Source organism: Sporanaerobacter acetigenes DSM 13106, assembly GCF_900130025.1.
GTDB lineage: Bacteria > Bacillota > Clostridia > Tissierellales > Sporanaerobacteraceae > Sporanaerobacter > Sporanaerobacter acetigenes.
In genome coordinates, this window is the sequence record NZ_FQXR01000011.1 from 1 (window position 1) to 57,671 (window position 57,671).

Sequence of the window (57,671 nt, forward strand, 5' to 3'; positions counted from 1 at the left end):
ATTTAGATTCTAGACTACCTATAAGGAATTGAAATCAGAATTTATATATGGACAAAGAGCTAGTTTAAAATGATTTTATCTTACCTATGAAGAACCTAAATTTCTATCTCTACTTTCTTATATGCTAAGTATAGACGCAAAACAAGGTTTTATATATACTTAGTACATAAGGAAGTAACATTTATTTGTGGGCAAAAGTATAGGGGTGATTTTTTTGAGTAATAAATATGCTGATATCCAATCTATTTTAGATATTGAAAAATGGCAGTTAATTCAAGATAAACTTGCGATGGTTACCAATATGGCTATTATCACTGTTGATTACAAGGGAATTCCAGTGACGCAACATAGCAGATGCAGTGAGTTTTGCGAAAAAATAAGATCAGAATCTAAGACGAATGCTATATGTCAAAAATGTGATGCTAGGGGAGGAATTGAAGCGGTGAGACTTAATCAAAATTATATATATAGATGCCACTGCAATATAATAGATGCAGCAATACCCATCATTATTGATGACAAATATTTTGGTTGTGTGATGGTAGGACAAGTTTTACTGAAAGAAAACAATGAAGATGAATATATAGAAAAAATATATAAGGATTCCATTGAGGTTTTATCCGATCAAAATGAGATGCTATATCTTTATAGCAAACTTCCTCGTTTAACATTAACTCGCATTAAAGAAATATTAGATTTAATAGATAATATTATTAAATATATTGTTGAAGAATGTATAGTGAAATTTAAACTTTTTAAGGATAATCAAGATATGAAACAAAGACTTGAAGAAATTTTGGACAAAGATGTTGTTCATAATAATATTAGTTTAGATAATGGGGAAACAAAGGAAAGGGTATATGATCCTACAAACAGAACAAATGATATTTTAAAGCCTGCTATTGAATATATTAATGAAAATTTCGATAAAAAAATCATATTGGATGATATGGCCAATATGTGCTTTATTACTCCAGGATATTTTAGCAAAATTTTTTATAAGGAAACTGGAGAAAAGTTTTCGGATTATTTAACAAGATTAAAAATCGAAAAAGCAAAAGAATTATTAAAAACCACAAATAAAACTATACAAGAAATTGCTATAGAAGTTGGATTTAACGATGCGGGATATTTTACTAGACGTTTTAAATCATATGAAGGAATCGCACCAGGGCATTACAGAAAAATTTCGAAAAGTCAATCAATTAAGTATGAAATAATTAAAGAAGTGCAAAATAATACAACCATATAATACTATTATAGTATTATATGGTTTAATGTAATTAAATGATAATGTTGCTATACTATATATTAATAACATACTTAAATGGTATGAGATATCTTAAAATTATATATTGTATTAGATTTTATCAATGAAGTATAGCACATAAATATAAAATAGTAGTAAAGTCTATATGGAAAAGGAAAACATTTGCTTTTAATTACTGCGAATCGATATCTGAATATTCGGAAAAATAGCAAAAGCATTTTTCTAATTATACTTACGATAGTAAAACCTATACATAAAATAATTTAATTTAGAGTATTAATTTTAAGACTTATCTATATCCATAATAATAGGGGAGGCTTAACAAAATGAGAAAAGCATATATTTGTCCAACAAAATACGTACAAGGTGAAGATGAAATTTTGAATTTAGGGTATTTCGTTAAAACTTTTGGGAAAAGAGCTCTTTTAATAGGGCATCTTGACGACATTGCCAGAGTAAAAGATAAATTAGATACAACTAAAGAGAGATTTAATATTGAATTTATAGAAAGTGGTTTCTCTGGAGAATGTTCTCGTCAGGAAGTTGCAAGAATCAAGAATATAGCAAAAGAAAATCAATGTGATTGTACTATTGGGATAGGAGGAGGAAAGGCTATTGATACTGCAAAATGTGTAGCAGAAGGAGAAAATATAATCATTGTTCCAACTATCGCTGCTACTGATGCACCTACAAGCCATTCAGCAGTGTTGTATACAACTGATGGAGCGTTTGATGACTATGCATATTTCAAACAAAGTCCTAGTGTTGTTTTGGTTGATACTAAAGTAATAGCAAATGCTCCTACTCGTTTTTTAATTTCAGGAATGGGTGATGCACTTTCTACTTATTTTGAAGCTAGAGCTACATCTCTATCCTATTCCAATGTAAATGCAGGATTGCCTTGTGGCACTAGGGAAGGTTTGTGTGAAGGAGCGAAGGGAACAAATGCAGCCTTTGCTTTTGCAAAACTATGCTATGAAACATTGCTAGAAAATGGGGAAAAAGCTATACAAGCTAGTGAAGCTAATGTGGTTACTCAAGCTTTAGAAAATATTGTAGAAGCAAATATTTTATTATCTGGAATTGGGTTTGAAAGTGGTGGATTAGCAGGAGCACATGCAATTCATGATGGATTGACTATATTGGAAGGAACCCATAAATATTTCCATGGTGAAAAAGTAGCATTTGGGACTATTGCTCAACTTGTACTTGAAAATGCATCAACTGAAGAATTATATGAAGTTCTAGATTTTTGTATGCGCATAGGGCTTCCAGTTTGTTTAGAAGACATAGGGGTTAATGCTATATCAGAAGAAGAATTGATGGCAGTAGCTAAAAAAGCTTGTATACTTGAAGAATCCATTCATTCAATGCCATTTCCAGTTACAGTTGAACAAGTAGCTGCCGCAATAACAACAGCAGATAAAATTGGCAAGAAGTATAAGGAGGCATATAATTCATAAGGAGGGATATTGTGAAAAAAATAATTAATAAAAGTGAAAATGTAGTGGAAGAGATGCTTGAGGGGATGGTGAAAGCTCATCCACAATATTTAAAAAGAGTAGAGGATAGCAATGTTTTGGTTAGACAAAATTCACCAGTAAAAGGGAAAGTAGCTTTAGTAAGCGGAGGCGGTAGTGGTCATGAACCAGCCCATAGTGGTTTTGTGGGATTGGGTATGTTAGATGGAGCAGTAGCAGGAGAGGTATTTACATCTCCTACACCTGAACAGATACTTAAAGGTATAAAAGCGGTAGATGGTGGGGCTGGAGTATTGTTAATAATAAAGAATTATTCTGGAGATGTTATGAATTTTGAAATGGCTTCAGAATTGGCACAGATGGAGGGAATACAAGTTGAACAGGTTATAGTCAACGATGATGTAGCAGTTGAGGATTCTACTTATACTGTAGGAAGAAGGGGAATAGCTGGTACTATTTTAGTTCATAAGATAACGGGAGCAGCGGCTGAAAAGGGTTTTGATTTAGATGATGTCAAAAGAGTGGCAGAAAAAACAATAAAAAATGTTAGAACTATGGGTATGTCCTTGATTCCTTGTATTGTACCAGCAGTAGGTAAGCCAAGTTTTGAAATAGGTGAAGATGAAATGGAAATTGGTTTGGGTATACATGGAGAACCAGGAATTCGTAAAGAAAAGATTAAGACTGCAGATCAGATTGCTGCCATATTGTTAAATAATATATTGGATGATATGAAATTAGAAAAAGATGATGAAGTAGCAGTGATGGTTAATGGGTTGGGTGGTACCCCATTGATGGAATTGTATATAGTCAATAATGAAGTTAATAAGCTTTTGAGTGAAAAAGGCATAAAAATTTACAAAACTATAGTGGGAGATTATATGACATCTTTAGAGATGGCAGGGGCTTCGATTTCATTGCTTAAATTAGATGATGAATTAAAAGAATTGCTAGATAGTAAAGCGGATACTCCTGCTTTTAGACAATTATAACTCTAACAATTGGAGGGATTTATATGTCGAGTACAGATTTGTTGATTGTGATATTAGAGAATATGGGGAAAAATATAATAGAGAATAAGGATTATTTGACAGAGCTTGATAGAGTTATAGGAGATGCAGACCATGGTATAAATATGAGCAAAGGTTTTAGTGCAGTAAATGATAAATTAGGAGAGATGAAGGGAAAGGATTGGGGTTATATTCTTAAGAATACGGCTATGACTTTGATATCTACAGTAGGAGGTGCATCAGGACCTTTGTATGGGACTGCTTTTTTAAGGGCAGCTACTGTTGTAGATGGAAAAATGGATATAGACCATGAGGATGTTGTAAATATGTTTGAACAGGCAATAGAGGGTATAAAAGCAAGAGGTAAATCAGATAGAGGCGATAAAACTATGTTAGATGCTCTTATTCCTGCTTTTGATGCTCTTAAGGCTGCATACCAGAATGGTCTGGAAAGTAAAAAGGCTTTTCAAATGGCAGAAGATGCTGCGTTAGAAGGCTTAGAATATACTAAGACTATCATTGCAAAAAAAGGAAGAGCTAGCTATTTAGGAGAAAGAAGTATTGGACATCAGGATCCTGGTGCTACTTCTACTTATATTGCGATTAGGTCGATAAAAGAGACATTAGAAGAAAATTAGGAGGATGTTTATGATTGGATTGGTCATTGTATCTCATAGCAAAAAGATTTCAGAAGGCATTGTTGATTTATGCTACGAGATGGCAGGAAAGGATGTAAAGATAATATCAGCAGGGGGTACTTCTGATGGAAGGATAGGTACAGATCCTATTTTAATAAAGGAAGCCATAGAGGAGGCCTATGATGGAGATGGAGTTGTAATACTTGCTGATATAGGAAGTTCAATTATGAGCTCAGAATTAGCTATTGAGATGTTAGAAGAAGATATAAAGGGGAAAACTTGTGTTTTAGATACTCCTATTGTGGAGGGTAGCATAGCAGTAGCAGTGCAGGCTTATATATCAAACAATATAGAAGAAATAAAAAAAGCAGCAGAAGAAGCTAGAAATACTCAAAAAATCTCATAGGTCTAAAAACGTTTGCATTTTTGTAATAAAGTGATATAATGTATTTCACAGAAAATTTTTAAAATATAATATTGCGTGGAGATCAGGAGAACGTGTTAAGAACCTATCGAACAATAGGGTTGTTTTGCACGTTCTTTTTTTTCGGTAAATTAGGAGGTGAGGGAGGATAACGCTTACTTTAATTACTTTTTATATTTGAGAAAAAGTTTTGAAAAATTCATATGATAATTAAAAAAGGGGACTAGAAAAATGGATAATAAGAAAAAGAATTTTAGAATTCTCGCAATTTCTTTAGTGCTATGCTTAATAAGTATGATTGGTGCCTCTGCAGTACAAACATCAGGTGGTAGAGTTGAAATTAAGGATTTACGTTGGGAAACTCCATCTGGGCATCTTATGAGTGCATTGCTTTTTATTCCTGAAAATGCTACAAAGGATACACCAGCTCCTGCGATTATTACTAGTCATGGTTGGTACAACAATCGTGAAATGCAGGATTTAAATTATGTTGAGTATTCACGTCGTGGCTATGTTGTTATGTCAATTGATATGTATGGGCATGGAAATTCTGATGCTGTAACTCCAGAAGAGTGGGAAAATCGTGGTACTGGTATGTATGATGCAGTAGAACTTATGTCTAGTCTTCCTTATGTAGATAAAACACGTATAGGTGTTACTGGGCATTCGAATGGAGCTAGAGCTGCTAACTGGTCTATTAAAGACGACAATCTTAAGGAGAAAGATGAGCAGCTAATTTCTGCTGTTTTGCTTATTGGTAATGATGCAATGTATACAAATGATCCAGGCGAGCCATTGTACTGGGCTTTCAGGACGGATGAACAAGAATATGACAATGTATATGGCAACCGTGATGTTGGTATTATTGCAGCTCAATATGATGAATTTTTCTTCCGTAGCAAGACAGAAAATGGTGGGTATACAGTTCCTCGAGACTATCTTAAAACTGAGTATGCACAATCTTTTTTAAATTTTGGTGTAGATCCAAAAGTTGAAGGTGAAACTCGTACAAGTGAAACTATTTATAAACAAGAAGTTGATGGTGAAACATCTAGTCGTGTTATTTATAATCCTGCACAAATTCACCCTTGGAATCATTTTTCTGCAAAATGTGCTTCATATGGTATAGAATTTTTCGAAGATGCTTTTGGTGCACCAAATCCAATTTCATCGTCTAGCCAAATTTGGCAATTTAAAGTTCTATTTAACCTTATTGGACTAATCGGATTTATAATGTTCATTGTAAGTTTCACTAAAGCGATGTTATATACAAGAGCTTTTGAATCTCTAAGAGCTTCTGAAGAAGTAACAATTGCACCAGCTCCTGCGGCTGAAGGTAAGGCTTGGTTCTGGGGAGGTTTAATCGTAAGTACAATAATTTCTGGTTTTACTTATATAAAACTTTTCAATGCAACTATGAGCAGTATTCCTTCGTTTTTCCCACAAGAGCCTGTATATTTCATAGGCATTTGGAGTGCAGTTATGGGAGTTGTTACCTTACTTATCATGCTATTGTCATATAAGTTATATGGCAAAAAACAAGGAGTAGATCTTCATGAAAATGGTGTTGCTATAAGTTCTAAAAATTTACTTAAGACTATTGGATTGTCTTTAATTGTAGTTGTTGTATCTTTTGCGCTTGTGTTTATTGCAGATTACTTCTTTAAGACAGATTTCCGTATATGGGTAATTGCTATTAAAGCCTTTACACCAGATAAAATTGCTATCACTTTAAGATATTTACCATTGTTCCTTATATTCTATATTGCAAATTCTATGTCTGTTAACAGTTTCAACTATGTTTCTATAGGCAAAAAGGAATGGATGAATACTGCCGTATTAGCTTTATTTAATGGATTAAGTGCTATTGTCATTGTGGCTATGCAGTATATTACATTCTTTAAAACGGGAGATGTATTCTTTAAAAGTATTTCAACTATAGCGGAGATTTGGTTGTTCCCTATTGTTGTTATTTTACCACTTGCAGCTGTTGTTTCTCGAAAAATTTATCGAGCAACAAACAATCCTTATCTTGCAGGCATAATTAATGCTATTGTTGTAACTTTGATGACATGTACTAATACTCTTACTCAACTATAGATTTTATATAGATAAGTGTTTTGATTAGAATTATGACAATCATATAAATTGTATTGTATAAATAATAAAAGTATTAGGGGGATTAGCACAGTGGAAAAGAAGTATATAATGGCACTAGATCAAGGCACTACAAGTTCAAGGACTATACTGTTTAACAAAAATGCAGAAATAGTTCAAGTAGCTCAAAAAGAGTTCAAACAAATATACCCAAAACCAGGTTGGGTAGAACACGATCCAATGGAAATATGGGGTAGCCAAATGGGAGTGGCAAGAGAAGTATTAGAAACTGCCGGGGTTAGACCTCAAGAAGTAGCTGCTATAGGCATTACAAACCAAAGAGAAACTACTGTAGTATGGGATAAAAACACAGGGAAACCTATATACAATGCCATAGTTTGGCAATGTAGAAGAACGGCTCCAATATGTGATGAATTGAAAAAAAGAGGATTAGAAGAATATATAAAAGATAATACAGGACTAGTAATAGATGCATATTTTTCAGGTACCAAAATCAAATGGATACTTGACAATGTAGAAGGGGCTAGGGAAAAAGCAGAAAATGGGGAGCTCCTCTTTGGAAATATTGACACTTGGCTACTTTGGAATTTGACCAGAGGCAAAGTTCATGTAACTGATTATTCAAATGCATCAAGGACTATGCTATTTAATATAAAGAATTTATGCTGGGATGAAAAAATATTAAAAGAATTAGATATTCCTATTTCGATGTTGCCAGAAGCAAGGCCATCCAGTGAAGTATATGGCGTAACAGACGAAAAAACTTTTGGCGGAGCTGAAATTCCTATAGCAGGAATAGCAGGAGATCAGCAAGCAGCACTATTTGGTCAGGCTTGCTATGGAGAAGGAATGGCTAAAAACACCTATGGTACAGGTTGCTTCATGCTCATGAATACAGGTGAAGTAGCAGTGCCATCAAAAAATGGATTACTTACAACAATTGCTTGGGGTCTTGACGGGAAAGTCAACTATGCACTAGAAGGTAGTATATTTATAGCAGGAGCACTTATTCAATGGTTAAGAGATGAATTAAGACTTATATCAGATTCAGCAGATAGTGAATATTTTGCTTCAAAGGTTGAGGATACAAACGGAGTATATATAGTGCCAGCATTTGTAGGTCTTGGAGCTCCATATTGGGATATGTATGCAAGGGGGACTATTGTAGGGCTTACTAGAGGGGCAAATAGGAATCATATCATAAGGGCTGCTCTTGAAGCTATAGCCTATCAAACCAAAGATGTATTACAGGCAATGGAAGAAGATTCAGGAATAGCCCTAAAAGCATTAAAAGTAGATGGTGGTGCTGTGGCAAATAATTTCCTAATGCAATTCCAGTCAGATATATTAGGAGTACCTGTTCACAGACCAAAAGTTATAGAAACTACAGCACTAGGAGCAGCATATTTAGCAGGATTAGCAGTAGGTTTCTGGAAAGACACAGAAGAAATATCTACAAAATGGAATGTAGACAGAATATTTAATCCAGAAATGAATGAGGAGCATAGAGAAAAGATATATGCAGGATGGGAAATGGCAATTGAAAGATCAAAAAAATGGGAAGTAGAAGAACAATAAAAAAAGAATAGGGGTTTTCCCCTATTCTTTGCATCTGTCTATGATATCTTGAAATGATACTGAATCTAAATCATTTTTAAAATTCTCTTGAATTTCTTCCAAAGTTTTATGTACAGGACATTTTTCTGGGCCTTCGTTGTTACATTCTTCTGGATGTTCAAGACATCGATTTAAGTAAATAGGTCCTTCTATGGCTTCTATAACATCTTTTAAAGTTATTTCACTAGGTGCTTTTTTTAGAGCATAGCCACCTTTAACTCCCATGAATGATTCTACTATATTTGCATCTCTCAATTTTTGAAGAAGTTTTAAAAGAAACCTTAACGGTATATTTTGTTTTTCAGATATTATATTAGCACTCAATTTTGCTCCTGGTCCCAATTTTGATAGGTAAGCTACTACTCTCAGTCCATAATCAGCTTCTTGAGTTATTTTCATATTATGCTCCTTAAATATCAATATATTTTACCTCATTATATACAAGAAGGGCTATTTTGTCAACATAATATTGACATATTAATATCATACTATTGTGACGGGAAATAAGTATTTTGGAATATATATGTTGAAAGATTCTTTTTCTTGTGATAATGTTATTTATGAAAAAGTGAATATGAGAAAAGTATAGGTTATGTTTTGCATAAAGTATTAAAAGGGAAATCGGTGAAAATCCGATGCAGCCCCCGCTACTGTAAGTGGGTACGAAATCAATATAGTCCACTGGATTTTTTCTGGGAAGGCATTGAAAGTAGGATGATCCACAAGTCAGGAGACCTGCCTATGGCTTTTTTGAGTAAGTCTTCGGTGGGAAGTCTGAGCTTTTTTGTTGGTTTTTCAACGTATATGGAAAAAAATCCCTAAACTGAAGTTGGGGATTTTTTTAATACAAAAAGTGAGGTGTTTTTATGAAAAACAAGAAGTATTTATTATCCTTTATGTTTTTACTTCTAGTTTTAGCTCCTTCTATATCTAATGCTATGCATATAATGGAAGGGTTTTTGCCTGTGAAGTGGGCAATTTTTTGGACGATTGTTACGTTACCATTTTTGATTGTTGGTATAAACAGAGTCAACAAAGTATTTAAGGAAGATACAAATAGAAAGGTGCTTTTAGGGTTGGCAGGAGGATTTGTATTTGTATTGTCAGCACTTAAAATTCCTTCTGTAACAGGCAGTTGTTCTCACCCTACTGGTGTGGGATTAGGAGCAATTTTGTTTGGACCTACTACCATGACTGTTGTTGGAATCATAGTATTACTTTTTCAAGCATTGTTACTTGCTCATGGTGGGCTAACTACTTTGGGAGCGAATACTTTTTCTATGGCGGTGGTAGGACCACTAGTATCTTATGGATTGTTTAAATTTTTAAAAAAGAGAAATGTAAAAACTTCGGTATCTGTATTTATAGCGTCAGCACTGGGGGATCTAGCCACATATGTCATCACTTCCATTCAGCTTTCTTTGGCTTTTCCAGATAAAGTTTCAGGCTTCTTAGGTTCCATGGGAAAATTTTTGAGTATATTTGCTGTGACACAAATACCTTTAGCAATAGTAGAAGGCATCTTAACAAGCATAATTTACAATTTATTGCTTGAATACAATGAGGAAGGGGTGCTTGGAAATGAAATCATCAAATAAAAAAAATATATGGTTATTTATATTGGCAATTGTAATAATTATAGTACCTCTAATATTTATGGGTAGTTCTGAATTTGGTGGCGCTGACGATGCAGCTGAAGATATAATAGGTGAAATAGATCCAGATTATGAACCATGGTTTGACAGCCTTTGGGAACCACCAAGTGGAGAAATTGAAAGTTTGTTGTTTTCGGTACAAGTAGCTATTGGTGCTGGAGCTATTGGATATATTTTAGGAAATATGAAGGGAAAGAAAAAAGTTGCTTCTAATAGATAAATATGCTTATACAAATAGATTAAGAAATTTTAATCCTATGGCAAAATTTTTATTTGCCATAGGAGCTCTTTTTATAGCAATAGGTTTAAATAATTTGTATGTTAATTTAATCATATTCTTGATAATGTTTATATTTACTACAGTGATAGCCAAGATTCCAATTAAAAATTATTTAAAGTTTTATTATGCACCATTGGTATTTTTACTAGTCAGCATAATCACCATAGTTATAAATAAGTCAACAAATAGAGAGGTCTTTTTATGTTCCATAAAGATTGGGCAAAATTATTTTGGTATAAATGAGAATAGTTTAAGTGAATCAATTTTTATAGTATTTAGGGTACTTTCTTGTATTTCTTCTATGTTTTTTTTGTCACTGACAACGTCAATAAATCAACTGATAAAGGTATTTAAAAAATTGAAATTTCCTCCTGTAATGGTGGAACTCATTGTTCTAATTTATAGATTTATATTCATATTTCTGGAAGAAAGCAAAGAAATATACAATGCACAAGAGATGAAATATGGGTATGTAGGAATGAAAAATTCTTATAGATCTATTTCTCTTCTTGTCAAATGCTTATTTATAAGGATTTTTGAAAAATATAGGGACATGATTATTTCATTAGATAGCAAATTGTATAATGGTGAGTTTAAAGTAGGGTGATAAAATGATTGAGACCAAGAATTTAACTTATTTTTATGAAGATGGTACAATGGCATTAGAAGATGTAAGTATAGATTTAAACAGGGGTAGAAAAGTTGGCATAATTGGCTCTAATGGGTCTGGAAAGTCTACACTTTTTCTAAATATGATTGGAATTTTGAAGCCTAAAAAAGGAAAAGTATTATATAAAGGGAAAAGTATAGAATACAATAAAAAATATTTAAGAGAATATAGAAGTGAAGTGAATATAGTATTTCAAGATCCAGATAAACAGATATTTTATTCTAATGTATATGATGATGTGGCTTTTGCCTTAAGAAATATGGGATATGAGGAAGAAGAAATATTGAGAAGAGTGGACAGGGTTTTAAAAAGGGTAGGAGCTTATGATTTTAAAGAAAAACCTGTCCATTTTTTAAGTTATGGACAAAAAAAGAGAATTGCTATTGCTGGTGTATTGGTTATGGATGGAAGTACAATATTGTTTGATGAACCTACAAGTGGACTAGATCCAGTTATGACTAGAGAAGTCATAAATATTATAGAGGATATAAGTAAGGAAAAAAACATAGCTATTTCTAGTCATGACATGAATTTGATATATGAGCTTTGTGATTATATATATATATTAAATAATGGAAAAGTCATAGCTGAAGGTTTAGTTGAAGATGTGTTTGTTCAGAAAGAAATTTTACAAAAAGCTGGGCTGGATGAGCCATGGCTTGTAAAACTTCACAAGAAATTAGGAATTCCCCTTTTTAAAAATGAAGAAAAATTTTTTGAATATTGGTCTGAAAAGTATGGAAAATAATTCAGAAAATATTGAAAATTATCTTTATTTACATAGGTTTATAGTGTAAAATATAGAAAAGGATATTTTGGATAAAAAGTTAAAAAGGGGCTGGGAAGAAATGAGTTTACAATATGATGAGGAGTATGATGAATTGCTGGGGGAAGTAGAAAAAATTATTCTCGAAAGGTATGTAGATCAAAAAGACGAATTGATTGACTATTGTTTGAGCTTAGATAAAGATGAATTAAAAAATCTATATATGGATATTGCTTACTGATTGGTATTTGACAAAATTTTATTGTATTCATGTTATTTTTGTGATAGTATGAATTAAGTACAAGTGAATAAATGAAAGTATAGGTATTTTATTTAAAAGGGAAATCGGTGAAAATCCGATGCAGCCCCCGCTACTGTAAGTGGGTACGAAATCAATATAGTCCACTGGATTTTTTCTGGGAAGGCATTGAAAGTAGGATGATCCACAAGCCAGGAGACCTGCCTATGGCTTTTTTGAGTAAGTCTTCGGTGGGAAGTCTGAGCTTTTTTGTTGTGTTTAAAAAAAGTAAATCCTATAGTCCTCTGAAGACTGTAGGATTTTTTTATTGAGGTGATGATATGAAAAAAGCTATTTTAGTTGTAAGTTTTGGTACAACTTATGAAGAGACAAGAAAAATTTGTATAGAGAGTGTGGAAAATAAAATTAGAGATAGATTTTCTGACTTTGAGGTGAGAAGGGCTTTTACTTCTCAAATGGTGATAAATAAATTAAAAAATAGAGATGGAATAGTAGTAGATAATGTGAGTGAAGCATTGAATAGGTTGAAAAGAGAAGCATTTGAACAAATATATATACAATCTCTCCATATAATACCTGGTCATGAATTTGAAAAGTTAATTGGACAAGTTCATGATTTTGAGGAAGAAAATAAGAATATTCATATAAGTATTGGAAGACCATTGTTGTTTGATGAAGGGGATTATGAAAAAGTAGTAAATGCATTGGATATTTTAAATTTGAGGGAAAATGAAGCAATGGTATATATGGGGCATGGTACGGATCATGCCAATGATAAATGCTATGATTTGCTTCAGCAAAGCTTTAGAGAAAAAGGTTTTCAAAGAATTTATATTGGTACAGTTGAAGGAAAGAAAACTATTGAAGATATAATTCCTATTTTGAAGGAAGAAAAAATAGACAAAGTCATATTGAAACCCTTTATGTTGGTTGCAGGAGATCATGCCAACAATGACATGGCGGGGGATGGTAAGGATTCATGGAAAAGTATACTTTTAAAAGAAGGATTTCAAGTGGCAACATATATAAAGGGATTGGGAGAAATTGAGAGTATACAAGAATTGTTTGTTTCTAATTTAAAAAATATGATTTAGTCAGGAGAAATGATAATGAGCAGTTGTGAAGAAAAAAATGGAACGAGTAAGGGATTTATATTGATTTTACTTGTAGTTTTGTGTATTGTAAGTTTTTTTGTAAGCATTGGGAATGGTGCGGTGAAAATATCTCCTAGAGAAATAGTTGATGCAATTCTTTTTGAAAAGGATACGATTAATTATCAAGTTATATGGAATGTGAGACTTCCTAGAACTATAGTGGCAGGCCTTGTAGGAATATGCCTTTCACTGTCAGGAGCTATTTTGCAAGGGATCATGAGAAATCCTTTGGCAGGTCCCAATATCATAGGGGTTTCTTCTGGCGGAGGGCTTATGGCTTTAACAATTCTCATATTATTTCCTGAATTTTATTATTTAGTTCCAGCAGGTGCTTTCATAGGTTCACTATTAGCTACTTTATTTATATATTGTTTAGCTTGGAAAGATGGTGTTCTTCCTACACGGCTTATTTTAGCTGGTGTAGCTGTTTCATCACTTTTAAATGCAGGAATAAATGCTCTTATGACTTTTTTCCCGGATAAAGTTGCAGGGGTCATAGGTTTTATGGTAGGAGGACTTTCAGCTACTACTTGGTCTCAAGTAAAATTGTTGTTTCCATATGCAGTTGTAGGAGTGTTTTTGACTATGTTGATTCCAAATAAATTAAATATATTGATGTTAGGTGATGAGGTAGCTACTGGGTTGGGACTAAATGTAGAGAGAACTAGATTTAGTTTTATAGTTCTTTCCTCTTTACTTGCAGGAAGTGCTGTGAGTGTTGTTGGACTTTTGGGATTTGTAGGTCTTATAGTGCCTCATATGGCTAGGCTTTTCATAGGTTCAGATTATAGATATTTGTTTCCAGCTTGTGTTTTTTTTGGAGCTTCAGTAGTTATATTGTGTGATACTTTGGCTAGAGTACTATTTGCACCTATGGAAATTCCTGTAGGAATTATAATGTCAGCTCTTGGCGCTCCATTTTTCCTATACTTATTAAGAAAAAAGGAGAGTGTTTAACGGTGGGAATCAAAGTACAAGATCTCTATGTGAACTATGGTGAGAAAGAAGTTATAAAAGGTGTAAACCTTCAAATTGAAGATGGACATGTAGTGACTGTTATCGGACCCAATGGTTCGGGAAAATCAACTATTTTAAAGTCTATATCTAGATGTTTAAAACCTGTAAAGGGCAAGGTTTATTTAGATGATGAAAATATTTACACTATTAATACCAAGAAAGTGGCTCAAAAATTAGCCATACTTCCTCAAGTGAAAAACGTATCTTCTGATGTAGTTGTAGAAGAGCTGGTTTCCTATGGAAGATATCCACATTTGGGATTTGGAAAGAAATTAAAAAAAGAAGATTTGGAAATTGTAGATTGGGCCATAGAAAAGACTGGGCTTAAAGATTTAAGAAAGAGATTTGTAGCTACCCTTTCAGGAGGAGAAAGACAAAGAGCTTGGATAGCTATGTCACTTGCTCAAAAACCTAAAATATTGCTACTTGATGAACCTACTACTTTTTTGGATATTTCTTATCAATTAGAAGTACTTGAACTTATAAAAGAATTAAATCAAACCTTAAATCTTACAGTAGTCATGGTTCTTCATGATTTAAATCAAGCTGCTAGGTATTCTGATGAAATATTTGTTATAAAGGATGGAAAACTGTCCAAATCTGGATGTCCAGAAGATATAATAAATGCCAGTTTGCTTAAAGATGTTTTTAGGATCGAGGCGGACATATATGAGGATTCTATAAACAATTGTCCTTATTTTATACCTAAGAAAATAAACAAGGTTGTTAATTGAATAGGATATGGATGTGATTTAATTGATAGAAATAAATGACGTGTCTAAGATGTTTGGAGAATTTGCAGCTGTAGATAATGTAAATTTGAAAATTCAAGACGGGGAATTTTTAGGTCTTTTGGGTCCTAATGGTGCAGGGAAAACTACAATTATAAAGATGCTCACAGGCCTTTTGAAGCCTACAACCGGCACTATTTATGTAGATGGAGAAAAAATGTCTAGAAACAATATGAAAATAAAAAAGAGAATAGGAGTAGTTCCTCAATATACCAATTTAGACAAAGAGCTGACTGCCTATGAAAATCTAATTTTTGCAGCTAAATTGTTTAAGATAAAGGACTATAAAAACAAAATAGAAGAGCTTCTTACATTTATGGAATTAGAGAAACACAAAAATAAAAAAGCTATGAATCTTTCGGGTGGTATGGAAAGAAGACTTATGATAGCTAAGGCTCTTATCAATGATCCGGATATAATTTTCCTTGATGAACCTACTGTGGGAATTGATTTAAATGGAAGAAGGAAGATATGGGATATACTGAAGGGCATGAAAGCAATGGGAAAGACTGTACTCTTTACGACTCATTATATTGAAGAGGCAGATTATCTGTGCAATCAGGTTTGCTTGATAAACAATGGAAGAGTATTTAAAAAAGAAACTCCTGAAAAACTCAAGAATGATTTAGGCATATATACTGTTGAATATTTTGACAGTGAAATGAAGACTAATTATGAATATTTTAAAGATAAAGATGGAGCAGAAAAGTATATTTCAAGCATTGAATATGTTTCATATACCATAAGGAAAACAACACTTGAAGATGTATTTTATAACTTTACAAATAGAAAGGTAGTATAAAAATGGAAGTTTTTGCTGTATTATGGAGAGAATTTATTTTTTTCAAAAGGAGATTTTGGAAGATAACAACTTCAGCTATTATGACACCCCTTTTATATCTCATAGCTTTTGGCTGGGGATTAGGTAAAGACATAGTCATAGAAGGAGCAACATATATGCATTTTGTCATGCCAGGTATAATTGCACTTTCTACTATGAATACAAGTTTTAATGCTGTAGCTATAAGAATTAATATTTCAAAACTCCATGAAAAAAGTTTTGAATACTATTTAACTTCTCCAGTAAATATGAGTTTATTAGCCTTTGGTCACATTCTTGCCGGTGCGTTTAGAGGAATGTATGCAGCTTTTTTGATATTTCTTATATCATTTATATTTGGTATAAAAATACATATAGATTTTTATTTTGTATTAATTTGTTTTTTAAACAGTTTTTTATTTGCAGCTTTTGGATATGGTGCTGCTCTTTCAATAGAGAGTCACTATGATATGAATAGGTTTACTACCTATGTAATGACTCCTATGTCATTTTTGTGTGGTACTTTCTTTTCACTTAAGAATTTGCCCCCTGTAGTTAAAGAGACAATAGGGATATTACCTCTCTCTCATACTTCCCAGTCCTTAAGAGATATTGTATTGAAAGGGCAGTTTGACCATAAATCTATATTAGCACTTTTAATTTATGCAATAGGATTTTATTTTTTTGGTGTAGCCATGAGTTACAGAGAGATGAATTAAAAATTAAAGAAATGGAGTGGTGAAAATGAAAAAGTCAAAAATTTTAATTTTAATTTTAGCTATTGCAATGGTTTTGTCAGTTTTCACAGGATGTGCTGACAAAAAGGTAAATAATGCTAATGAGGAAGTAAAGAAAGAAGAAAATAAAGCAGAAGTTGTAGAGGAATATGGTATATCTATTGATGAAAATACTGTAACTTTCACAGATGCAAGAGACAAAGAAATAACAATTGACAAGAAACCCGAAAGAGTAGTTTGTTTGTTTAATTCATATTTGGATATTTGGTACAAATGCGGTGGAGAAGTTGTAGGACGAGTAGATTCTGCAAAGGAGAAACCAGTGGAAGGTTCAGAAAATGCAGAAGTTGTAGGTGGACCTGGGGAACCAAGTTTAGAAAAAATTATATCTTTAAAGCCAGATTTGGTTATACTTACTGCAAACTTTAAAAAGCAATTGGAAATAGCTGAAATGTTGGAACAAAATAATATTAAAGTTATTGCTTTGGACAATGAAAACAAAGAAGATTATTTTAGAACTGTAAGATTGTTTACAGCACTAACTGATAGAGAAGATTTATATGAAAAGTATGAAGGAGAAGTAAGGGCTGCTATAGATGATATCATAGAAAAGGCTCCGAAAGATAAGAATTATAAGGTGCTGATACTTTTTGGTAGTGCAAAAGGAGTTACAGTTAGGGGTTCTGATTCTATGGTTGGAGATATGCTAAAAGATTTAAACACTACAAATATTTCAGATATAATCAATGATTCTTCAGATTCTAAAACTTTTAGTATGGAAAAGATAATAGAAGAAGATCCAGATTTTATATTTGTTCAAACTATGGGAGATGTGGATAAAGTCAATGAAAGAGTGAAAAAGGATGTGGAATCTAATCCAGCATGGAGTTCATTGAAGGCTGTGAAAAATGATAGATATATATTCTTGCCAAAGGATTTGTATATGTACAAGCCAAATGATAGATACGGAGAAGCATATGAGAGACTAGCTAAAATATTGTATCCAGAAGTATTTAACTAGAATATAAGCAGCAAGGATTGTGAAAATCTTTGCTGCTTATAGCAAGTAGAGGAGTGATTTATATGGAAGAAAAGAGAATTGTTAAATATCCTTTTTCAGCAATAGTTGGACAGGAAGAAATGAAAAAAGCTCTTATTTTAAATATTATAAATCCATCTATTGGGGGAGTGCTCATTCGAGGAGAAAAAGGGACTGCTAAATCAACAGCGGTGAGAGGTATAACAGAGTTGTTGCCTTTAAGAAAGCAAGTGAAGGCATGTCCGTTTTCTTGCGATCCTGAAGATGAAAGTAAAATGTGTAGAGATTGTAGAGAAAGACTTCAAAAGGAAGGAAAACTTGAAGCAATTCAAGGAAAAATGAAAGTTATTGAATTACCTATAAATGCTACGGAAGATAGAGTTGCTGGAACCCTTAATATTGAGACTGCTATTAAAAAGGGAGAAAAAAAGTTTGAACCTGGAATTCTTGCTTCTGCCAATAGAAATATTCTCTATGTAGATGAAGTAAATCTTTTGGAAGATCATGTGGTAGATATGCTTTTAGATGCAGCAGCTATGGGGGTCAATACTGTGGAAAGAGAAGGTATATCTTTTAGTCATCCATCTAGATTTATTCTTGTAGGAACCATGAATCCTGAAGAAGGAGACTTAAGACCTCAACTTATAGACAGATTTGGCCTTGTAGTAGATGTAGTTGGAGAAAGAGAAACTAATATGAGGATGAATGTGGTTAAGAGAAGAATAGAATATGAAAGAAATCCTGAGAAATTTCTAAATAAATTTAAAGATGAAGAAGAAAAGCTAAAGGAAGGGATAATGAAAGCCATATCAATCCTTGATGAAGTGGAGTATGATGATGAAATCATAGAAAAAGTATCTAAAGCATGTGTTGAATTAGATATAGATGGACACAGAGGAGATATAGTGGCTATTAAAACAGCTATGACTATAGCTGCTTTTGATGGAAGAAAAAAGGTTGAAAAAGAAGATTTGTTGGAAAGCTTAAAGTATGTTCTCCCTCATAGAATGAGAAGGAGACCTTTCGAGAAAGGAACTATGGATTTTTCAATTGTTGAAAAGATTATATTGGAATAATTAGGGGTGATTTTGTGGAGAAAAATATATATCCTTTTCCTGCTATAGTAGGGCAAGAAAAGGTAAAGAAAGCCATACTCCTAAATCTTATAAATCCAAATATCAAGGGAGTTCTCATAAGTGGTGAAAAAGGTACTGCCAAATCTACTGTAGTTAGATCCATAGTGTCCATAGCTCCTTGGCTTCACATAGTTGAATTGCCACTAAATATTACAGAAGATAGATTGCTTGGAAGTATAGATATTGAAAAAGCTATTTTAAATGGAGAAAAAGCTTTTGATGAAGGACTTCTTAAAAAGGCTCATGAAAATATTTTATATATAGATGAAGTAAATCTTTTAAGTGAAAGCATTGTAAATTCACTATTGCAAGTGGCTTCTTCTGGAGAAAATGTAGTTGAAAGAGAAGGTATATCTTTTAGTCATCCATCTAAATTTGTTCTTATAGGAACTATGAATCCAGAAGAAGGGGAGCTGAAATCTCAATTTATAGATAAATTTGGATTGTATGTCCATGTTGAAGGTGAGAAGAGCTTAGAAGAAAGAGTTGAAATTGTAAATAGAAGATTAGAATATGAGAAAAGTTCAGAAAGCTTTTATGAAAAATGGAAGTATGAATGTGATAAATGTACAAGAACGATAAAAAAAGCTATAGATACCATTGATAAAGTGACTATTTCACAAGAGATATTGGATATGATTCTAAAGATAGTTAATATGGTCAATTGTCAGGGAAATAGGGCAGAAATCATAATGGTTGAAACAGCCAAAACATTAGCAGCATTGGATGGCAGGGAAGAAGTGACAGAAAAAGATGTAAGGGAAGCTATGGAGTATGTTTTACCTCACAGAGGGAATATAAGTGAACCACAGGAAAATGAGGACAATTCAAGTGAAGAAAATGAGGAAAATAGAGATGAGCAAAATGAGGAAAATGAAGAAAATAGAGATGACAATGAAAAGTTAGACAATTTAGATGACATATTGGATGATTTAAAGGATTTAATGAACAACAATCCTACATCAGAGAATGAGATTGTAGAAGATATAGGAGAAGTTTTTAAGGCAAAAAATTTATTTAATGATAGAAAAGATAGAATGAAGAGAAGTGGAAGTGGTAAAAGATTAAAGACTAGGACAAGTTTAAAGGAAGGAAGATATGTAAGATATAGACTTAAAAATGGAGAAATAAGCGATATTGCTCTTGATGGAACTATAAGGGCTGCTGCTTTATATCAGAATATCAGGGATAGGAGAAATGTAGCACTTGCTATTGAAAAATGTGATTTGCGGCAAAAGATGAGAGAAAAACGTACTGGTACTACTATTATATTTGTAGTTGATGCTAGTGGATCCATATGCGCTCAAAAGAGAATGGAGGCAGCAAAAGGTGCAATTATGTCGCTTTTGACAGATGCTTATGAGAAACGAGACAAGGTAGCTATGATTGCTTTTAGAAAGGATAAGGCAGAAGTATTGTTGCAAGTGACTAGAAGTGTAGATTTAGCACAAAGATGTTTGGGAGATTTGCCAGCAGGAGGGAAAACTCCCCTGGCAGCAGGATTAAACAGTGCCTATGAGCTCATAAGAAGGGAGTCTTTGAGAGACAAAGAGATGATACCTTTTGTAATACTTATTTCAGATGGAAGGGCTAATGTTTCTTTAAATGGAGGAGATCCTCTTGAGGAAGCTCTCTATATTGGCGAGAAAATTGGAAAGCAAGGTATAAGAAGTGCAGTTATTGATACAGAAAGTGGTTTTGTAAAATTTGGGACATTGAAAAGGTTGGCAACTGTCATGGATTCTAATTACTATAGAATAGAGGATTTAGATGATAAAAAAATAGTCAATACAGTGAAAAATTTGGCTAAGCCAAGTTTATAAATAAAAAGGAGGAAGAAACATATGAAGAAAAAAATCTTAACAATTTTTATGGTATTGGTTTTATTATCAACAATTTTATCAGGTTGTGGGGAAAAGGAACCGGTAAACACAAAACCTACTGAGGAAAAAACAGAGGAAAAAGCAGATACAACTCAAACTAGTTATCCATTGGTTATAACGGATGCAAATGAACGTGAAGTGGAACTTGAAAATAAACCGGAAAAAGTTGTAGTATTATCGGCAACATTGTTGGCACCATATTGTGCAGTTGGCGGGGAAGTTATAGGAATCAGCGATGATGTATTAGAAAGAGAAGATATACCAGAAGATGTGAAAAAGCTTCCAACTGTAGGTCCAGTTTATAATATTGATATGGAAAAATTGATGTCCCTTGAACCAGATTTCATTATAATACAAAAAGGGATTCATGATAGATATGTACCTATGTTAGAACAAAGTGGTATACCTTTTGTTGTTTTGCAGATGAAAACTTATGAAGATACATTGCAAGGTATAGGCATATTAGGTGATATTACAGGAAATCAACATGAAGCTCAAGAAATTGTGGATAAAAACAAGGAAAAAGTAGATGAGATTGTGGATAAGTTGCCAGCAGAAAATAAAAAGGTTGCAATACTTTATGTGACATCTGAAGATGTTTCAATAAAACTTGAAAATAGTATTGCTGGTGATGTAGCTAATATTTTGAAGTTAGACAACATGTCTAGTGGAGTTAAACCAGCTAAAATGGGCTCTGAAACTGCACCTTTTAGTATGGAAAGAATAGTTGAGTACGATCCAGATGTAATACTTGTTACTACTATGGTTCATTCTAAAGAAATAGCGGAAGAAAGAATGAAAAAAGATGTGGAAACAAATCCAGCGTGGAGTGAACTTAGAGCTATTAAGGAAGGAAATATGAAATATCTACCTCAAGATATGTTCTTGCAAAATGCGGGACAGGGATATTGGAAGGCAGTAGAATATATGGCTAAAGCAGTATATCCAGAGGTGTATGGCGATGTTGAAGATTAATGAAAGAAAAAATACTACAGCATGGAAAGTATTTATTCTCATTATATTTGGAGTTTTACTTGTGATAAGTTTTTTTGTAAGCAATTCGTTTGGAACTATGAAATTGACTAATAAAGATATAATCAAAGCTATTTTTGTAGATGAAACTGGGGCTAAAAGGCAAGTTATTTGGAATATTAGATTACCTAGAACTATAGTGGCTTGCTTGGTGGGTATGAATCTTGCCCTTTCTGGGACAATACTGCAAGGGGTTATGGGAAATCCCCTTGCAGATCCACAAATAATCGGCATTTCATCAGGGGCAGGTTTGGCAGGAATTTTAATACTTGTAGTGTTCCCTGAGGCCATTCACCTCATGGCTCCAGCTGCTTTTCTTGGTGCAATAGGTGCTAGTGCTTTGATATATGCTTTGGCATGGAAAAACGGTATAAAACCTACGAGAATAATTTTAGCCGGAGTTGCAGTATCAGCATTATTGGGAGCAGGAATAACAACTCTCATGGTTTTTTATAGTGATAGAGTTCATGGAGCTATTATGTTTATGGCAGGAGGACTTTCAGCTAGGAGTTGGCCTCATGTAAAGATAATATTACCTTATACAATTGTTGGGATGACTGCTGCTTTCGTTATGGCTGATAAACTTGATATTCTCCTTTTAGGAGATGATGTAGCAAGAGGTCTTGGACTAAATGTAGAGAGGACAAGGCTTATTTTAACAGCTATAGCGGCATTACTTGCTGCTAGTGCAGTGTGTGTGGCAGGATTGCTTGGATTTGTTGGACTTATAATACCTCATATTTCAAGGATTATTATAGGGACTAATCATAAATATCTTTTCCCAGCATCTGCCCTTTTAGGTGGAGGAGTGTTGATGCTTTGTGATACCTTTGCAAGAACAATATTTAGCCCTGTAGAAATACCAGTAGGAGTAGTCATGGCAGCTTTAGGAGCTCCATTTTTCTTGTATTTATTGAGGAAAGTAGATTAAAGTTTAAGATTAGGGGTGTTATGTATGAAATTAGTGGTTGTTACTGTATCTAATCCTGTAGCTATTGATATGTCAAGATTCTACAAGAAAATTAAAGAAGAGTGTGGAGATATATTTAATTTAAAACTTTTTTATGTGGGCAGAGGATGTAAAAAAGAAAAGCTTTCTCAAATTGAAAATTGTATAGAAAAAGCAGATTTTGTACTTACAGACCTTATGGGAGCTCCAGAAGATGTAATAGTTGCTACTGTAGCAGGATGTAAAAAATGTAGCGGAGATATAGTGAATATTGGAGGACAGGGAAAGGAAATTGGTCCATATCTAAAATTAGGTTCTTTGAGTGCTAAAGATATGAAAATGGGTTCTAAGAAGGGGAAAAAAGATATTGATGTAGAAGCTATAATGAAAATGATGGATATGGCCGAAAAAATGGGGAAAGCTGTACCTTTTGGGAAACCTAGAGATATGAGAAACTTAGTCCTTATATCGAAATATTGGACACTTGCTGGAGAAGGGATAGAAGATTTATTTTATTTAATTCTCAAAGAGTATGGGAAGGTAAAAGATCTCCCAAAACCAAGGGAGCCAAAAGAAAACAAACCTATTTCCATATGTGATCCTCTGACTTTGAAGACATATAAGAATTGGGGAGAATATGCTGATGACAATGGTTTTGATGAAGATAAACCTATGGTTGCAGTTTTATACCGTAGTAACAATTATCCTCATAGGAGCAGTGGATGTGTTGGTAAATTTTGTGCTCAACTAAGTAAAGATGTGAATGTCTTGCCTGTTGCCTTTAATTCAGTTACACCTAAAAACTTGGATGTATTGGAAGAAATTTTGTTAAATTCTGAAAACCCAAATATAGATTTAATAGTTAATGTAATGGCTTTTAGATTAGGGGCAGGACCTATGGGTGGAGATGCAGAAAAGGCAGTAGAATTGCTTAAAAAACTAAATGTCCCACAGTTACATCCTTATTTGATGGCAAAGAGGGAACAGAAAGAGTGGGAAGAATCAATTGAAGGAATATCTCCTCCAGAGTTTTTGGTTTCTGTCATGTTGCCTGAACTTGATGGTTCTATAGAATCTATACCTATAGGAGCTATAAAGGTTTATGATAAAGATGAAGAATTGGATTTGGAATTAGGAGAACTTGATATTATAGATGATAGAGCTACAAAGGTTATTTCAAGGATAAACAATTGGATAAACTTAAAGAAGAAACCAAACAAAGATAAAAAGATTGCTATTATATGCTACAATTATCCTCCTGGTGAAGATAATTTGTTTGGTGGTGCGTTTCTAGATACCTTTGTATCCATAGAGAAAATAATGTCGGCATTGAAAGATGAAGGATACAATGTAGATGCTAAAACTAGCGATGAATTGATGGAATATTTTACAGCAGGTAAAATTGTTAATTCTGGAAGATGGATAAATGGAAAGCAAAGTGAATATATGATTAGCTATGAAAAGGATAAATATTATGAAACTATAAAGAGCAAAGATTGGTACGATGAGATGATAAGCCAATGGGGAGAAATTCCAGGAAAGGTAATGACCGAGGATGAAAAATTTCTTATTCCAGGGAAAGAATTTGGAAATGTATTTGTAGGACTTCAACCATCTAGAGGAGTTCATGAAAATCCAGAAAAATCCTATCACGACAAGACATTGTTTCCTCATCATCAATACATAGCTTTTTATAAATGGTTAAAAGAAGAATTTAAAGCAGATGCGATAATTCATGTTGGAACTCATGGGACATTGGAATTTTTGAAGGGAAAAGAATGTGGAATGTCTAAAGATTGTTTTCCAGATATGCTAGTATATGATATTCCTCATGCCTATCTATACTATTGTGGCAATCCTGCAGAATCAGTCATAGCTAAAAGACGTTCTCATGCGGTATTGGTTGGATATCAGTCACCACCATATACAGAAGCTGAACTATATGGAGAATTGCTTGTGTTAGAAACCTTGTTAAATGAGTTAAAAGAAGCAGAGCGAGTAGATCCTATAAGGTGTGATGATTTAAAGGCAAAGATAAAAGAAAAGGCTTGTGAACTCAATTTTGATGGAGAAGATTTGGAAATGTTAGAAAGAGAGCTTTATAGAATTAAAAGATCTCTTATTCCAAAAGGATTACATATATTTGGACAAGGATATTCTTCTAGTGAAGCCTGTGACTATATGAAATTTGTATTGAGATATGATAGAGGAAACATAAAATCTATACGAAGGCTAGTAGCAGAAAGTGAAGAGTTAGACTATGATGAATTGATTGATAGAAATGATACAGAAAGGCTTACTTATTTAGATAAAAAATCTGTTGACATCATAGAAAAGTATGTATCAGAGGAAATTTGTGAAGATAGGTATTTAGATACATTAGAGTTTGGTATGGAATGCTACAATGTTTCAAAAGAATGTTATGAAATAAAAGGGCTACTTAAAGTATTGGGTGGAGAATATCTACCTGCAAAGTTGGCTGGTGATACTGTAAGAAGCCCTGAAGTATTGCCTACTGGATATAATCTCTATCAATTTGATCCTAGACTTGTACCTAGTGAAGTAGCTTGTGAAAGAGGGGCAAGAATTGCAGACAATACTATAAAGGAGTTCATGAAATCTAATGGAGAATATCCCAATTCAGTAGCCATAGTTTTGTGGGGATTGGAGACTTCAAGAACTCAAGGTGAAACTTTAGGACAGATATTCCGTTATTTAGGTGTAAGGGTTGTTAGAGATAGAGGTTTTGACCCTGAATATGAGATAATACCACTTGAAGAATTGGGTAGGCCTAGAATAGATATAACTATTAATATGTGTGGATTCTTTAGGGATATGTTTTACAATATGATTCAGTTTATGAACAAGGTCTTTAGAGATGTATATTTGTTGGATGAACCTGATGATATGAATTATTTTAAAGCAAATACAAAAAAGATTTATAAAAATTTAATAGCTAAAGGATATTCTCCAGATGAGGCAGAAGAATTGGCTGTTTCAAGATTGTTTGGTCCCAAAGAAGGAGATTATGGGACTGGCATTACAACTATTATAGAAACTAAAAATTGGACCAACGAAGAACAGCTAGGAGACCAATTTATTAATAGCTTAAAATACGTATATAGTTTAAATCATAGTGGACAGAAAGTAGAGGGGCTTTTAGAAGATAATTTAAAGACAGTAGATATCGTATCTCAGACTAGGAGCAATCATGAATACGAAGTTACTGATTTAGATCACTACTATGAGTTCTTTGGTGGATTGGCAAAATCCGTAGAAATGGTTAAAGGTAAAAAGGCTGAAATATATATAAGTGACACTACTGGAGAGTCTATTGAAACAGAAACTGTAGATAAATCTATAGAAAGAGGAGTTAGGACGAGGCTTTTAAATCCAAAGTGGATAGATGGAATGCTTGAACATAAATATCATGGAGTACAAAAAATATATGAAAGATTTGAAAATATAATAGGGCTTTCAGCTACAACAAACAAAGTAGAAAATTGGATATTTGATAGTCTTCAATCAACTTATGTATCAGATGAAGAATTGAGGGAAAAACTTAAAGAAAACAATAGATGGGCTTATTTAAGCATGATGGAAAGGCTACTAGAAGCAAATGAAAGAGGATATTGGAATGCAAGCGATGAGCAATTAGAAGAAATAAGAAGGGTTTACTTTGAAGTAGAAGGAAGTATTGAAGAAAAAATATAGCATCTGAAATTTCAGATGCTATATTTTTCCGAGGACCTTGTTTATTGCCATATTAGGTATGCCGATGGGTTCTACTATTACTTCTCCAGCATATTTTTTCCCATTGAATTCATAAAGGCCTACTTTTGGTAATTGGAAAGTTACAGTTTTGCTTGCATTTATACAGATATTTAATACTTCTCCATTGTCAGCATTTAGACCTGAAGGTATGTCTATAGCTAGTATATAATTGCTCTTTTCATTTATAAGGGAAATGGTCTTTTCAAATATTCCTTCTACATTTCTTTTAAGTCCTGTACCAAATATTGAATCAATAGTCATATCTGAAGATTCGAGACTTTTTGAAAGCTTTTTTAGATTTTCTTCACTTGAAATGTGATGTATATCAACAACCATATTGTCAAGTATATTGTAATTTAAATAAAAGTCTTTGCTTCCCTTATCTATATTTCCAACTATAAATACATCTACATCTTTTCCCTCTACTATTAAATGTCTTGCAACGGCCAACCCGTCTCCACCATTGTTTCCTACACCACATACAATAGTAAATTTGTTGTATTTTTCTAAGTCTATATTTTTCACTACTTTTAGGGCTGCATTTTCCATGAGAACTATTCCTGGGATGCCTATAGCTTTTATAGAGAATGCATCAATTGAGTTCATTTCAGTTGAAGTGACTTTTTTCAATTATTTCCACCTCCGATACTATTATGATTATATCATTTTTATTATTTTTTTTAAATGAGTATAGGCTATGGTATAATTATTATAATATATTTATTTGTCAATAATCATAGGCAAATAGAAATTTTCATTGTTGAGGTGAAATATGCTACAAATAGATGATAAACTTTTGTTAAATAGAGCAGGAAATACTGAATTTTATTTTAGAGGGCTTCAGTACTATCGATTAGGAAAGGTTACAAATGTAAAATACATCAAAAAAATTAATTATGTTGAGGCTATAGTGAAAGGTAGTGAAGACTATAAAGTCTATGCTGAGTTTTCAGAAAAAGGAAAATTAATTTCAACTCATTGTACATGTCCTGCGTATGAGAAATATCCAGGAGACTGTAAACATATTGTAGCTCTTCTTACCTTTATAGAAAAGTCAGAACTTAAAAATATTTTAGGGGAACTTTCCAATACGAACGTGGAAAAAGAAAAAGTTAAAGACATCATCAACTATTATAGATACAACAATGAAAGAGAAACTTTGCCTTTAAATATGGAATACAATTATGAATATAAATACAACAAATATGATGGAATAGATAATAGTTCTTTTTTGAGCCTTAGAATAGGAGAAGATAAACTCTATGTAGTTAAGAACATAAAAAATTTTTTTGAGAGTCTAGAAAATAATGAGGAAATACAGTATGGAAAGGGATTTACTTTTTGTCCCAATAAACATGTATTTAAAGATGAAGACAAAGAGATAATGAATTTTTTGAAATTGTTATATGAAAATCATAAAATGGATTATGGAGAAACTATATTTAAGGATAAGAGGATTCAATTGACACCAGAATCTTTAAAAAGATTTTTTGAGATGATGAAAAGTAGAAGTTTTAACGCTACTATAATGGATGAAAAATATGAAGACATAAATATAGTGGAAGAAAATTTGCCATTAGATATGTTTTTGACAGCAGAAAATGAAGAAATGGTAGTAGAAATGAACTTTGACTATAGCTTGAGACCTCTAACAAGAAATGGAGATTATTTTTTCTATAAGGGGAAAATATACAATCCTTCAGTGGAGCAGGCTAGAAAATTGGGGCCTATATATAATATAATAATGTCTGATTATGATGGGGTCATGAAAATACCTGAAGAGTGTAGGGAAGCTTTTATATCAGAAGTAATACCTAATATAAAAAATATTGTCAATATCCATATAGATGAAAAAGTTCAAAATGCAATATATAATCCAGAATTCAAGGGAGAGATATACTTTGATAAAGAAGGAGATATGGTAGTATGTAAAGTGAATTTTATCTACGGGGATATATCTATAAATCCTTTTAGTTCTAAGGAGGACAACAAAAGTGATAATAAAAAAATACTCTTAAGGGATATAGAAAAGGAAAGAGCTATTTTGAAACAATTGGAGGAAAGTGCCTTTAAGGTTCGAGATGGAGAAATATATATAGATGATGAAGAAAAAATATATGCTCTTATATATGAGACTATTCCTAAACTTCAAGAGTTGTGTGACATATACTATTCTGAAAACTTTAAGAATATAGTTTTTAGAGATTCTTCATATTTTTCAGGGGGTATAAAGCTTAATGATAATTTGAATATGTTGGAATTTAATTTTGAAATAGATGGAATAAAACAAAGCGAACTGACAGATGTATTTAGGTCCATGAAAGAAAAGAAAAAGTATTATAGATTAAAAGATGGTTCATTTTTGCCTTTAGATAATGAAGAACTTAAATATATGGGGGAAGTTTTTGACTATTTAAATATAAGTAAAAAGGATTTAGAAGCTGAAAATATAGTTATTCCGAAGTATAGGGCTGTTTATCTAGACAATTTTTTGAAAGAAAAAAAGTTGGATTTTATCAAAAAAAATGTAGGATTTAGAAAACTTGTACAGGATATAAATGAATTTGAAGATATGGAATATGAAGTGCCAGAGGAACTTGAAAATACCCTTAGAGAATATCAAAAATTTGGATTCAAATGGCTGAAAACTCTAGCTAGTTGTGGACTTGGTGGAATATTGGCTGATGATATGGGACTTGGAAAGACTTTGCAGATGATTGCTTTTTTGTTGTCAGAGAAAATAGAGAAGGGGCAAAACACTTCTATTGTCATTGCTCCAACCTCGGTTATATACAACTGGGAAGTAGAAATTGATAAATTTGCTCCCAATCTTAAGACTTTAGTGGTATCGGGAAGTAAAGTTGAAAGAATTTCTATGCTTAAAGATATCCAAGAATATGATGTAGTTGTTACTTCTTATCCCCTCATCAGAAAAGATATTGAGGAATATGAAAAATATAGTTTTAGAACTTGTATATTAGATGAGGCTCAACATATAAAGAATCCAAATTCTATTAGTGCTAAGTCAGTGAAAAGATTGAAGGCTAAAAATTATTTTGCTCTGACAGGTACTCCTATGGAGAATTCATTGCTGGAACTTTGGTCTATATTTGATTATATAATGCCTGGATATTTGATGTCTCATGGAAAGTTTGTAGATAAATATGAGAAACCTATTATAACCAACAAAGATGAAAAGGCATTAAAAGATTTAAATAATCACATAAGGCCCTTTATTTTGAGGAGACTTAAAAAAGATGTTCTTAAGGAACTTCCAGAGAAGATAGAACAAAAAATTCTCGTGGATTTGACCAAAGAACAAAAGAAGGTTTATCTTGCATATCTTAAAGCTATAAAAGGGGAAATAGAAGAAGAAATGAATACTTCAGGATTTGCCAAAAATCAGATAAAGATATTGGCTGGACTTACAAGACTTAGGCAAATTTGCTGTCACCCAGGAATGTTCATTGAAAATTATGAATTTGGTAGTGGAAAATTGGACTCTCTTGAGGAAATATTGTATGATGCATTGGATGGAGAACATAGAATACTCATATTTTCTCAATTTACAAGTATGTTAAATATTATAAAAGAGAGACTTAAAAGAGATTCTATTGAATATATGTATTTAGATGGATCTACTGATGTGAAGGAGAGGGGAAAATTAGTTGAGGAATTCAATGGAGGAAAGGGACAAGTATTTTTGATTTCACTAAAAGCGGGAGGAACAGGACTCAATTTGACTGGAGCAGATATGGTCATTCATTTTGATCCTTGGTGGAATCCGGCTGTAGAAGATCAGGCTACAGATAGGGCTTATAGAATAGGACAAAAAAATACCGTCCAAGTATTGAAGCTTATAACTAAAGGAACTATTGAGGAAAAAATATTTGAACTGCAAGAGGCAAAAAAAGAGATGATAGATAAGGTGATTACAGAGGGAGAAACTCTTGTATCTAAGCTTGGCGAGGAAGAAATAAAATATTTATTTGATATGTAGGGGGTAATAAACATGGAAAAAATGAAAGTAATATTTCATATTGATGAAATGGAAAAATGGAGCTTGACACTTATAAATGTCAGAAATCTTTTGAGAGATTCTGAAGAAGAAGTAGAAATAGAAGTACTTGCAAATTCATCGGCAGTGAAAGGTTTTACTCCTGATTTTGAGCTAGCTCATGTGATAACTAAACAAAATGGCAAAGGAGTTAAATTTGGTGCTTGCAAGAATGCCCTTGAGGCATGTGATTTGGGAGAAAGTGATATATTGGAATTTGTAAGAGTAGTTCCAAATAGCATGGTTGAGTTGATACAAAAACAAAGAGAAGGCTTTGCATATATAAGGCCTTAGATAAATGTATATAAATTGATATATGAAATAATATGAAATGAGGCGATGTTTAGATATGAGGAAGAAAAATACTTTGCTTTTGACATTACTGATTTTATCTATGATTTTGGTTTCTTGTGGAAATGAAAACAAAGGAAGTAAAAGTGAAATATCTTTATATCCTGCTTATGAAAAGGATCAGAACCAAAAATTGTGGGGCTATATAGATGCAAATGGAGATTTTAAAATAGAGCCCAAGTTTCAGTTTGCTGGAAATTTTGATGAAAATGGATTGGCAAAGATTTATGATGAAGAAAAAATGGGACTTGTAAATGAGAACTGTGAAACAATAGTACCTCCAATATATGATGCTATCAGTGATTTAAATGAGGATGTAATGAGTGCTGTTCAAGGCAACAATTACTCTATATTAGACAAATCGGGCAATATTCTTTTTTCATCTAGTGATTATTTATTTTTAGGGATATCTAGCGAAGGATATATATCGGCAGCCAAAAAGGCTGGAGACGATGTAAAGATGGGCTATATTGATAAGAATGGGAAAGAACTCATAGAGCCAAAATACAATATTGCCTATGATTTCAAAAATGGCAGGGCACTAGTTCGAAATGCAGAAGATAAGTATGCTATAATAGATAATACTGGGAAAGTAATCAAAGAACTTAAGTATGAAAATGTATCTCCAGCTGAAGACAATGAAACTTTTATTTTTACTGATGAAAAAAATTTGTATGGATATTTAGACAAAAATGGAGATGTATTTATAAAGCCTAAGTTTACCAATGCGTATCATTATGAAGATAAAATGGCTATAGTTAGCGTAGAAGATACCTCAAAGAATATTGGAAAATGGGGAGTTATAGATAAAAAAGGAGAATATTTAATTAAACCTAAATATACTAGTATAGCTTATTTAGGAGGGGGACTGTTTTCAGTATCTAAAGATGAAATTGAAGGTAGTGAAATGTATGTAAAAAAAGCTATTGTAAATCAAAATGGAAAACAGTTAACTGGATTTGAGTATTATAATATTGGAGGAAATAAAGATAAAAAGATAGACAATGGATATATTTCGGTTAGTGATGGAAAGTATACTTTTTTGTTAGATAAGAAAGGCAAACAGGTTTCTAAATTTCCTAAAATCGAAGGTGTTGGAGAAGTTTCTCTCAAAGGAGATGTGATAGCTTCAGTTATAGATGATAGAATAGCTTATTATGATTTCAAGGGAAAGCCAATATGGGAAGAAGACAATACTTATAAATTGAAAGGTGAAGCTGTTGTAGTAGAGAAAAAATATGTACCAGATATAGGTGTGAAAATATATTATCCAGAAATACAAGGATTGAAAGATAGAAAAGTTGAAAAATCTATAAATGAAGAATTATATAAGTTATTTGTTACTGAAACAATGAAAGGTCTTAAAAAGAACAAAGAGAAAACTACTTTGAATCTTCAATATAATGTTAGGAGAAGCAATGATTTATTAATAGTTCAAAAAAGTGGTTATTATTTTATGCAAGGTGCTGCCCATGGTATGCCTATTGAAGAAACATACCATATAGATTTGTATACAGGGAAAATATATAGCCTAAAGGATTTGTTTAAACCAAATAGCAATTATGTGGAAAAGTTGACCAACATTGTGAAAAAACAAATGGGGAAAAGTCAAAATGAAGGAACAAAAACATACCTTTTAGATGATTTTAAGTCTATAAGAGAAGATCAAAATTTCGTGTTATTTAAGGATTATATTCAATTGTATTTTTATCCATATGAAGTAGCAAGTTATGCAGAAGGTTTTGCAAAATTTAGCATTCCTTATGAAGAGATAAATGATATATTAGATACTGATTCGGATTTTTGGTGGTCATTTAATAGCAGCAGAGAGGGGAAATAATTTTCCCCTTATTTTTTTCTCTACAATTGCTATAATAATGTAGAAGGAGTTGATATATATATGGCTAGGAAGAGACCAATAGTTGAGATGGAAATAATAGATGTTGATTTTCCAAACAAAGCATATGGAGTAGTGGATGGGAAAAAGGTGAAAGTTAAAGGTGGAATAAAGGGACAAAGAGTGAAAGTCCGTATAAATAAAAAACGCAAAGATTATGTTGCAGGAAATATCATAGAGATAATGGAAAAGTCTCCGTTAGAAATAGAAGCAAAATGTCCTCATTTTGGTGGTTGCGGTGGATGTACTTATCAATCTATTCCCTATGAAGAAGAATTAAAAATAAAGGAAAATCAAGTGAAACGGTTATTTGTTGAAGAAGGAATAGAAGATTTCAATTTTTTAGGGGTTGAAAGGAGCCCAAGTTTAGAAGAATACAGAAACAAGATGGAATATACTTTTGGAGATGAACATAGGGATGGACCATTGTCATTGGGACTTCATAAAAAGGGAAGATTTTATGAAGTAGTCAGTGTGGGAAAATGCAATATTGTAGATAGAGATTTTGCAATTATATTAGGGGAAGTTATAAATTATTTTAGGAATACGGATATACCTTGTTATAACAAGAAAATTCATGTAGGAGTATTGAGACATTTTGTTATAAGAAAGGCCTTGTCTACTGGAGAAATACTCTTAAATCTTGTGACTAGTTCTCAAGGAGAAGTACCACTTGATGAATTGATAGATAGACTAAAAAAATTAGAATTGTATGGAGAAATAAAAGGTTTCATTCATACTATAAATGACAATGTAGCTGATGCTATAAAAGTAGATAGATCGGATTTGGTATATGGTAGAGATTATATTATAGAGGAGATTTTGGGACTTAAATTTAAAATATCTCCATTTTCTTTTTTTCAAACCAATACTTTTGGAGCAGAAAAGCTCTATTCTATAGTTAGAGATTTTGCAGGAGATATTGATGATAAGGTAGTGTTTGACTTATATTCTGGTACGGGTACTATATCTCAAATAATGGCTCCAGTAGCTAAAAAAGTGATAGGTATAGAAATTGTAGAAGAAGCTGTAGAGAAGGCTTACGAAAACTCAAAATTGAATAGGTTAGATAATGTAGAGTTTATTGCAGGAGATGTTTTAGAAGAAGTAGAAAAGCTATTGGAAAAGCCAGATTTAATCATATTAGATCCTCCTAGAGAAGGTATCAACCCAAAAGCACTACAGAAGATCATAGATTTTTCTCCAGAAAAATTCGTATATGTATCTTGCAACCCAGTTACATTGGTTAGGGATTTAAAAGAGTTTATAGATAGAGGATATATAATCGAAAAAGTAAAATGTATGGATATGTTTCCGAGGACGGGGCACGTGGAGTGCATAGCGTTGATACAAAGAGAAATTTCGTAGAAATCCTGAGATTCAAGCAGTTTTATGACCATTTTGAGTTTGTGGAAGATGAGCATAATTTTAAGAAAAAAGTACTGAAAAAGTATTTTAATGTTTCAGTAGTGGTTGACCTAGTTAGTGGAGACACAAAAGAATAAATTAAGCAAATTCTATAGCAGGAATTTTTCTTTAAGATATTATATGCTTGCTATATAATAATAACAGAAGAGTTTAATTGGCTGAGTATTTGTAGGAAGATGATAAGTAAAAATTATTTATGTAACAGGAGGTTAAAATGATAATTTATAAGCAAGTCGATAAGACATATTTCAAACAGTATGATAGTATTCCAATGCGTGTAAATGTGACAAGTTATTATATGATTAAAAAATTAAATCGCGGCTTAGGTGGTTTTATGCTTGTTGAAACTCCTGTAGAACCATATGTTAAAGATTTCTGCTTATGTGAAGATGAAAGTGTTACACGATGGGATAAACAATTTGATATTTCCAACTGGGCTTTTTTTATGGCTTTTGACGGAGAATATCCTGTTGGTGCTGCTACTGTTGCATCGCGTACCGAAGAAATTAATATGCTTGCAGGCAGAAACGATCTTACAGTATTGTGGGATATTAGAGTAGATGACCATTATAAGAGACAAGGTGTTGGCCAGAGTTTATTTGATATGGCTACAAACTGGTCTCGTGAACACAACCTTGTGCAAATGAAAATTGAATGTCAGAATAATAATGTTCCAGCTATAAAGTTTTACCATAAACAGGGTGCAATACTGTCTATGGTAGACGAGTATGCTTATTATAATGAACCGGAATTTCGACATGAAACACAGTTTATTTGGTACTTGGATTTATAAACAACAAGTATGGGGAAAGCAGATGATCATGCGAGAATATGAAGATAAGTATAACTTAGGCTAGGTAAGATGTAGTGTATTATTTTTTTAGGTAGTGCATATTTTGACAATGTATTGAAGTGAAAAGAACATTATAATAAATCATTAAATATCCATTAGTATAATATCCGAGTATAATGAAATATTGTTGAGTTTATAAGATTGATTATTAGAAAGTGGGGGGGAAGTAATGAAAATAGAATATGGAAGTGAATTGGACTTTCAATTTATACTTGATAACGATAGACATGTATCAAAACGATTAATAAAAAATAAACTTAAAGAAAAAGAAATTATGATAGTAAAAAATCAAGATAATAAAATTATTGGTTGGTTACGATACAGTTATTTTTGGGACAACACTCCATTTATAAATATGATTTATCTAAATGAGAACTATAGAAATAAGGGTGTAGGAAAACAATTAGTTAGATTTTGGGAAGCTGAAATGAGGAGTAAAGGCTATGAATTAGTTATGACATCTACCTTATCTAATGAACAAGCACAGCATTTTTATAGAAGATTGGGATATAAGGACTCTGGAAGCTTATTATTAGATAATGAACCTTTAGAAATAATTTTTACAAAAAGGATATAATTATAAATTATTAATTGCACATCTCTTATAATGAGTATCATAATTTAGGTGATTAAAATTAAAAATAATGAGAGGACCAATATTAAAAGAAAAATAGATGAGATGAATGGATTGGAATTTGAAAATTATCTACATTATGTTTTTTTAAATCTTGGATATAAGGTTGAAAGCACGCCCTATAGTGTTGATTTTGGGGCTGATTTAATTATCACTAAAGATAATATTAAAACCGTGGTTCAAGCAAAAAGACACAATAACCCAGTAGGAGTAAGTGGTATACAGGAAATTTTAGGAGCTAAAGGATATTATGATGCTAATGAAGCTTTGGTAGTTACTAATAATAGATTTACAGCTAATGCTCGGAAATTAGCTAAAAAGAATAATGTAAAGTTATGGGATAGGGGAATTTTATTTCAATATATTATTACGGAAGAAGAGCTTAATATTTTGAAAAGAAAAGAAAAGAAAAAAATTCGTAAAAAGAAAAATTCTTTCAACAAGAATATAGATATAATTATTGATACCATCTTTAAGCAATGATAAGATGCAATTTATATATAAAATAATAAAAATTAAATAAAAATTTAATTTAACAGCAAGATTAAACCCTTGCTGTTTTTTCATGTCCAAAATCAATGAAGGGAGGTGCTAATCATGGCAGAAGTAAGCTTTAATTACTATCATGGCAAAGAATCAGAACAGTTTTCATTCTTTAGAATACCAAAGGTACTATATATAGATCCAATATTTAAAAACCTATCATCTGATGCCAAGGTACTTTATGGAATACTCCTAGATAGGATGGAATTATCTATGAAAAATGGTTGGGTGGATGAAAATAATAGAGTATATATTTATTTTACTATTGAAAGCATTATGGAAGTCATGGGATGGGGGAACAAGAAATCAGTAAAGGTACTTTCGGAACTTGATACAGAAAAAGGCATTGGGCTTATAGAAAAGCAAAGACAGGGGCAGGGAAAACCCACTAAGATTTATGTAAAAAACTTTATTGTGGATAACTTTTCTGAAATGTCAAAAGGAAATTTTAAGAAGTGTCAAAAAGACAATTCAAGAAATGTAGAAAATACATCTCAAGAAATGTCAAAAGGACAAGGTAATAATACTAATATTAATAATACTGAATTTAGTGATACTAATCCAATCTTATCTTCAGAAGAGAAAGAAAATAGATTAGGATTTGATAGAAGTAAAATAAATAAAGCTGAGATGTATAGAGATATAATTTATAAGAATATGGAGTATTACCATTATAAAAGATATGGAAGATATTCAATAGATGATATTGATAATATTGTAGAACTTATGGTAGATGTATGCGTTCAGGAAGGTGGCACAGTACCTATAAATGGGAATCAGATGCCTGTAGAAATAGTAAAGAGTAGGTTTTTGAAATTAAGTTCTGGACATATTGAATATATCATGAATAGTCTTGAAGATAATCCAAGTGAAGTTAGAAATATTAGGAATTACCTGCTTACAACAATATATAATGCGGTAAATACTATGAGCCAATACTATAGGAGTCTAGTTAATTACAATGAAAATGGATGAACTGATTAGGATAATTTAAGAGAAAATGAAAGGAGGCATAAAATTGCAAGAAGAAGTTACTGAAAAATCAATTGCATTTGTAGCTAAGAATAACAAGATGACATTATCTGTCTTAAAGACATTGATTAGTGCCTATCTTAAAGAAAAAGAAAAGCAGAAAATATCTAAGGGACAAACCATCAAAAGAAAGAAAATATCCTTAAAAGAGTTATCCAAGAAGTATGATGGTCTTAAAAGTATTGAAATTAACGAAGATAATATAAAGGGATTTGAGAAAACTGCCAAAAAGTATGGAATAGAATATGCCTTAAAAAAGGATAAGACAACAGATCCACCAACATATATAGTCTTTTTCAAGGGCAAGGATACAGATATTTTAGATACAGCTTTTAGAGAATTTATTGGGAATGAAATGGATAAGGATAAAAGACCTTCTTTAAAACAGGCATTAAATAAGATGAAGGAAATATCTAGAACCCTTAATAAAGATAAAGTCAAAAACAAACATCAGGAGCAAAGCCTATGAGTAAAATAATAGAAAATATTAGATATGAACTTTCCATGATAGATAAAAAGAAGCTATTTATAAAACTAGTGCCATATATATTTATCTATTATATATTCAATAAAATCAGGCAGATGTACAGAGGATTTCCAGAAGATAATTTCTTTATAATCTTGTATCAAATGCTACTTAATTTAGAAAATTTATTTAAATCACCATTTCCAAGCTTTCACCCTAAAGACATAGCATTTGGGATAATAGGGGCATTAGCTGTATATTTTATAGTCTATACTAAGGGAAAGAACGCTAGGAAGTATCGAAAAGGCGAGGAATATGGCTCTGCTAGATGGGGAAATCCAAAAGATATAAGGCCATATATAGATCCAATATATGAAGAAAATATTATACTAACACAGACAGAAAGATTAATGATGAATGGTAGGCCAAAGAATCCTAAATATGCAAGAAATAAAAATGTGCTAGTAGTTGGAGGGTCAGGGTCAGGTAAAACAAGATTTTATGTAAAACCTAATCTAATGCAGATGCATTCATCTTATGTAGTAACAGACCCAAAGGGAACAATACTTCTTGAATGTGGGAAATTACTAGAAAGAGGAGCACCAAAGAAAAAGCTTGATAAAAATGGAAAAGAGATAAGAGATAAAAGAGTTAAAATTATCTATGAAAGGGATAAAAAAGGTAGGATAATATATGAGCCATACAATATTAAAGTGTTAAACACCATTAATTTTAAAAAATCTATGCACTATAATCCTTTTGAGTATATTCGTTCTGAAAAGGATATATTGAAGTTGGTAAATACTATAATTGCTAATACTAAGGGAGAAGGCGAAAAGGCAGGAGAGGACTTCTGGATAAAAGCAGAGAAACTATATTATACAGCCCTTATAGGATATATTTATTATAAAGCTCCAAAGGAAGAACAAAACTTCTCAACATTACTAGAGATGATTAATGTTTCTGAAGCAAGAGAAGATGATGAGAACTTTAAAAATCCAGTAGACTTACTATTTGATGCCTTAGAAGAAATAGAACCAGACCATTTTGCTTTAAGACAATATAAGAAATATAAATTAGCAGCAGGAAAAACTGCAAAGTCAATATTAATATCCTGTGGAGCTAGGCTTGCACCTTTTGATATAAAGGAATTAAGGGATTCAATGGAGTATGATGAGATGGAGCTAGATACATTAGGGGATAGAAAGACTGCTCTCTTTATCATAATTTCCGATACTGATGATACTTTTAATTTTATAGTGGCTATGATGTATACTCAACTTTTTAACCTTCTATGTGATAAGGCAGATGATGTTTATGGTGGAAGATTACCTATTCATGTAAGATTTTTATTAGATGAATTTGCAAATATAGGACAAATTCCTAAGTTTGAGAAATTAATTGCAACTATAAGATCAAGGGAGATTTCTGCAAGTATTATATTACAAGCACAATCTCAGCTAAAAGCTATATACAAGGATAATGCTGACACTATTATAGGTAACTGTGACAGCATGCTATTTCTAGGTGGTAAAGAGAGATCAACTTTAAAGGAAATATCCGAAGTTTTAGGAAAGGAAACCATAGACCTATATAATCAATCAGAGAACAGAGGTAGGGAAAGGTCCTATGGTACTAACTATCAGAAACTAGGTAAAGAATTAATGTCCCAAGATGAACTAGCTGTTATGGATAGTGGAAAATGTATATTACAATTAAGAGGTGTAAGACCATTTTTATCAGATAAGTTTGATATTACTAGGCATAAAAACTATAGATATTTATCTGATTATGATGAGAAGAATAATTTTAAGATAGATAAATATTTGAATAAAGAATGGAGGATAAGAGGAAAGGAAGAAGTAGAGATTTATGAATATGAAAACTAGGAAAATGAAGTGGCATGGAGGACTATCATAAATAGATAGTCCTATTTTACCTTTCTCTAACAGGAAAACAGCATTCTGTAATCCAATTATCAGGATTGTTTTCAGTAGCAGGGCTTACATGATAAATATTAAACATTGGACCATCAAAAATATAATTATTATTTGATACCCAATGGGCAGCTGCTTTATTAACTAAATGAATTTGATTATAATGCCCTTTAAAAGTTACAGAAGCAACTAAAACCTCGGGGCGTTCTTTAAAAATTATATCGCCTTCATTTGAATAATCTCTATCAACAGCTATTTGTATTTCCACATCTACATTATTCTCCTTATGTTCTTTATCGTGGAAAATTGCTAATGAATAGCATGGATTAGGATAAGAAACTTTTTTATTAGTTAGAACCGGCATTAATTGGTGCCATAGTATCGCTTCATCCTCGTAGGAAGGGATAATTTGGCGAATACTTGCTACTTTCATTTTTGGTAATTCCTTTAATATAACAGAATATTTCATTTTATATTCATCCTTTCTTATTTGACTTAGTGATGTTTCAAGCAATTGCATTTGACGTAGGGAATTTTGATAATTTTCATTTATAATATTTTTTTGCTCAGTAAAAAATTCTTCTAATTTTTCAGGGCCTGATTCACAATTTAATATTTCTGAAATTACAGCTATACTAAACCCCATTTTTTGTAAAGCTACAATGGTAGAAGCAGTAGTTAGCTGGGATTCATGGTAATATCGATAGCCAGTTAAATTATCAATTTCATAAGGTTTTAACAAACTTTTTTCATCAAAATATCTTAACATACGAATGCTTATTCTTGAAAGCTTAGAAAAATCACCTATTTTTAACATTTAATCACCTCATACATGTATGAAATTTGAGCTCAATAATATTATAAACCCTTTCATCGTGTGGGGGTCAAGGATAATAATTAAATATTTGTTAATCAACAGAGTCAATGATTATAGCTCGAGATATAATTATTGACTCTGTTTTTATATAAATAAAAAATAAAATTAAATTAGGAGGTAATATTTATGGCGTTTTTTAACAGTGCAATTACAACTTTAAGTACATTGGTAACAGCATTAGGAGCAGGACTTGGTGCATGGGGAGTTATCAATCTTTTAGAAGGTTATGGTAATGACAATCCAGGTGCTAAATCTCAAGGAATTAAACAGCTCATGGCTGGCGGTGGCGTGGTGCTGATTGGAACAAATCTTATTCCATTATTAGCAGGATTATTTTAATAATGGGTGGGATATTTGATAAGCTTACGGAATATATCAAGGAGATATTAATAGGAATCATTGAAGGTAACTTAACAAATATGTTTACTGATGTCAATGAAAAAGTAGGCACCATAGCTATTGAGGTAGGGAAGACTCCCCAAGGGTGGAATAATAGCATCTTTAACATGATTAGATCATTGTCAGAGACTGTTATTATTCCCATTGCGGGAATAATGATTACCTTTGTTTTATGCTATGAGCCAATATCCATGTTAATCGATAGAAATAATCTTCATGATGTAGATACATGGATGTTCTTTAAATGGATTTTTAAATCTATTGTAGCTATCTATCTAGTTACTCATACATTTGACATAATAATGGCTACCTTTGATGTGGCACAAAACATGGTTTCAAGTGCAGCAGGAGTAATAGATATAGAAGCTAATATTGATATTTCATCGTCAGTTTTGAGTATGGTGGAAGTTCTGGAAGATAGATCAGTAGCAGAGCTTATAGGAATATCTCTTGAAACAACAGCGGTTAAATTTTGTATGGATGCATTGTCCATCATAATCACCGTAATATTATATGGCCGTATGATTGAGATATATTTAGTAAGTTCAGTAGGGCCAGTTCCTTTGGCTACTATGACTAATAGGGAGTGGGGGCAAGTAGGTAATAATTATTTAAGAAGCTTAATAGCCTTAGGTTTTCAAGGGTTTTTCATTATGGTATGTGTAGGAATCTATGCTGTATTAGTTAAGACAATTACAGTTACAGATAATATCCATGCAAGTATTTTTATGATTTTATCCTATACTGTACTTTTAGCATTTAGTCTATTTAAAACAGGAAGTGTTGCAAAATCAGTGCTTAATGCACATTAGAAAGGGGTTCAATATGAAAAAAGTTAAAAAAGGTAATAAAGATTTAAATATTAATCCATTATTCCTTGCTAGTCTAGGAATAGGAAGTATATCATTGTTAGTTCTTCATGAAATATCATTATCAAAGAAGGTAACAAAACTATCTAAATCATTTCGAAGATTTACAAATATAGTTACTGAAACTGAAGAAGAAAGGCAAAAATATGAATTTGAATGTGATTTACGCTTAGGAATATTAGAAGATATGATGGAAGATGTTTATAAAGATATTGAAGTTTATGGAGAATTTGAAGATATAGATGGAACGGAGGTTTAGAATATGGCTTTTGTTCAAGTACCCAAAGATTTGTCTATGGTAAAAACAAAGGTTGCCTTTAATTTAACCAAAAGGCAACTTATTTGTTTTAGCATAGGTGCAGTTATTGGTGTTCCTACCTATTTAGCAATAAGAAAAAATATAGGAAATGATTTGGCATTATTAATTATGATTATATTAATGATGCCATTTTTCTTTACAGCTATATTTGAAAAGGATGGGATACCTTTTGAAAAATATATTAAATATGTAATAAGGCAGAAATATATCTATCCAAAAGTTAGATTATATAAAACAGAAAATTTTTATGAGTTTTTAAATAGTAATGGAAAAGAAGTGGAGGTGGAAATTGGTGATAGAAAATCCCCAAGTAAAAAAGCAACAAAAAAGATTAGCTCAAAATCAGAAACAATTAAATAAACAAAAGAAGGAAGTAAAGAGAAGTAGCAAAACCCAATCTATAAAACAAAATAAAAAGAGAAACATCCCTCAATCTGCTCAGCAAACTTTACCCTATAGAAGAATACTTCCTGATGGGATATGTCAGGTAGATAATAAAAAATACACTAAAACCATTAGGTTCTATGATATAAATTATCTTTTAGCTCAAAATGAAGATAAATCATTAATATTTGAAAATTATTGTGATTTTCTCAATTACTTTGATAGTTCAATTAATTTTCAACTTAGTTTCATAAATCAATCTGGGAATACAGAATCCTTTATAGATAGCATTCAGATTCAAGAGCAAGATGATGATTTTAACGATATTAGACTTGAGTATTCTAATATGTTGAAAAATCAGTTATCCAAAGGGAATAATGGACTATTAAAAACTAAGTATATTACCTTTGGAATAGAAGCAGATAGCTTAAAACTAGCAAAACCAAGACTTGAAAGAATAGAATCTGATATATTAAATAATTTTAAGGTCATGGGGGTTAAAGCCTATTCCTTAAATGGTAAAGAAAGGGTAGAACTACTTCATAGCATATGTCATCAGGATACAAAGGAAAAGTTGAATTTTACATGGGATTTAGTAAAGAGTGGAGGTGTGAGTACTAAGGATATAATAGTACCTACATCTTTTAATTTTTCTGACCCAAGGAGGTTTAAAATGGGGGAAACCATTGGAGCTATTAGCTTTCTTCAAATATTAGCTCCTGAACTTACAGATAGAATGTTAGCAGATTTTTTAGATTTAGAAGATGATATTATAGTAAATTTTCATATCCAATCAATTGACCAAACAGAAGCCATTAAGAATGTAAAAAGAAAAATAACTGATTTAGACAGGATGAAAATTGAAGAACAGAAAAAGGCTGTAAGGGCTGGATATGATATGGATATTATACCATCTGATTTAGCAACCTTTGGAAATGAAGCCAAAAGCCTTTTAGAAGATTTACAGAATAGAAATGAGCGTATGTTTTTAGTAACCATAATCGTCTTAAATACTGCTATGAAGAAACAAAAACTTGAAAATATAATATTTCAAACTGGTGGTATTGCACAAAAATATAATTGTGCTTTAAGAAAATTAGATTATCAGCAGGAAAATGGATTTATATCTAGTTTACCCTTAGGAGAAAATTATCTTGAAATATCAAGGGGACTTACAACTTCAAGTACTGCTATATTCATACCATTTACAACACAAGAATTATTCATGGATGGAGAAAGTCTATATTATGGCTTAAATGCTTTATCTAATAATATGATTATGGTTGATAGGAAAAAATTAAAAAATCCCAATGGCTTAATTTTGGGAACTCCTGGCTCTGGAAAATCATTTTCTGCTAAAAGAGAAATTACAAATGCCTTTCTAATTACAGATGACGATATTATTATCTGTGATCCAGAGGCAGAGTATTATCCATTAGTAAATAAACTAAATGGTCAGGTTATAAAGATTTCTCCTACTAGTCCACACTATATAAATCCAATGGATCTAAATTTAGATTACTCAGATGATGAAAATCCATTATCATTAAAATCTGACTTTATATTATCCCTTTGTGAGCTAATTGTAGGAGGAAAACATGGATTAGAACCTGTAGAAAAGACCATTATAGATCGTTGTGTAAGATTAGTATATCAAGATTTCTTATCAGATTCTAGAATGGAGAATATGCCTATTCTTGAAGATTTATATAATTTATTCAGGGAACAGGAAGAGGCAGAAGCTAAAAGATTGGCCACAGCTCTTGAAATATATGTTACAGGTTCTCTTAATGTATTTAATCATCATACAAATGTAGATGTAAATAATCGTCTAGTATGCTATGACATTAAGGAATTGGGAAAACAGTTGAAAAAGATAGGTATGCTAATCGTTCAAGATCAAGTATGGAATAGGGTTACCATCAATAGGACAGAAAAGAGAAACACTAGATATTATGTAGACGAGTTCCACCTATTATTAAAAGAAGAACAAACAGCGGCTTATTCTGTAGAAATATGGAAGAGATTTCGTAAGTGGGGAGGAATGCCAACAGGTATTACTCAAAACATTAAAGATTTGTTGTCTTCCAGAGAGATTGAAAATATTTTTGAAAACAGTGATTTTATCTATATGCTAAATCAAGCCGCTGGAGATAGACAAATCCTTGCAAAACAATTAAATATATCACCTCATCAGTTGTCCTACGTCACGAATTCAAATGAAGGTGAAGGACTTCTTTTTTATGGGAATGTAATCATTCCATTTGTAGATAAGTTTCCAAAGGATACATTATTATATTCTATAATGACAACTAAACCAGAGGAGGTACAGGGAGAGGAGGGAGTATAATGGAGAAACTAAAGGTATTTGAAAATAGTAACTTTGGGAAAATTCGTGTATTAGGAATAGATGGAGAACCTTGGTTTATAGCTGTAGATATTGCAAAGGTGCTAGACTATCGTACTGCTTATGATATGACTCGTATATTAGACGAAGATGAAAAGGGTACGCAGATTGTGCGTACCCCTGGTGGGAATCAAAATGTTATAGTAATCAACGAATCGGGCATTTATAGTTCCATTTTAAGAAGTAGAAAGCCTGAAGCAAAACAGTTTAAAAAATGGGTTACATCTGAGGTGCTTCCTTCTATACGAAAACATGGGGCATATTTAACGAATCAAACAGTAGAAAAAGTCCTAACAGATCCTGATTTTCTGATTCAGCTTGCACTAAACTTAAAAGAAGAACGAGAAAAAAGATTAATTGCAGAAACAGAGTTACAGGAAAATAAACCTAAGATTATCTTTGCTAATTGTGTAGAAACATCTAGAAGTTCATGTCTTGTAGGAGAATTAGCTAAACTTATAAATCAAGGAGGATATCCAATAGGACAAAATAGACTTTTTGCATGGATGAGAGATAATGGCTATTTAATAAGACAGAAAGGGGAAAACTACAACCTTCCTACTCAGTATTCAATGGATCTAAAGCTAATGGAAGTAAAGAAAAATATTATAAATAATTCTGATGGAACGGTAAGGGTAACCCGTACTACTAAAATAACAGGGAAAGGACAAATCTATTTTTTTCATAAATTTTTAGGAGAAAGGGCCTATGAAATCTTATAAAAACAATATAAGAGACTATCAATATAATTATTTTAAAAGAAAAGTGGGGTGATAAAATTGGATGGAAAGAGAAAAAAATTAAAATCTAAAGCCAAAGTAATTCAAAAATATTCTAAAGATGGATTAGTAGAGCATAATCTTTTAGAAAACACTACTAGAAATATTAGTCGGAAAATAGAGGATGTAAACTTAGAAAAGGCTCTTAAAGAAAAAAAGGTAGAATCCATCAATTATTCTAGGGATAGAGGAAATAATGAATTTACAAGAAAAAAGCCAAAGGTATCAATTGGAAAAACTCTGGAAGATTCTATGGTTTCAAATAATTCCAATGTAATTCATAAAGATAATGAGTATGGATTAGCAGATGATATTTCTATATCGGAGTTGAATGAAGAAGCCATAGAAGCAATAGATGAACAACAGACTCAGGGGAAAGGTGAGATAGAAAACAATTATATAGAAACTATAAAACAAGATGAATATGATCCAAGTAGGAAGCAAATAAATAATTATGCCCCAAGGCATTATAGTGAGCCAAAACCATATGAAAACATAAATAATACACATTTACCAATAGATAGAATTGAAAATGACATAGGGAATAAATTAAATCATAAAAAAGAATATATCCTTGGACATAAAGGAAGATATAAGCAGAAAGAAAGCTCTACTAAGCAAGATTTAAAATTTTCTAAAGATAATTTAGATATTTCAAAAGATAATCCTGAAGAAAAGATGGATTTTCAAAATAAGATGAAGCTAGAGTTGCAAACTGAAAAGGAAGATCCTAAGCCACTAGGAACCAGGGATTATAGCAAACAAGGAGAAAAAGATAGCAAGAACAATTACACTAAAATAGAAAATCCTTTAGAAAAAATAGAAAGAACTGAAAAGGGTTATAAAGATAAGAAAAAAACAGATGATAAAAAGCAGAGTACAAAAACCCAATCAAGACTTAAATTTGACAGGAAAAATAAAAAAGATAAATTACTTCATAATGCGGAGAATATAGATAATCCTATTAAAAAAGTATTGGGCACTTCGGGAGAAATCATAGATATTAGTTCTAGTAAGGTATTCCATAATAAAATGGAAGAGCTTGAAGATGAAAATGTGGGAGCAGAATCCATTCATAAATCACAAGAATTTGCAGAAGGGACATTAAGAAAAGGGAAAAACTATAGTATTCGCAGAAAAAATAGGAAACTAAAGAGGAAGCATAAAGAAATAAAAAAGGCTGAAGAATTAAAAGGTAAACTAGAATTTAATAAAACTATAAGTAAAAACGAGGCATATCAAGAGGCAAGTGGGTTTGGAAGGTATATACAAAACTGGAGGATTAAGAGGCAGTATAATCAAAACACCCATAAAGCCTTTCATCAAAGATTCTTACAGGGCATTAAAGGAAGCTTAGATACGGTAAAGGAAATTACAAAAAGGGCTAATAAAAAGGCAGGTGTATATGTAATTGCACTTGCTTTTTTATTTATGATGATTATGGTAACTACCCAATCCTGCTCAAATATTATAATGGGGGGATTAGGTACTATAGCAGGAACATCATATCAGGCTTCTGATACAGAAGTAACAGCTGCCGATGTTGAATATACCAGATTAGAAACAGGGTTACTTATGACTCTAAAAGATATAGAAAAGGATCATCCAGGATATGATGGATATCGATATAATTTAGATGGAGTAGGTCATGATCCCCATGAATTATTGGCATATTTAACTGCAAAATATGGAGATTTTAAAGCAGATAGAATAAAAAATGAGATAAAAAGAATATTTAATGAGCAATATGAATTAACTCTAAAAGAAATATATGAAATAGAGGATGAAGATGAAAGGAGGATACTCGTAACAACACTGTCTACTAGAGCATTATCAGAAGTACTAGAGGAAAATCTAAATGGAGAAGAAAAAGAGCTTTATGATGTCTTGATGAATAGCAAAGGAAACTTTATGGTATATCAAAGCCCTACAGAGGGAGATTGGAAAAAATTTATTAGCAGTTTATTTGGTTGGAGGATTCATCCAATAAAGCAAGTACCTAGTTTTCATACAGGTTTAGATATAGCAAAACTAGAAGGTTCTCTATTATATGCAATATTTGATGGCATAGTAAAAAAGATAGATTACGATAGGAATGGATATGGGCACTATATAATAATTGAGGATAAGAGTGGGAATACAGCCCTTTATGCTCATTGTTCTAGCATTGATGTGTTAAGGGGAACGAATATTAAAAAAGGAGATATTATTGCAAAAGTAGGGAGTACAGGAATGTCTACAGGTGCTCATTTGCATTTAGAATTAGAGGATTCGAAGGGAAATCTTTTGAATCCTTATTTTTATTTATACAGTGAATCAGAAAGTCCTATAGGAGCGACTGTATATTACAACGGCTACACAGGTAATTATGGAAATCCAGTTATACCTTATGATGATGAAACAATAAGAGCACTATTTAATGAGGCAGACAAGCATTTAGGAAAGAGATATATCTTTGGAGCAAGTGGACCAGAAAATTTTGATTGTTCTAGTTTTGTATGTTGGGTTTTCAGAAATTCAGGAATCCACAATATACCAAGGATTACAGCTCAAGGCATATTTAATATTAGTACACCAATTTCATCAAGTGAGGCAAAAGCAGGAGATGTTATTTTCTTTACTGGAACCTATAATGCAGGAGTACCAGTTACCCATGTAGGTATTTATGCCGGAAATGGAATGATGATCCATGCTGGGGACCCTGTTCAATACACTAGTATAGAGTCAAATTATTGGAGAAATCACTTTTATTCTTTTGGAAGATTAAGATAGGGAGGGAGTTATCTATGGATAAAAAATTAATAAAGAAGTATCAAGAATCTGAGAAACTTCAAAAACAGATCCAAGCTTTACAGGAAAAACTTAAAGGGATAGATAGTGAAGCGGAAGAGCTAGAAAAGACAGAGCTTCACAAGATATTTAGAACATCTAAGATTTCTTTTGAAGAATATACTCAGATTATTAAAGGCGTTTTGGATAAGGATAAATTTACTGAAAAACTACAGGAAAGAAAAGAAGATATATATTTTAGTAAACAAGATGAAAGAGAGGGTATGGATAATGAATAGATATATTAAAAGTGTTCTAACACTATGTATAGTAATGGTATTAGTTTTATTAAATAATACCCATGTTTTTGCTAATGATGACCATATTGCTAAAAAATCCTATTTTAGTGATATTATCTATGCATCAGACATTATTGGAGATGAAAAGCCAGATGAATCTATTGAAATTTATAGAGAAGAAGGAACAATATCAAATCCACAAATCAAAGAGCCTTCAAACAATTGGAGCCAGGAAACAAATACAATAAGATCTAATAATGGATTTGATGTATCTCTAGTAATGGGTGGGAATATGGATGCTATAAATCCCTTAGCTACTAAGCAGTATATAGCTAGGGCAGATATGACAGAAAATGTAGGGGAAGATGGTAAAGAATTTGAGATGAAATTGGATGGCGAAGAAAATTCAACTTCAAAGCAGACAAGGCAATTTATAACCTTTACCACTAATAGTGGAAAAACATTTCATCTAATAGTAGACCATGAAAAAGCATCTCAAAATGTATTTCTCTTAACAGAAGTAGGCGAACAAGATTTATTAAATATGATAGAAGGAGAAAAATCAAATATAAATGTAAAACCAGTAGTGGAGGAACCAAAAGAAGAAGAGCCTAAGGAAGAAGAAAATAAAGAGATAGAAGAAAAGCCCAAGGAGAAAAATAAATCTTCCTTTATATTTGTACTGTTAATCTTAGGAATTGTAGGTGGTGGAGGATATTATTTTAAGATTTATAAGCCTAGTCATGAGGATTTTGAAGATGAATACGATGAGGATGAGATGGAATATGAAGATGAGTATGATGAAGAATTTGAGGAAGGAAATGAAGAAAATAGATATTGAATATTGAAATTTTATAAATAACTAGGAGCTAAAATTTTAAAAGACTGAATAATCCCCCAAATATGATATAATTTAGAAAATAGCATGTTTGGGGGAGATATGATGTTTAAAAACGGGGCTTCTGTTTTAAGAGCAGATTTTCATTTACATACTATAAAGGATAAAGAATTTAAATATCACAATAATCCAAATGAATTTGTAAAGGAATATGTTCAAAAATTAAAAGAAGCTGATATATCAATAGGTGCAATAACTAACCATAATAAATTTGATAAAGATGAATTTAAAGCTTTAAGAAGGCAAGCTAAAAAAGAAAATATTTTTTTGCTACCTGGGGTAGAACTTTCTGTTAAGGAAGGGGCGAATGGTATTCATACTTTAATTATCTTTTCTGATTCATGGTATGAAAATGGAGAAAATAATATTGAAGTTTTTTTAAATCAAGTATTTGCTGGAGTAGCAAATCGTGAAAATGAGAATGTAAGTTGTAATTATGATATAAATGGGGTTATAAGCAATTTGGAGCAACATAATAAAGATTATTTTATAATATTTGCTCATGTAGATCAAAAAAGTGGTTTATTATATGAATGTGGGGGAGGCTTAATACAAAGGTTATGGGATAACCCATTATTAAAAGAAAGAGTTTTGGGAGTTCAAAAATCCAAAAATATTGATAAATTTAATAACTTAACACAATGGATTGGCTATGAATTACCAAAATTAGAAGGTTGTGATCCTAAAAAAATTGAGGATATAGGCGAGGGTGACAAATGTTATCTTAAGATAGGGGATTATTCTTTTAATGCTGTAAAATATGCCCTAATGGATTTTTCAAACAGGGTATTCTATGATATTCCTTTGTTTAAACATGGATACATCGACAGTATAGAATATACAGGAGGGAAATTAGATAATATAAATGTTGATTTTTCAAAAGAATTGAATACTATTATTGGAATAAGGGGGAGTGGTAAATCTTCCATACTAGAAACTTTAAGATATGGATTGGATTTAAAAGCAGATATTGATGATGATTATAAGGAAAGTCTTGTAAAATATGTTTTAGATTCTGGGGGTATTATAAAAATTAAGCTAGTAGATAATAATAATAGGAAATACTTGCTAACCAAATATTTAGAGGATGATAAAGTGTACATTTCAGATGTAGATGAAAATCAACTAAATATATCATTAGAATCTATAATTAATAATCCATTATATTTTGGACAAAAAGATTTATCTATGAGAGCTCCAGGTTATGAGTTTAATCTACTAAGTAAATTAATTGGTAAAAAGACGAAAGAAGTAAATGAAAAACTTAAAGGCAATAGCGAAGAATTAAAACAAAAGATAGAAGAGATAATAAAGATACAACAGTACCCGAATAGAATAGATGAACTTACTACTAGGGTTAATGATTTAAACATGAAATTAGCTATTTATGAAGAAAAAGGCATTGCTGAAAAATTAGACAAACAAAAACAATTTGAAGATGAAAGCCTATATTTTGAACAAATAAGTGGATTTATAAATGACTTGTCAGATGACTTAGAAAGTAGTTTGGAATCAGAAAAGATTAGATTACTAAAAGATAAAGCTAAATATACATCTAAGTATAATGGTGAGATATTTGAACGTGTAAATGAAAGTATAGAAAATATAATTAAATTATATGGAGGGCTATCTAATATAAATCAAAATATTCTTGCTGAGTTAGAAAAAATCAAGTCTGAGCAGAATAACTTTGTTGAATGTAAAGATTCATTAAAAGAAGAGTTTGCTAGGATAAAAAGGGAAATAGATGTTGAAACTTTAAATCCTGATAGTTTTCTAGATTATTCGAAAAAGGTTAAAGATACTTCAGACGAATTACAGCAATATCAACTAAAAATGCAAGAAAAAAGTGCTTTAGAGAATTCTTTAAAGAACTTATTAAAAGATAGAAAGGAGCTAGTACACGAAAGATTTAGACTTTATAAAAAAGAAATTGAGAAAATAAATGATTCACAGGAACAATTATCAATTGAAATTGAGTTAAAGGGAAATAAACAGGAATTTATGGATAAACTGAAGGAAGTTGGTCAAGGGACTGGTATACGTTCTAATAAATATAAGGATATTTCAGAACAATTTAGTGATTTTATAGCAATTATAGATGATATTATGCTCAATGAATCAAAAAAAATTAAAACAATTATATCTGGTAATGATTATGATAAATTTATTGAAAAGATAAAAGGTAATCTTAAAGATTGCATAGAATATGAAGTCCCTGATAAAGTAGATATATTATATCATGGGAAGAACTTAGAATATCACTCCCTTGGACAGAGAGCATCGGCAATTGTTCTTTTCATTTTGACCCAAAAGGATAACGATATAATTATTATTGATCAACCTGAAGATGATTTAGATAATAAAGTGATTTATGATGAATTGATAAAAACTTTAAAGGAAAGAAAATCAGATATACAATTTATCTTTGTTACCCATAACGCGAATATACCTGTTTTAGGAGATTCAGAAAAAATTATTGTAACGGAATTTGAAGATGATAAGATTATGGTTGACTCTGGAAGTATCGATTGTTCGCATATTCAAAAGAAAATTATAAAAATTATGGAAGGTGGAGAAGATGCGTTTGAAAAACGTAATAGTATATATTTAAACTGGAATATGTAAGATACTGAATGGTGGTGTAAACCACCATTTTTATTTTTATAGAAAGTGAGGTAATCAAATGAAACTAATCATTACAGAAAAACCATCCGTAGCCATGTCTATTGCCAAGGTATTAGGCGTTCATGGTAGAAAGGATGGCTATATTGAAAGTAAGGAATATATTATTAGTTGGTGTGTGGGGCATCTAGTAGGACTTGCCCAAGCTGATAAATACAATGAAAAATATAAAAAGTGGAGGTATGAAGATTTACCAATTATTCCATCCAAATTTCAGTATGATCTATTTGTCAAAACAAAAAAGCAATATGAAATCCTCAATAAATTATTAAACCGTTCTGATGTACTAGAAGTTATCAATGCCTGTGATTCAGGAAGGGAAGGGGAATTAATCTTTAGATTAGTATATTACCATTCAAAATGTCAAAAGCCTATGAAAAGATTATGGATTAGTTCCATGGAAGATAGTGCTATAGAAGATGGTTTTAAGAATTTAAAAGATGGAAAAGAATTTAATAATCTATATAAATCTGCATTAGCAAGGAGTCAGGCAGACTGGATAGTAGGAATTAATGCAACAAGATTATTTACAGTCCTATACAATCAACTGCTAAGTGTAGGAAGAGTTCAAACACCTACCTTAGCCCTAATAGTAAATAGAGAGGAGGATATTCGAAGTTTTCGAAAAGAAAAATTCTATCATCTAGATCTATATTTAGATGGATTTATGGCTAGTAGTGAAAGAATAAAGGAAAAAGATGAAGCTAATGAATTGAAAAATTTATGTATTGGGGAAATGGCCATTGCAAAGGATGTTAAAAAAGAAAAGAAAAATGTAAATCCACCTTTACCATTTGACCTAACCAGCTTACAAAGAGAAGCAAATAGATTGTTTGGATATACTGCAAAACAAACATTAGATTATACCCAATCTTTATATGAAAAGAAGTGGGTTACTTATCCTAGGACTGATAGCAGATATCTAACTGATGATATGATGGAGTCTTTAGTTAATCTAATAAATGGTATCGACAGAGATAATTTAGTAGAAAATCCAAATTATAAAAGAATATTGGATAGTAAAAAGGTAACAGATCATCATGCCATAATTCCAACCATACAATCCTTAAATATGAATATTGAGGACATTCCTAAAACTGAAAAGAATATATACAAGCTAATTTGCTTAAAATTGCTTGAAGCTGTAGCTGATACCTATGTAGAAGAAATAGTAAGAGTGTCATTATTGGTAGGAGATAAAATATTTACTGCAAAAGGTAAGAAAGTTGTAAATCTAGGATTTAAGGGTATAAAAAGTAGTTTTGATGAGAATTTCAATACCATGGAAAAGGAAAAAGATAATAGCATTTTACTTCCAGAAATAGAAGAAGGAATGGTATTTGAGATACAGAATAGTGAAATTCGAGAAGGTTTTACCCAATCACCAAAGCATTTTACAGAAGACACTCTATTATCTGCAATGGAAAGAGCAGGTAATGAAGAATTAGATAAGGAATTAGATGTAGAGAAAAAAGGTTTAGGTACACCTGCAACAAGAGCAGGGATTATTGAAAAATTAATCTCAGTGGGATATCTGGAGAGAAAAAAGAAGCAGTTATTACCCACAGATAAGGGGGTAAGTCTAATTACAGTAATGCCTGATAATTTAAAATCACCTAAACTTACAGCTGAATGGGAAAATAAATTAACTGAGATTTCATTAGGGAAAGGAAGTGATGAAGAATTTTTAAAGGGAATAGATGAAATGATTACAGATCTAGTCAAGACCTATTCCCATATTGCAGTAGAAAACAAAGAGAAATTTCAATCAAATAGAGAAGTATTAGGGAGTTGCCCAAGGTGTAAGAGCTACATCTTTGAAGGAAAGAAGAATTTTTATTGTTCCAACAAAGAATGTGGCTTTTCTTTATTAAAAGAGGACAGATTCTTTACGGATAAAAGAAAGAAACTAACTAAAGAAATGGTAAAGACTTTATTGTCAAAAGGAGAAGTAATAGTAAAAGGATTGTATTCAAAAAAGACAGGAAAGACTTATAATGCCTATATTTCTATTGAAGATACAGGTAAGTATATTAATTATAAAATGAGGTTTTAAAATTATAACAAGGCTTAATTTAACAGTCAAAGGAGGTAAGCTATGGCTAAAATTTATAATATACAAAACTTATTAATGGATAAGGCAAAGGAAATTGTAAATAGTAGTAATGATTGGTTTCAATTTATGAATTCAGCAACCTATACCTATAAATATCCATTTGAGGATCAGATTTTAATATATGCCCAAAGGCCAGATGCAAGGGCTTGTGCTACTATGGAATTTTGGAATAAGAGATTTCATAGATGGGTAAATAAAGGAGCTAAGGGAATTCCACTAATTGATTATAATTCTGGTGGATATCTTAAACTTAGATATGTATTTGATATTTCAGATACCCATACAACAAGATATACTGTACAGGATGTAAGTCTGTGGGAGTTTAATAAAGAAAAACATGGAGAAGCAATCTTAAATTTGGAAAATAGCTTTAATATCTCTAGCGATGATGCATTAGTAGAAAATTCAAATTTAGAATCAAGAATATATGAAATAGCTCAAAGATTAACTAATCTAAGACTCCAAGATGTACTATATGATATTGAAAGCTATTGTAATGATTCCTTGATGGAAGAATTAGATGAATATAATACTAAAGTAATCACGAGAGATATTTTATCAAAATCTGTAGCCTATATGACAATGAAAAGAATGGACTTAAATCCTATGGAATACTTTGAGGCAAATGATTTTATGGAGGTTATCAATTTTAACACCTTTGATATGATTAGTATTCTAGGAAATTATACTTCTCAAATGGTAGGGGAAATAATTACGGAACTTACTAGGGAAATAAATAAACTAGAATTGCAGAATAAAATAAGACAAGAAAATGTCCGAAATATATTGCCAAAAGATATAAGCTTAAGTTATAGTATGAGTGAAGGGAAAAGAAGCGTTAAAATCGAAAATAGAGGTTCTGAAGGGGAAAGAATTGAAGGAGGTAAAGGCCATGGTAGAGATGAAAATGATAAATGGAGTTCAATACCAAGTGGAGGAAGGGATTTACAATCCAGTAGTGAAGGAATCCAGTTTCGAAAAGATGGGAGGAACATACAGGATGGAAGGGGAATACCTAGTTCCCAACCTGGAATTGAAACAGGAGAGAGTAGCACTAGGCAAGTATGGAAGGATGAGGGAGAACTTCTTAAAGGAACACAAGAAGACCTATTACACAAGTCTAAAGATCCAAGGACAATTGATGAATCACTTACAAGGAGTGGAGAAGGAAGCACAGAGGATATTGGAGATAGAGATTCCAAGATATCAAAAAACGTGGGGCGTAACAGAGGAATTGAAAGCTCAGGATCAGATGAAGTGGGTAGGGATGATGAACAATATAAAGGCATCAATAGAAGAGATAATTCAGAAGGAGATAATATTCTCCTAGGTAAGGATAATCAATATGAATTAAGCTTATTTCCAACAGAGGAAAAGCAAAAAGAGATTATAGAGAAGGCGGTGGAAGAGAAAACCACTGCTTTTTCTATTTCACAAAAGAATATTGATGATGTATTAACTAAAGGTACAGGATTTCAACATGGAAAATATAGAGTTGTAGATTTTTTCAAGGGAAATCCAACAGAAAATCAAGTAATAGAATTTTTGAAAACTGAATATGGCATTGGAGGATGGTCAAATCCAGAACGTGGTGATTTTATAAGTAGTTCTAAACATGATGGAAAAGGGATTGAATTGATAAAGGGAAATATTTTAGAGCCTGATATAGCTATCCATTTATCCTGGGGAAAAGTTGCAAAAAGAATAAGAGAATTAATTGACATGGATAGATATCTAAACCAAAAAGAAAAGGAAGAATTAAAGGAGTACCATGAAGAAGTAAATGATAAAATTTCCAATGAAATTAGCCAAGAGTTATCAATAGAAGGATTTAATATAGAGGATAATAAGGTTTTAAACTATGAATTAGGTGCAACGATTTATATAGGTGCAAATGAATATAGCTTAATTGCTTTTCAAGGAAATAATGTAGTACTTCGTGATGTTCAGTATCCACTACTGACTGAAACTATGTCCAAAGTGGAATTTGAAAGAAAGGCAAGAGAAAATCCATTGAATAATCATCTGTTTTCTAATATAGAATTAACAAAAATAGAACCTATAGAAATTGAAGGAATAGATGAAAACATCAACGGGATTACAAGACTAACTCCCTATCAAGCTTCCCAACTTATTAATGGTAGATTACCAGAAGAATATGCGAATGAAAGTGGAAAATACTTTACTTTGGATGGGGATAAATGGGTTGGACTTGATTATTCAGAAAGTGAAGGATTTGTAGAAGAATTTGATAGTAAAGAAGAGTGTTTAAGATGGTTAGAAGGTGAGCCAGAAAGAATTTATGAGGGCATGAATATAGAAATAGGAGAACGTTCATATATCATTGATGAAATCAAGGATGATAGTGTTTCTCTTCGTGATATCACTTTTAGCGAAAATATTGGATTTCCAATCTTTCGTAATGAGAATAAAAACTTTATCTTAAGTGTTCTAGATGAAAATGAAAACATTAAATCTATAGAAGATAAGGATATGCCATTGCAGGAGAAGGTCAATTTTAAGATTACTAATGATGAATTAGGAATTGCAGGAGCTAAGACCAAGTTTCAATGGAATATAGAAGCTATTAAGACTCTAAAAAAGATAGAGGCAAAAAATAGATTAGCAACACCGGAGGAACAAGAGATATTATCTAGATATGTAGGTTGGGGAGGACTTTCACAGGCCTTTGATATAGATAATAAATCTTGGACAAAAGAGTATCTCAGCTTAAAAGGTTTATTAACAAGGTCAGAATATGCAAGTGCTAGGGAATCCACCCTAAATGCTCACTATACTTCACCTATTATTATTAAAGCAATGTATAAGGCTATGGGAAATATGGGTTTTAAAACTGGAAATATTTTAGAACCTAGTTGTGGTATTGGAAACTTTTTTGGATTATTACCTGAAAGTATGAATAATAGCAGACTTTATGGTGTTGAATTAGATGATTTAACTGGGAGAATAGCAAAGCAACTTTATCAGAGTAGTAATATTACTATTGGTGGATATGAGAATACAAATCTACCCGATTCTTTTTTTGATATGGCAATAGGAAATGTCCCCTTTGGTCAATACAAGGTGGCAGATAAGAGATATGATAAAAATAATTTTTTAATTCATGATTATTTCTTTGCTAAAACCATAGA

The 57,671-nt window shown here is 31.8% G+C and carries 48 protein-coding genes, 1 pseudogene and 2 riboswitches (1 of these 51 running past the window's edge); of the genes and pseudogenes, 46 read left to right on the forward strand and 3 right to left on the reverse strand.

From position 1 onward, the window contains the following. Positions 1–214: 214 nt before the first annotated feature. From BUA21_RS10455 to glpK, 7 genes are all read left to right on the forward strand, one after another. Complete coding sequence (locus BUA21_RS10455) at positions 215–1,252, forward strand: PocR ligand-binding domain-containing protein (RefSeq protein ID WP_072744782.1); 1,038 nt, start codon at positions 215–217, stop codon at positions 1,250–1,252. Between the two features lie 344 nt (positions 1,253–1,596). Further along, entirely contained in the window at positions 1,597–2,733 is a 1,137-nt protein-coding gene (locus BUA21_RS10460) for a glycerol dehydrogenase (protein WP_072744783.1), read from the forward strand. 11 nt (positions 2,734–2,744) lie between these two features. Next, the gene (gene dhaK / locus BUA21_RS10465; protein WP_072744784.1) at positions 2,745–3,743 is read left to right on the forward strand and encodes a dihydroxyacetone kinase subunit DhaK; all 999 of its coding nucleotides are present in this window, start codon (positions 2,745–2,747) and stop codon (positions 3,741–3,743) included. A gap of 23 nt (positions 3,744–3,766) precedes the next feature. Further along, positions 3,767–4,399 carry a dihydroxyacetone kinase subunit DhaL gene (gene dhaL / locus BUA21_RS10470; RefSeq protein ID WP_072744785.1) on the forward strand — a complete coding sequence of 211 codons (633 nt, stop codon included), beginning with the start codon at positions 3,767–3,769 and terminating at the stop codon, positions 4,397–4,399. 10 nt (positions 4,400–4,409) lie between these two features. Continuing rightward, positions 4,410–4,805, forward strand: a complete 396-nt coding sequence (dhaM, locus tag BUA21_RS10475; protein ID WP_072744786.1) for a dihydroxyacetone kinase phosphoryl donor subunit DhaM — start codon at positions 4,410–4,412, stop codon at positions 4,803–4,805. Positions 4,806–5,054: 249 nt separating this feature from the next. Then, on the forward strand, positions 5,055–6,923 hold the full coding sequence (locus tag BUA21_RS10480) for an alpha/beta hydrolase family protein (protein WP_200796545.1): 1,869 nt from the start codon (positions 5,055–5,057) through the stop codon (positions 6,921–6,923). 90 nt (positions 6,924–7,013) lie between these two features. Then, positions 7,014–8,519, forward strand: coding sequence for a glycerol kinase GlpK (gene glpK / locus BUA21_RS10485; RefSeq protein WP_200796546.1), 1,506 nt, complete (start codon positions 7,014–7,016; stop codon positions 8,517–8,519). A gap of 21 nt (positions 8,520–8,540) precedes the next feature. On the opposite strand, the gene BUA21_RS10490 is transcribed toward glpK, so the two are convergent. After that, positions 8,541–8,957 carry an RrF2 family transcriptional regulator gene (locus tag BUA21_RS10490; protein WP_072744787.1) on the reverse strand — a complete coding sequence of 139 codons (417 nt, stop codon included), beginning with the start codon at positions 8,955–8,957 and terminating at the stop codon, positions 8,541–8,543. 171 nt (positions 8,958–9,128) lie between these two features. Then, positions 9,129–9,315: riboswitch (cobalamin riboswitch) on the forward strand. A gap of 109 nt (positions 9,316–9,424) precedes the next feature. Between BUA21_RS10490 and BUA21_RS10495 the strand changes: the two genes are divergently transcribed. The 16 genes from BUA21_RS10495 (at position 9,425) to bchH (ending at position 26,460) form a co-directional block, all read left to right on the forward strand. After that, entirely contained in the window at positions 9,425–10,156 is a 732-nt protein-coding gene (locus tag BUA21_RS10495) for an energy-coupling factor ABC transporter permease (RefSeq protein WP_072744788.1), read from the forward strand. Continuing rightward, a complete protein-coding gene (locus tag BUA21_RS10500) occupies positions 10,140–10,433 on the forward strand; it encodes an energy-coupling factor ABC transporter substrate-binding protein (RefSeq protein WP_072744789.1) in 294 nt (97 codons plus the stop codon). The genes BUA21_RS10495 and BUA21_RS10500 overlap by 17 nt, the downstream gene beginning before the upstream one ends. Next, positions 10,417–11,100: a cobalt ECF transporter T component CbiQ gene (gene cbiQ, locus BUA21_RS10505; protein WP_072744790.1), complete on the forward strand. Its 684-nt coding sequence runs from the start codon at positions 10,417–10,419 to the stop codon at positions 11,098–11,100. Before BUA21_RS10500 ends, cbiQ begins: the two co-directional genes overlap by 17 nt. Positions 11,101–11,104: 4 nt before the next feature. Continuing rightward, the gene (locus tag BUA21_RS10510) at positions 11,105–11,911 is read left to right on the forward strand and encodes an energy-coupling factor ABC transporter ATP-binding protein (protein ID WP_072744791.1); all 807 of its coding nucleotides are present in this window, start codon (positions 11,105–11,107) and stop codon (positions 11,909–11,911) included. Positions 11,912–11,978: 67 nt separating this feature from the next. Continuing rightward, on the forward strand, positions 11,979–12,170 hold the full coding sequence (locus BUA21_RS10515; protein WP_072744792.1) for a hypothetical protein: 192 nt from the start codon (positions 11,979–11,981) through the stop codon (positions 12,168–12,170). Between the two features lie 64 nt (positions 12,171–12,234). Next, positions 12,235–12,410: riboswitch (cobalamin riboswitch) on the forward strand. 98 nt (positions 12,411–12,508) lie between these two features. Further along, the gene (locus tag BUA21_RS10520; protein ID WP_072744793.1) at positions 12,509–13,282 is read left to right on the forward strand and encodes a sirohydrochlorin cobaltochelatase; all 774 of its coding nucleotides are present in this window, start codon (positions 12,509–12,511) and stop codon (positions 13,280–13,282) included. Positions 13,283–13,297: 15 nt separating this feature from the next. Next, a complete protein-coding gene (locus BUA21_RS10525; protein ID WP_132996264.1) occupies positions 13,298–14,299 on the forward strand; it encodes a FecCD family ABC transporter permease in 1,002 nt (333 codons plus the stop codon). 2 nt (positions 14,300–14,301) lie between these two features. Next, positions 14,302–15,093: an ABC transporter ATP-binding protein gene (locus tag BUA21_RS10530; RefSeq protein ID WP_072744795.1), complete on the forward strand. Its 792-nt coding sequence runs from the start codon at positions 14,302–14,304 to the stop codon at positions 15,091–15,093. A gap of 22 nt (positions 15,094–15,115) precedes the next feature. Continuing rightward, on the forward strand, positions 15,116–15,952 hold the full coding sequence (locus tag BUA21_RS10535) for an ABC transporter ATP-binding protein (RefSeq protein ID WP_072744796.1): 837 nt from the start codon (positions 15,116–15,118) through the stop codon (positions 15,950–15,952). Positions 15,953–15,954: 2 nt separating this feature from the next. Then, positions 15,955–16,689, forward strand: a complete 735-nt coding sequence (locus tag BUA21_RS10540) for an ABC transporter permease (protein ID WP_072744797.1) — start codon at positions 15,955–15,957, stop codon at positions 16,687–16,689. 25 nt (positions 16,690–16,714) lie between these two features. Beyond that, positions 16,715–17,728, forward strand: coding sequence for an ABC transporter substrate-binding protein (locus BUA21_RS10545; RefSeq protein WP_084604258.1), 1,014 nt, complete (start codon positions 16,715–16,717; stop codon positions 17,726–17,728). 62 nt (positions 17,729–17,790) lie between these two features. Beyond that, entirely contained in the window at positions 17,791–18,822 is a 1,032-nt protein-coding gene (locus BUA21_RS10550; protein WP_072744798.1) for an ATP-binding protein, read from the forward strand. Positions 18,823–18,836: 14 nt separating this feature from the next. After that, complete coding sequence (locus tag BUA21_RS10555; RefSeq protein WP_072744799.1) at positions 18,837–20,705, forward strand: magnesium chelatase subunit D family protein; 1,869 nt, start codon at positions 18,837–18,839, stop codon at positions 20,703–20,705. Between the two features lie 21 nt (positions 20,706–20,726). Next, positions 20,727–21,740, forward strand: a complete 1,014-nt coding sequence (locus BUA21_RS10560) for an ABC transporter substrate-binding protein (protein ID WP_072744800.1) — start codon at positions 20,727–20,729, stop codon at positions 21,738–21,740. Beyond that, complete coding sequence (locus BUA21_RS10565; RefSeq protein ID WP_072744801.1) at positions 21,721–22,728, forward strand: FecCD family ABC transporter permease; 1,008 nt, start codon at positions 21,721–21,723, stop codon at positions 22,726–22,728. Before BUA21_RS10560 ends, BUA21_RS10565 begins: the two co-directional genes overlap by 20 nt. Positions 22,729–22,752: 24 nt before the next feature. Continuing rightward, positions 22,753–26,460 (forward strand): magnesium chelatase subunit H, encoded by a 3,708-nt coding sequence (bchH, locus tag BUA21_RS10570; RefSeq protein WP_072744802.1) that lies wholly within the window; start codon positions 22,753–22,755, stop codon positions 26,458–26,460. Between the two features lie 18 nt (positions 26,461–26,478). On the opposite strand, the gene BUA21_RS10575 is transcribed toward bchH, so the two are convergent. Then, a complete protein-coding gene (locus BUA21_RS10575; RefSeq protein WP_132996258.1) occupies positions 26,479–27,150 on the reverse strand; it encodes an NAD(P)H-hydrate epimerase in 672 nt (223 codons plus the stop codon). 142 nt (positions 27,151–27,292) lie between these two features. Between BUA21_RS10575 and BUA21_RS10580 the strand changes: the two genes are divergently transcribed. The 10 genes from BUA21_RS10580 (at position 27,293) to BUA21_RS10625 (ending at position 39,670) form a co-directional block, all read left to right on the forward strand. Then, positions 27,293–30,520, forward strand: a complete 3,228-nt coding sequence (locus BUA21_RS10580; protein ID WP_072744803.1) for a DEAD/DEAH box helicase — start codon at positions 27,293–27,295, stop codon at positions 30,518–30,520. 12 nt (positions 30,521–30,532) lie between these two features. Continuing rightward, entirely contained in the window at positions 30,533–30,871 is a 339-nt protein-coding gene (locus BUA21_RS10585) for a DsrE family protein (protein WP_233242617.1), read from the forward strand. 55 nt (positions 30,872–30,926) lie between these two features. After that, complete coding sequence (locus BUA21_RS10590) at positions 30,927–32,768, forward strand: WG repeat-containing protein (RefSeq protein WP_072744804.1); 1,842 nt, start codon at positions 30,927–30,929, stop codon at positions 32,766–32,768. 60 nt (positions 32,769–32,828) lie between these two features. Then, positions 32,829–34,193 carry a 23S rRNA (uracil(1939)-C(5))-methyltransferase RlmD gene (gene rlmD, locus BUA21_RS10595; RefSeq protein WP_072744805.1) on the forward strand — a complete coding sequence of 455 codons (1,365 nt, stop codon included), beginning with the start codon at positions 32,829–32,831 and terminating at the stop codon, positions 34,191–34,193. A 274-nt stretch (positions 34,194–34,467) separates the two neighbouring features. Then, positions 34,468–35,046, forward strand: coding sequence for a GNAT family N-acetyltransferase (locus tag BUA21_RS10600; RefSeq protein WP_072744806.1), 579 nt, complete (start codon positions 34,468–34,470; stop codon positions 35,044–35,046). Between the two features lie 229 nt (positions 35,047–35,275). Further along, a complete protein-coding gene (locus tag BUA21_RS10605) occupies positions 35,276–35,683 on the forward strand; it encodes a GNAT family N-acetyltransferase (protein WP_072744807.1) in 408 nt (135 codons plus the stop codon). A 48-nt stretch (positions 35,684–35,731) separates the two neighbouring features. Then, positions 35,732–36,223, forward strand: coding sequence for a restriction endonuclease (locus tag BUA21_RS10610; RefSeq protein ID WP_072744808.1), 492 nt, complete (start codon positions 35,732–35,734; stop codon positions 36,221–36,223). A 114-nt stretch (positions 36,224–36,337) separates the two neighbouring features. Next, positions 36,338–37,258, forward strand: coding sequence for a DUF6017 domain-containing protein (locus BUA21_RS10615; RefSeq protein ID WP_072744809.1), 921 nt, complete (start codon positions 36,338–36,340; stop codon positions 37,256–37,258). Positions 37,259–37,301: 43 nt separating this feature from the next. Further along, entirely contained in the window at positions 37,302–37,784 is a 483-nt protein-coding gene (locus tag BUA21_RS10620; RefSeq protein ID WP_072744810.1) for a PcfB family protein, read from the forward strand. Then, entirely contained in the window at positions 37,781–39,670 is a 1,890-nt protein-coding gene (locus BUA21_RS10625) for a VirD4-like conjugal transfer protein, CD1115 family (RefSeq protein WP_072744811.1), read from the forward strand. Before BUA21_RS10620 ends, BUA21_RS10625 begins: the two co-directional genes overlap by 4 nt. 46 nt (positions 39,671–39,716) lie before the next feature. Here the strand turns inward: BUA21_RS10625 and BUA21_RS10630 are convergent, their stop codons facing one another. Beyond that, complete coding sequence (locus BUA21_RS10630) at positions 39,717–40,535, reverse strand: MerR family transcriptional regulator (RefSeq protein ID WP_072744812.1); 819 nt, start codon at positions 40,533–40,535, stop codon at positions 39,717–39,719. Positions 40,536–40,721: 186 nt separating this feature from the next. On the opposite strand from BUA21_RS10630, the gene BUA21_RS10635 reads away from it, so the two are divergent. The 13 genes and pseudogenes from BUA21_RS10635 to BUA21_RS10695 form a co-directional block, all read left to right on the forward strand. Beyond that, the gene (locus BUA21_RS10635; RefSeq protein ID WP_072744813.1) at positions 40,722–40,934 is read left to right on the forward strand and encodes a Maff2 family mobile element protein; all 213 of its coding nucleotides are present in this window, start codon (positions 40,722–40,724) and stop codon (positions 40,932–40,934) included. 2 nt (positions 40,935–40,936) lie between these two features. After that, complete coding sequence (locus BUA21_RS10640; protein ID WP_072744814.1) at positions 40,937–41,806, forward strand: VirB6/TrbL-like conjugal transfer protein, CD1112 family; 870 nt, start codon at positions 40,937–40,939, stop codon at positions 41,804–41,806. Between the two features lie 13 nt (positions 41,807–41,819). Then, positions 41,820–42,122: a hypothetical protein gene (locus BUA21_RS10645; RefSeq protein ID WP_072744815.1), complete on the forward strand. Its 303-nt coding sequence runs from the start codon at positions 41,820–41,822 to the stop codon at positions 42,120–42,122. A gap of 3 nt (positions 42,123–42,125) precedes the next feature. Continuing rightward, on the forward strand, positions 42,126–42,542 hold the full coding sequence (locus BUA21_RS10650) for a PrgI family protein (RefSeq protein WP_072744816.1): 417 nt from the start codon (positions 42,126–42,128) through the stop codon (positions 42,540–42,542). Then, positions 42,448–44,916, forward strand: a complete 2,469-nt coding sequence (locus BUA21_RS10655) for a VirB4-like conjugal transfer ATPase, CD1110 family (protein WP_084604260.1) — start codon at positions 42,448–42,450, stop codon at positions 44,914–44,916. The genes BUA21_RS10650 and BUA21_RS10655 overlap by 95 nt, the downstream gene beginning before the upstream one ends. After that, the gene (locus tag BUA21_RS10660; protein WP_072744817.1) at positions 44,916–45,695 is read left to right on the forward strand and encodes a phage antirepressor; all 780 of its coding nucleotides are present in this window, start codon (positions 44,916–44,918) and stop codon (positions 45,693–45,695) included. The genes BUA21_RS10655 and BUA21_RS10660 overlap by 1 nt, the downstream gene beginning before the upstream one ends. 57 nt (positions 45,696–45,752) lie before the next feature. Beyond that, positions 45,753–48,524 (forward strand): CD1108 family mobile element protein, encoded by a 2,772-nt coding sequence (locus BUA21_RS15280; protein ID WP_072744818.1) that lies wholly within the window; start codon positions 45,753–45,755, stop codon positions 48,522–48,524. 14 nt (positions 48,525–48,538) lie between these two features. Then, positions 48,539–48,820: a hypothetical protein gene (locus BUA21_RS10670; RefSeq protein WP_072744819.1), complete on the forward strand. Its 282-nt coding sequence runs from the start codon at positions 48,539–48,541 to the stop codon at positions 48,818–48,820. Further along, complete coding sequence (locus tag BUA21_RS10675) at positions 48,813–49,661, forward strand: CD1107 family mobile element protein (RefSeq protein WP_159429105.1); 849 nt, start codon at positions 48,813–48,815, stop codon at positions 49,659–49,661. The genes BUA21_RS10670 and BUA21_RS10675 overlap by 8 nt, the downstream gene beginning before the upstream one ends. Before the next feature lie 102 nt (positions 49,662–49,763). Further along, a complete protein-coding gene (locus tag BUA21_RS10680) occupies positions 49,764–52,346 on the forward strand; it encodes a TrlF family AAA-like ATPase (protein ID WP_072744820.1) in 2,583 nt (860 codons plus the stop codon). Between the two features lie 58 nt (positions 52,347–52,404). Then, the gene (locus tag BUA21_RS10685) at positions 52,405–54,459 is read left to right on the forward strand and encodes a type IA DNA topoisomerase (RefSeq protein WP_072744821.1); all 2,055 of its coding nucleotides are present in this window, start codon (positions 52,405–52,407) and stop codon (positions 54,457–54,459) included. A gap of 1,060 nt (positions 54,460–55,519) precedes the next feature. Then, entirely contained in the window at positions 55,520–55,849 is a 330-nt protein-coding gene (locus tag BUA21_RS15340) for a TnpV protein (protein WP_352404828.1), read from the forward strand. A 1,232-nt stretch (positions 55,850–57,081) separates the two neighbouring features. Next, positions 57,082–57,671: pseudogene (locus BUA21_RS10695) on the forward strand (helicase-related protein) (its annotated part continues 4,675 nt past the right edge of the window); the annotation flags it as partial.

What these genes read in the sequence shown, in the direction of transcription:
- BUA21_RS10460 (WP_072744783.1), top strand. Translation starts at nt 1,597, where the DNA reads ATGAGAAAAGCATATATTTGTCCAACAAAATACGTACAAGGTGAAGAT.
- dhaL (WP_072744785.1), top strand. Translation starts at nt 3,767, where the DNA reads ATGTCGAGTACAGATTTGTTGATTGTGATATTAGAGAATATGGGGAAA.
- dhaM (WP_072744786.1), top strand. Translation starts at nt 4,410, where the DNA reads ATGATTGGATTGGTCATTGTATCTCATAGCAAAAAGATTTCAGAAGGC.
- BUA21_RS10480 (WP_200796545.1), top strand. Translation starts at nt 5,055, where the DNA reads ATGGATAATAAGAAAAAGAATTTTAGAATTCTCGCAATTTCTTTAGTG.
- BUA21_RS10490 (WP_072744787.1), bottom strand. Translation starts at nt 8,957, where the DNA reads ATGAAAATAACTCAAGAAGCTGATTATGGACTGAGAGTAGTAGCTTAC.
- BUA21_RS10495 (WP_072744788.1), top strand. Translation starts at nt 9,425, where the DNA reads ATGAAAAACAAGAAGTATTTATTATCCTTTATGTTTTTACTTCTAGTT.
- BUA21_RS10500 (WP_072744789.1), top strand. Translation starts at nt 10,140, where the DNA reads ATGAAATCATCAAATAAAAAAAATATATGGTTATTTATATTGGCAATT.
- BUA21_RS10510 (WP_072744791.1), top strand. Translation starts at nt 11,105, where the DNA reads ATGATTGAGACCAAGAATTTAACTTATTTTTATGAAGATGGTACAATG.
- BUA21_RS10520 (WP_072744793.1), top strand. Translation starts at nt 12,509, where the DNA reads ATGAAAAAAGCTATTTTAGTTGTAAGTTTTGGTACAACTTATGAAGAG.
- BUA21_RS10525 (WP_132996264.1), top strand. Translation starts at nt 13,298, where the DNA reads ATGAGCAGTTGTGAAGAAAAAAATGGAACGAGTAAGGGATTTATATTG.
- BUA21_RS10540 (WP_072744797.1), top strand. Translation starts at nt 15,955, where the DNA reads ATGGAAGTTTTTGCTGTATTATGGAGAGAATTTATTTTTTTCAAAAGG.
- BUA21_RS10545 (WP_084604258.1), top strand. Translation starts at nt 16,715, where the DNA reads ATGAAAAAGTCAAAAATTTTAATTTTAATTTTAGCTATTGCAATGGTT.
- BUA21_RS10550 (WP_072744798.1), top strand. Translation starts at nt 17,791, where the DNA reads ATGGAAGAAAAGAGAATTGTTAAATATCCTTTTTCAGCAATAGTTGGA.
- BUA21_RS10560 (WP_072744800.1), top strand. Translation starts at nt 20,727, where the DNA reads ATGAAGAAAAAAATCTTAACAATTTTTATGGTATTGGTTTTATTATCA.
- BUA21_RS10565 (WP_072744801.1), top strand. Translation starts at nt 21,721, where the DNA reads ATGGCGATGTTGAAGATTAATGAAAGAAAAAATACTACAGCATGGAAA.
- bchH (WP_072744802.1), top strand. Translation starts at nt 22,753, where the DNA reads ATGAAATTAGTGGTTGTTACTGTATCTAATCCTGTAGCTATTGATATG.
- BUA21_RS10580 (WP_072744803.1), top strand. Translation starts at nt 27,293, where the DNA reads ATGCTACAAATAGATGATAAACTTTTGTTAAATAGAGCAGGAAATACT.
- BUA21_RS10585 (WP_233242617.1), top strand. Translation starts at nt 30,533, where the DNA reads ATGGAAAAAATGAAAGTAATATTTCATATTGATGAAATGGAAAAATGG.
- BUA21_RS10590 (WP_072744804.1), top strand. Translation starts at nt 30,927, where the DNA reads ATGAGGAAGAAAAATACTTTGCTTTTGACATTACTGATTTTATCTATG.
- rlmD (WP_072744805.1), top strand. Translation starts at nt 32,829, where the DNA reads ATGGCTAGGAAGAGACCAATAGTTGAGATGGAAATAATAGATGTTGAT.
- BUA21_RS10600 (WP_072744806.1), top strand. Translation starts at nt 34,468, where the DNA reads ATGATAATTTATAAGCAAGTCGATAAGACATATTTCAAACAGTATGAT.
- BUA21_RS10605 (WP_072744807.1), top strand. Translation starts at nt 35,276, where the DNA reads ATGAAAATAGAATATGGAAGTGAATTGGACTTTCAATTTATACTTGAT.
- BUA21_RS10615 (WP_072744809.1), top strand. Translation starts at nt 36,338, where the DNA reads ATGGCAGAAGTAAGCTTTAATTACTATCATGGCAAAGAATCAGAACAG.
- BUA21_RS10625 (WP_072744811.1), top strand. Translation starts at nt 37,781, where the DNA reads ATGAGTAAAATAATAGAAAATATTAGATATGAACTTTCCATGATAGAT.
- BUA21_RS10630 (WP_072744812.1), bottom strand. Translation starts at nt 40,535, where the DNA reads ATGTTAAAAATAGGTGATTTTTCTAAGCTTTCAAGAATAAGCATTCGT.
- BUA21_RS10635 (WP_072744813.1), top strand. Translation starts at nt 40,722, where the DNA reads ATGGCGTTTTTTAACAGTGCAATTACAACTTTAAGTACATTGGTAACA.
- BUA21_RS10640 (WP_072744814.1), top strand. Translation starts at nt 40,937, where the DNA reads ATGGGTGGGATATTTGATAAGCTTACGGAATATATCAAGGAGATATTA.
- BUA21_RS10645 (WP_072744815.1), top strand. Translation starts at nt 41,820, where the DNA reads ATGAAAAAAGTTAAAAAAGGTAATAAAGATTTAAATATTAATCCATTA.
- BUA21_RS10650 (WP_072744816.1), top strand. Translation starts at nt 42,126, where the DNA reads ATGGCTTTTGTTCAAGTACCCAAAGATTTGTCTATGGTAAAAACAAAG.
- BUA21_RS10655 (WP_084604260.1), top strand. Translation starts at nt 42,448, where the DNA reads ATGGAAAAGAAGTGGAGGTGGAAATTGGTGATAGAAAATCCCCAAGTA.
- BUA21_RS10660 (WP_072744817.1), top strand. Translation starts at nt 44,916, where the DNA reads ATGGAGAAACTAAAGGTATTTGAAAATAGTAACTTTGGGAAAATTCGT.
- BUA21_RS10670 (WP_072744819.1), top strand. Translation starts at nt 48,539, where the DNA reads ATGGATAAAAAATTAATAAAGAAGTATCAAGAATCTGAGAAACTTCAA.
- BUA21_RS10675 (WP_159429105.1), top strand. Translation starts at nt 48,813, where the DNA reads ATGAATAGATATATTAAAAGTGTTCTAACACTATGTATAGTAATGGTA.
- BUA21_RS10680 (WP_072744820.1), top strand. Translation starts at nt 49,764, where the DNA reads ATGTTTAAAAACGGGGCTTCTGTTTTAAGAGCAGATTTTCATTTACAT.
- BUA21_RS10685 (WP_072744821.1), top strand. Translation starts at nt 52,405, where the DNA reads ATGAAACTAATCATTACAGAAAAACCATCCGTAGCCATGTCTATTGCC.
- BUA21_RS15340 (WP_352404828.1), top strand. Translation starts at nt 55,520, where the DNA reads ATGGAAGGGGAATACCTAGTTCCCAACCTGGAATTGAAACAGGAGAGA.